Below are 57,321 nucleotides of genomic sequence, written 5' to 3'. Positions count from 1 at the left end.
AAAAATACTTTTTGTGTCATAATTATTGTCATCTGCAACTAACACAACGTATGAAACGCCTGCTGACTTTCCTAATTTTGTTTGTGATGAGTGCAACGGTGGCTTTCGGCTGTAGCCCCACAGGTGGCAAGCAGCAGCAAGTCCTCAGCATTTACAATTATGCAAGTTATATCGCCCCAGAAGCGATCGCCCAATTCGAGAAAGAGAACAATGTTAAAATTCAATACGACACTTTTGAGAACAGCGACGCACTCTACGCCAAACTCAAACAGGGAAACCCCGGTTACGACTTAATATTTCCCGCCGATTACATGGTGAAAATCATGATCGCAGAAAATATCATTGAGCCGCTGAATTTCAACAATATTCCCAACCAAAAAAACCTAGAACCTAAGTTTGTCAATCAAAACTTTGATCCGGGCAATAAATATTCCTTGCCCTACCTGTGGGGAACAATGGGAATTGGCTACAACGTGACAACAACGAAAGGCGATATCAACAGTTGGGCGGCAATGTTCGACCAGAAATATACCGGAAAAGTCGCGTGGCAAGACGATGCCAGATACACATTTGCAGGAGTTTTAATGTATTTAGGATTTGACCCCAATACAACCAATCCCGAAGAGATTAACAAAGCCCGCGATTTGCTGATTAAAAGTAAAAATGTCATTGCCGCTTTTGTCCCGGATACTGGTCAAAATCTGCTCGATCAAGGAGAAGTAAATCTGACAATGGAATGGAGCGGCGATATTTTCCAAGTGATGACAGAAAATCCTAATATCCGTTACGCTATTCCCAAAGAAGGAACAATTATCTTCTCTGACAACATGGCAATTCCCAAAGGTGCGCCCCAGAAAGAGTTAGCGGAGAAATTTATTAACTTTATTTTGCAGCCAGAAGTAGGTGCTAAAATTGCTAATTTTACCCACTTCGGATCGCCCAACAAAGCAGCTATCGATCTAGGTTTGATCGACCCGAAAGATTTGAAAAACCCTCAAATTTACCCCCCGGCTGAGGTGTTTGACAAAATGAAATTATTGCAGGATGTCGGGAAAGCAACTGCATTGTACGATCGAGCTTGGACGGAAGTTAAAGCAGGGGCTGGAAAGTAGATATAAAACAGGTTTCTGCCGGGGCTGGTTTACTTAAATTTTGAGTGGTTTGTATTGGAGTTGCACCATCGTCAAGAACGGGCTCTCCGGTCCGTTCCACAAGAAAATTAAGTTTTGTGGAACGGGCCGGAGAGCCCGTTCCTAAACAAGTAATTGATAAGGGTGCAAGATATCAGTTTAACCGGACTCGAACTCAGATTTTTATTACTCCCAAATACTAACACAATGAACGCCGTTGAAATCCTAGACGTTTCCAAAGTATTTAAAAGTGTCCGCAGTCAAGATTTCTTAGCTGTAGATAACATCAACCTGCAAATTTACGACCGAGAATTCTTTTCTTTACTCGGCCCTTCGGGCTGCGGCAAAACTACAACTTTGCGAATGATTGCCGGTTTTGAAATTCCCACAGCGGGCGAAATTTACATTCACGGCCAACCGATGCAAAATCGCCCACCGTTTCACCGCCCAGTAAATACGGTATTTCAAAATTATGCTTTATTTCCGCACATGACACTAGCACAAAATGTCGCTTTTGGGCTGGAAATGGAGAATTTGCCTCAGAAAACAATTCGCGATCGCGTTGCTGAAGCCTTAGCATTAGTACAGTTAACCGAGGTAGGAAAACGCTATCCCCGCCAACTGTCAGGGGGACAGCAGCAGCGAGTAGCACTAGCAAGAGCATTAGTCAAACAGCCGTCTGTTTTGCTATTGGATGAACCCCTAGGAGCGCTGGATTTAAAATTGCGTAAAGAGATGCAATTAGAATTAAAAAAAATGCAGCGAAAATTGGGAATTACGTTTATTTATGTAACTCACGATCAGGAAGAAGCGCTAACGATGTCGGACAGAATTGCAGTGATGGATGGAGGAAAACTGCAACAAGTCGGCACGCCTGTTGATATTTATGAATATCCTAAAACGCGGTTTGTTGCTGATTTTATTGGCGACAGCAATTTTTTAAGTGGTCGAGTAGTAGAAAAGCAAAACAATCAAATAATAGTCTTGGTTGACCAGCAGTTGCCCGTGTTAGTGGCGACAGCAGAAGATATGCCCGCTGGGAAAGTTGTTACCCTGGTGCTGCGGCCGGAAAAAGCGGCTATTTATCCGGCTAATTATGATGATGAAAATAGCTGGCCGGGAATAGTAGAAGAGGCTATTTATATTGGCACGGACACGCGCTATACGGTGCGGTTGACTGCTAAAAGTTCGATCGCCCTTCGCCGACAAAACTTGCACAGAGATGACTTGCAGCGACACCAAGTCGGCGACAGCGTTCGAGTCGCAGTGCCGCCGGAAAGTATTTACATTGTTTGACACTCAAGCGGGCTGAAGCCACTGAGATTCTGCAGACAGAGTAAGATTAGGTAGTGTCAGAAGTCTAACTATCGCTACTGTTGTCAAGCACCGTCTAACCAGTAAGGTTAAGTCCAAGCTACATGACAGTGGAAGACTTAGTTGAGATTTTGGAAGATTGAGGGGCAGACTGAAGATGCGATTCCTTCCCGGTAGAAGATAATCTATTTCTTCCTTCTGCTTCCTCCTTCTTCCTTCGCGTCTTCGCGGTTCAATAATATAGACAGTATTGGTGCTAAACTCGCGTTTGACTTTGCAAAATTTCCTCCAACAGTCGCTCTTGACTTTTCGCAGGTTCCTTGCAAGTCAAACACTCGCAAACTAACCCGATAACACCTTCAGGCAAATCAGCCTCAATGTGACAGACAGCAGTCGGATAATACTGCGAAATTAACTCAGAAATTTGGTTTGGAGTCGTGCGAATCAGGGTAGAATGCTGATACCAGTCGATCGCCGAAAGTAGACTCGGACAAGCTTGCGGAGCATCTTGCACAATACTGCTGAAAGCTTGCAAACCTTGCTCCGCGCGATCGAGATATTCTAAATTCGGGACCAACAGTGCGAGACGAACCAAAGAGGCGATCGCAATTCCATTCGCCGCCGGAGTTGCATTATCTATATAACTGCGTTCCCGCACCAACAAATCTCCGCTAGCATCCTTAGCAGTATTGTAATATCCTCCCAATTCCACGCTCCACAAAAACTCATCAAACTCTTCTTGCACCTGCACAGCTTTCTCCAACCAAAACTGAGAATTCGGCAACTGTTTTCCCTCTTCCCCGTTGCTTAAAGTCAAACTCGCTTGGTGCAAATCCAACAAAGCTTTCACAAACAAAGCATAATCTTCCGACTGCGCGGTTACAGCAGATTGTCCATCATAATTCAACCGCTGAAACCGCCCATCCGTCCACTGATTGTCTAAAATAAAATTAGCAGTTGTCACAGCTAATTCCAGATATTCCCCATTTCCAAAAACCGCTGCAGCGCGGGCTAAACCCGAAATCATTAAGCTATTCCAAGCAGCAATCATTTTCGTGTCAGTAACGGCGGGAATTCTACCCGGCCAACTGTCGTTTTTAGCTTCTTGATTGTTGCGGGCTGGCGGAAAGGTTTTTACAGTATCGGGATTGCCACCGTAGCGAACAGCAAAGAGTTTAGCCAAAGCCGATTCTACCGTGTCGCTCAGTTTTCCTGGATGGCGGCGCTGCAATACATTTTGACCTTCAAAATTGCCGCTGCGACTAACAGTAAACTGTGCTTTAATTTCTGTTAATTCCTCAGCAGTTAACAGTTGTTCCAGTTCCGCATAAGTCCAGACATAAAATGCTCCTTCTTCCGGTTCAAGTTCTTCAGAAGTGTTAAAGCTGTCAGCATCCTGTGCGGCATAAAAATAGCCTGTTGGCGCGGTCATTTCTCGCTTCAACCATTCTACTGTCCCCGCGATCGCAGTTTCAAAAGCGGGTTCTTGTATTCCCGCGCTCCACAAATTTGCTAAATACTCAACAATTTGACCGTTGTCATAGAGCATTTTTTCAAAGTGTGGCACAGTCCAAGTCGCATCAACCGTATAGCGGTGAAATCCGCCTCCTACGTGGTCATAAATGCCGCCCAATGCTAAGTCTAATCCGCGCTGAGTGCAGACTTGTTTGCTGTCGTGTTTTGATTCAAAATTAAATCGCGTTCCCCGCAGAGCTAGCTCAGCATAAGGTATCATCGGAAAACTGGGGCTGGGGTTGTGGCCGGCAACAATTCCGGTGTTGAGTTCTAAGCCTTTTTGAAAGAGTTCGCGATTTAATTCGGCGGTTACTCCTGACAGCGCTGCTGACTGTTGGAGGTTGCCTAAAATCTCTGCTTTGAAGGCTTCTACTTTGCCTTTTTCTGTGTCGTAAAAGCGGCTAATTGCTTGCAAAACTTCTAAAAATCCCGGCCGTCCATAGCGCGGTTCTACAGGGAAATAAGTGCCTCCGTAGAAGGGAACTCGCTCGTCTGGAGTGAGAAAAACGTTGAGCGGCCAACCGCCTTGACCGGTCATCATTTGCAAGGTTTGCATATAAATGCTGTCGATATCCGGGCGTTCTTCACGATCGACTTTTATCGGTATAAAATGCGAATTCATGTATTCGGCGATCGCGCCATCGGAAAATGCTTCTCCTTCCATCACCGTACACCAGTGGCAGCTAGAGTAGCCAATTGACAGGAAAATCGGTTTATTTTCGCTTCGGGCTGTTTCTAGGGCTTCGTCGCACCAAGGCCACCAGTCGATCGGATTTTCGGCGTGTTTCCGCAGGTAAAGGCTTTGGGATTGAGCAAGACGGTTGACCATAATCAAATCCACTTTAACTCGTGCTGAGTAAGCTTGTCAGTTCTCTAGCAGTTTAGCGCGAGATGTTTTAGTTGAGTTGTTGCTGATAATTATGTTTTAATATTAAGGCTGATTATCTCGATTTAATATGAGCTTATCATCTCGGAGAACCTTCAATCAACAGCTAGGGCAATTTTTGCTGAGTGCTGCTGTTCCTCCTGCTGTTATCAAACTGATCCAAACTGAATCCTCGGAACCCGCTTTATTAGAAACTAATCTTAACAATTTTCTGGCTAAAGCAGACCCTGAAATAGAATTATTAGTTCCGACATTTTTAGGGAACGACAAGCGTCGGTTCTACGGCAGAGGTGTTCCGAAAAGTTTGAAGTTTATCGACAAATTTCAACTCGGCAGTGGCAGGACTTTTCTGGGAAAGCGGTCTGTAGTTTGGAGCGGTGCCGGTTGGACTGGACAGCCGACAATTACCAGAGACGGGGGAAAAACTTATTTAATTATAGGTGCTTATGACCACAACTTGCGAAAAATAGATATTGCTACCAATAAAGAAGTTTGGCGCTATAAATTTGATGATATAATCAAAGGCTCCTCAACGATTTATATCGATGAAAAAGCTAGCGCCGAAAACAGAATTGTGATTTTGCAGGGAAGCCGCAGTGGTGGCGGTGGCAAAAGTGTCGTGCCGAGTTTTAGGGCAATATCTTTTAGAACTGGCAAGGAACTTTGGAAATTGGACATCAGGAGAACCCCCAGCTACAGCCGAGATAATGACAGCAGCGCTTTGGACATTGGCGGTGGCGTTTTGTTCAATGCGGGGGAAAATGCGATCGGCTATTTTCTCGATAGTTCCACAAGCAATGCAAAAATCAAACAAGGCATCAAGCAGCCAAATATCTTGTCGGAAGTACAGCTTTATGCAGCAGCAGATATCAGCAAGCACCGCGGCAACTTGGTAGCGGAATCATCGCCATCAAGGCTCAAAGATAGAATTTTTATAGCTGCTGGTTCCGGTCATATTTACGGTATTAGCATTGAAACTAAAAAGATAGTCTGGGATTTCTATACAGGTTCAGATTTGGATGGAAGTGCTGTAATTTCTAAATCAGGTAAACTATTCTGTGCCATTGAAAAACAATACATTCAGGGCAACGGCGGAGTGCTGAAGCTGAATCCAAATAAAGAACCGAATGCCAGTGTTGAATGGTTTTTGCCGACTGGAAATCGCCGAGTTTCTAGCTGGGAAGGCGGGATAATTGGCTCGGTGGCGTTGAATGACGAGTACAATTCAGGGGAGTTTCCGGCGCTGTTTGCCACAAATGCACTCGACGGCAATTTGTACATCGGTTCCCAAGATATGATTACAGGTAAAAAAACTTCTGTGCCTTGGCTAAACCAGTCTTACGATACTCCGGTAATAGTATTTAAAAAAGCGATTGGTTCTTCAATTTCGACTCCGATTTTTACCGATGGCAATAAACTGATCAGTGCGGGATACAACGGTGTTTATTTGTTCAATTTGAATTGGGAACGAGCGAAGTCGGGGGATCAGAATGCTTTGAAAAATGCTAAAGGGGAGTTTTACCGTTTGAAAGTAATAGAATCGGGGAGATTTAAGCCGGGTTTGTCATTTGAGGCGACGCCTGTAGTTTGGGACGGAATTGTGAGGATTTGCGCGAGGGATGGCTGGATGTATACTTTGGGGTGAACTACCTACAGTCTTGGCGACTGTCGGAAGTGCGATCGCATCCTCATTTTCTAGATGTTGAAATCCGCCAATCCCACTACCTGCAGCTTAACTGCGCTTATCGGAAACCTGTTAGAGCAATCCTCGCATCATTTGTGAATTTCTTACTCCCTCCCCTTAGTAAGGGGAGGGTTGGGATGGGGTAAAAAATTTACGACTTATTTAGGATTGATCTAGCAGCAGTGCACGAGCTTGATTGGTCGCTGTTGGTTTTATTTAGTAATGTGGGGCTTAGGATTGTGGCTGAATGCTTGGAATGTCGATCGAACTGAAGGGGAAGAGTACGAACAAGCGTTTCAGCGGTGGCTGTTGAAGAAACAGGTGGGACAGTGAAAAGCGCTTTTTATCGGTATAAAGTGCGAATTCATGTATTGGACGGCGCGATCGCAAAATGCTTCACCTTCCATCACCCTACACCAGTGGCAGCTACAGTAGCGAATTGAAAGAAAAATCGGTTTATTTTCCCTCCAGGCCCTTTCTCAGGCTTCGTCGCACCAGGCCCACCAGTCGATCGGATTTTCGGCCTGTTTTGGCAGATAAAAGGTTTGGGATTGAGCAAAACGGTTGACGATAATCAAATCCACTTGAACTTTTGCTGGGTAAGCTTGTCAGTTCTCTAGCAGTTTAGCGCGAGATGTTTTAGCTGAGTTGTTGCTGATAATCCTGTTTTCAGATGATCGCTGATCATTTATATGTCAAATTAGTCGATCGTCTCGGAGAACCTTCAATCAACGGCTGGGAAAATTTTAGCTGACTGCGACGGTTCCTCCTGCTGTCCTCAAACAGTGCCAAACTGAATCTGGGAATTGACGAGTGAGAAACCCGCTCAAACCTTGATATTTAGAGGGTTTAGGCTCTTGAAGCTCCCTCAAGAGAGTAGTAATTATCACAAGTTTATTGACAATTTTGATGGTAGCGAACGCGAACGATCGTGATTAGACCCTGAAAAAAGTCTAAAAATTAGCGATCGCACACACACATTTTTTTGATGACAAGCTACTCAAACCCTTACTGTGTCAAGTATTTCTACTTGCTTATCACCCGTTAAATCTTGGAATCGAGCTTTTTCGGAAAAATAATATTAACCAATTTTTAGCGAAAGCAGACCCAGAAATAGAATTATTAGTCCCAACATTTTTAGATAACGACCACCGCGCCTTCTACGGTAGACGCAGGACAGTTTCATTCTCTTGTAGGGGCAGCAAAGAGTGGCTGCCCCAATCCCACCAAATGCCTAACAAATCCTGGATGGGTCGGGTCGGCATTCTGGGCACGACCCGTACAAAAAGCTGGTTTCCGTGAGAATGAAACAGCCCTGACGGTAGAGGTGTTCCGAAAACTATGTCCCAGAAAGTCGAGTCGTCCCTTTACTGGGCCAAAGTTCCGGCGTCACAGATAATAACGACCACCGAAACCATTGGTCTCTAAACTTAGATGTTGCACCATGATCAACAAGCCTGTTTTGGGCGGCCTCTCCTGCCCAACCCCTACTCCCCACAAGAAAACTCATTCTTTGTGGAACGGGCCGGAGAGCGGGTTCTTGATAATGGTGCAACATATAAGTCTAAATGGCGCTGGTTGCTGAATCCGAAAGCGAGAATCGACGCACCGAATATGCTCCAAGATTTTGTCCTGAGTTATAGTCCAGATTCCGCAGCTTCAACTGTCACCATCGGTTATTACCTATTTTTACCCAGCAATCAAGCTATCACTTAAACTTTTCTACCGTACATTAACGGATAAAACACTTTTTAAGAGCATAAATCAGAGCTTTTAAACACATTGATCAGTAATTATGCTGTGTGAAAACCCAGGTTAGGAAGGTGGGTTATAGCTTTTTGAAATAGAAAAAAGTCAGGAGTAAAATCCGGCTGGCAGCACCCCTATTTTTTGATGCACGCCATAGGAAAGAGCTAGCTAGAAGCCATCAATTTAGGCATTTTGCCTAAATCCAATCAGCGTATTCTCAATCTTCATCGAATCTTTATCAAACCTACTTGCATTAACTTGTGCTTCGGTTTACATTGAATATGTGAAGGAAAAAAACCTGCTTCCAGTCAACTTAAAAAAATAACGGTGTCAACCATGAAATTCCAATTAAACTTAGTCAAATCTATTTTAGCTGTTGCCGGTGTCGCCGCTGTTAGTGCAGTCTCCGCAGCACCTGCCTCCGCCATCGGCTTTGGCTTTAGTAATATCACTGGTGGGGCTACGAGTGGAGATGCTTATGCTAGCAAGTTTAGCTTTGATGTCACAGATGGTGGAGCAAATAACGTTCTTTTCAAGATTGCAAATAACACATCAGTAGCCAGCATATTTATTGGTTCAGTTTACTTTGACACAGGTTCTAATACCAATTTATTGACCAACTTTGGCGTTAATGTTGGTAATAGCGCAGGAGTGCTTTTTAAAAATGATGGAGCTAAGAATATGTCACAAAGTAACCACCTTCAGGACGCTTGGTCTACTGATTTTTCAGCTACGAAAAGCGGTGGTCAAGGCGGTGTCGACACGGGTGAGATGTTGGGGGTGAGTTTTACTGGAAATTATGATAAGGTAGTTTCCGCGTTGACTGCTGGTACTTTGAGACTAGGGTTGCACGTCCAGGGTCTTCCTCCTCTTCCTGGTCAGTCCACTAGCGATTCTTTCGTCAGCAGCACTAGCAACACTGAAGCTACTCCTGAACCTTTAACAATGCTTGCTGCTGGAGCCGCTGTTGGTTTTGGTGCTATGTTCAAAAAGCAACGCGCTCAGGCTCAAAAAGCTGAATAGGCGATCATTTGAACTGGTTTTCGATTCGGGCTTGATGCCAAACGGATTATTTTATGTTCGAGCTAAAAACCTGGTTTCACCAAGAAACCAGGTTTCTTAGTATCTGATAGCGCGCCACCGTGAAAACCCCAGACTTGAAAGCCTATCTCAAGGGAGCATCTCATATTTGTTGTAAAAACACTTATTCTGGCTCCTTCCTTCTTCTTCTTTTCTCCTAGCTCCTGGCTCCCATTTCTAGCTTGGCTGCAAAAGTGAGATGCTCCCCATCTCAGTCAAATCCCTCTAGACAGCGCATTTAAGAACTACCGTAAGGCTGTTTCTGAAGCATTTCCGATATATACCAATCCTTGCAAAAGTCGTAAATTTTTTACCGCACCCCAACCCACCCCGAACCCGCTCTGAGGAAGAAATTCACAAATGATTTAGGATTCCTATAAAGACACTGAGATTCTTGAAAAGCAGAGAATCACCCTTGAGCATGGCTCGAACTCTAACTCGCTCAGCCGTATTTACTCAAACCTCAGTGTCACACCATGCGCGGTGCTAATTGCATCTAGTCTCAAGAAATCCAACCCTCAATGAAGCTACTTATTTTTAATTTTTGTTGATTCACTCCCTTTTTAGTATTTGCTTACAGGGGCCAAGTAAGTAAGCGCTAGGCATCCAACCAATCATTTCCAGTAGCAGTCTTTTCAATAGGTGTCCTAATGCTGAGCTATGCGTTGCCTCTGAGTCTCACCATCCATCAAATTCCAGAGTGTCTACTAACATCATCTCCCAGATTTACGGCTTTTAAAATCCCCCTAGTCCTTTCCGTAGGAGGGGTTCAATCTACTGAGTTGTCCACCTCCCCTACTATTTTTATGATATGATCTAACAAGAGTCTGGACTGTTTTTAGTTCCTAGTCTGAAACCCGGGATTTTCCGTTGGTACTTCGATTGCCGAATCGCCGGGAAACCCTTATTCTAGGGTTTGCAATCAAAAACTGTCCCCAGTATGGCTCTCCTCAATCAACTAATAACTAATATCTAAAATGTTCAAGAGAAAACTTTTTTGGCTCATCATTATCGCCACAGCTTTAGTAACTCTGAATATGACACTCCTGTGGAAACTGGGGGATGTTGCTCATTTTTGGATGAGTATAGTTTTTTGGTTCGCTGTGGGTTCCCTGCTTTGGGACAACCACCATCTTCTCAAACAGAGTGAGATAAAAAGTGACTTATTATCGACAGTAGCAGGGACGCTATTAATAGCTTTTATTTTATTTAAAAGTGCTGGGGTTTCCAGTAAATTCGATCCTTTTTTAAGACTTGCACCTTTTTTGTCGGGTTTAGGTTTGAGCCTAATTGCGGTAGGTTTTCAGAACTTAAAACTATATTGGCGTGAATTGGTAATACTATTTTTTCATGGCACCCCCAGTGTCCTTACGTTACCTTTAGTGGATTTTGTTACCTCGCTTACTGCTAAATTTGCTTATTATTCTTTGTGGTATGTCGGTTTTGATGTAACACGTGACGGTAATTATGTTGCTTTACCGACAGGAAGGGTGTTGGTAAATGGGGGTTGTTCGGGTATAGAGGCAATGAATTATTTATTAGGTTTAGCTGTAGTTTGTTTGTTGATGTTTCCTACTAAACAAAATAAGGCTTTGGTAATAGGTGTCGCTGTCATTTGTGGTTTTATTATTAATGTTTTTCGAGTGGCGGGAATGGCATTGTTAGTTGCATCTCATCGCCTAGATTTGTTTAAATATTGGCATGAGGGTGAAGGTTCTTTAGTAGTGGGAATGCTTGCGGTGGTGTTGTTTGGGCTCTTTTATCAATTTATGTTGAAACGAGATAGCAAACTTAGTCAAAGTTCGGGAAATTAATTAGTTGCACTTTGAGGAAATATATGGGTTCTTCGATTTCCCCTCCCATAGTCAGGAGTCTCGCTCACTCAAATCTCCGGGTGTTGAAATCCGCCAATGTCACTACCTGTCGTTTAACGGCGTCTATATCTATCATAGAAAGGATGTCAGAAATTATAGGAAACCTGTTATGGCGACAAATGAAAGTCAAATAAATCAAATTTACGGTTCAGAGGATGCTCAAGGTATTTTACAGCTTGCGATCGCGCGGCGACAGGATGAGGGGGAATTATCCAGAGTGCAGCTTTTCGAGATTGCAGCGGAATTGGGCATTTCCGAACAGGATATTGTAGCGGCGGAACAGCAATGGTTAGCAACTAGAGGAGAATTTCAAGAAAAGCTGGTTTTTAACACTTTCCGTCGTCGCAAATTGCAGAAAAATGTAACAAAGTACGGCATTATCAATACTTTTTTAGTTTTGTTTAATCTAGCAGGAGCGCACGAGCTTTCTTGGTCACTGTTCATTTTACTAACGTGGGGATTGGGATTGTCGCTAAATGCTTGGAATGTTTATCAAACTGAAGGAGAAGATTACGAAAAAGCGTTTCAGCGGTGGCGGTTGAAGAAACAAGTCGGAGAGTCTATTGGTACTGCGACGAATAAGTTTATGAAGTGGTTGCAGTCGTGATTTTCTCTTAAGAAAAAAGCGATCGCTTTTTCTTCAAATCAACTATCGCCAATACAAACAAATAGCAAAAGATAACTATTCTGCCGGAAAAAACTGGGGCAAATGATTAATAACTGCTGTAATTTTTCCGATATTTAAGTTAGCTCCGACATTCTTAGCTGCCCTTCTCCCGCCATTTTCATACATCATTAGTTCGTACTTTTGGCAATTATTTCCAAACTATTGAGAACAAAATTGTGAGGGAGTAGCTGATCAAAAGCAGCGCGAGATTTCCGGCAGGCCTCAGCAAAATCGTCATCCGAAAGTTTATCGTGAAAAGCTTGGACATAATCTCCAATCCGATGCACTTCCGAAAAAGGAACGATCACGCAAAAATCTTCCCATTTCATACCTCTCAACTCCGGTAACGATTTATTGGTATCAATGAAAACCGGAATTCTCCCTGCTGACATCACCTCCCCGAGATGGTAACAGCCATTATCGTCTCCCCTCATCGCCAAGATATAAGCATTATTCTCGATATTTTCGATATACTCGGCTCTTTGGCGGTTTCTTTCTTCCACTGGGAGACTAAAAAAATCTCCCTTTCTTTCAATCACAGATATTTGTAGATTTTTCGCTTTTCGCACTTCTTTAATTATTTTTTTTCTGACTAATCGTGCAATCAACCTTCGCATTCCCAAATTCAAATTACGATTAACAAAAAGGTTGCATGCCATCCAGTTAACCATAGAATCCGAAAATTTAATATAACGTAATATCAACGTATTTAGTCGGGATGGATATTCAACATTTCCCACAAAACCGACAGTAGGTATTGATGGTTTTGGCATATTTACCTTCTCTCCCAGGTCATAAATCCATGGGGGTGTGGGTATGGATTTTTCTTTTTTATCACGGTAAGTTGCCGAGGCAAACAAGATTTCTCCTGGATAAGCCTGACACTCCAAACAGTTTGCAAAGGTGACGAGCGTCCTTTTTGATCCTAATACTTGGCGCCGGAATTTATGTAATTCAGCTTCCTTATGAACGCCATAATAACTTGAAATAAAATGTGGAGTTACCACAATCTTGCCTGCATCTGCCAAGTCTGTAAATCGGTGAATCTTGACTAGCTCCGGTAATTTATCCCTGAGCAAATTCCAAAACTGTAACTGTGGATTAGTGTCCGGCGGGCTGAGGTGCATTAGCAGTGGGGCTGGGCGTACCCCAGGAAGTAGTAAATCTTCATTGATCCATATTTCCAGAGGTTTGTTAAGTTGGTCACTCATTTTTTTTCTTCAGAGTAAATTTTTGTTTACTTTCAACCCAAATCTTGACAGGCGGGGGACTCTCGCCGCCGCCACTGAATTTTAACATAGGCAATCAAAATTTTAAGAGCAGGGGGTAGGGTACCGCTAGTATAGAGCGTCTTACGTTTAATTAGAACGAGCTACTTCTGTGTTGCTTGCAGTTGCACCCAAAGTGCGCCCAAGTTTAACTGCAAACCCACTAAAATTACTGCGGCGAATCTTGCTTAACCGCATCTTCAACCACAGGATGAATTAAAGCAGATCGCAAACCTTGCCGAATTTCCGAATTCAAATACCTGCGTTGCAAAACCTGCCATTTTTGCCAAGCTGCGTAGCGATTTTCGGCCAACAAACCAGCCAACTTGGGCAACTCTTTTTTCAGATCGCGATCGACAAAATCTGTCAAAAACTCGCCTAAAACTTCACTGTCTTGAATATCGCCCAAACATTCCTGAATAGCTTTTACATCTTCGACATAAACTTCGTAAGTCTCGCTGTAAAAATCCCCAAACAGATTCATCAAATAGCGAACCCGCTTCGCTTGCTTCCGCAAATCGTGCAGAATAGTTCCCTCGGCTGCTAACTTCTCTTCGACAGCCTCAGCATTTAAATCATCAACAACTTTAACTTTGCCATCTTCATATTCTGTACCCAACAGCCAAGCCGGATGCAGGAAAAACTCGCTGACTTGAGGTAACAGTAAATCTGGCAAAACCTCAGCAATTGGCAAATGTTCGATCGCCTGAAACTTCGGTTTTTCCAGCCAATCCTCGATCGACTGCTTCAGCGATTCGTAGCTTTTGTGCTCTAAAATCGCCCTCACCCCTTTTAAAGCCCGCTGGCGCTGTTTGAGCAAATTCAACAAAGCCTTATCCAAAACTTCCTGTTCGTCAGCCGGCAAATTCGGGTAATAGCGGTTTTGGAGACTTTCGAGCATCACATCCAAATCCCTGAGCGTTCCCAGAATCCGCCCCACCTTACCAATTTTACGTTCAGAACCCTCTTTTGGCCAATCTAAAACCGGAGCAAAACCAGTCACAGCCGATCGCAAACGTCTTAATCCCACGCGCATTTGATGAAGTTCTTCCGCGTCTTTGTCTTTGATAACTTCAGCCTCGTGTGCTACACTTTTGCGGAAATATTTCTCAATCGCTCCAGATGCAGCGTCTCCGAGAGTTTTAACTTGAGTTTTAACTTTTGCTGATGTTTTTACGTTCATGGCAGGTGTAGATTCCACTTTGCAGATCGACTTTAATCTCGATTTCAAAGCTTTGCTAATAAGGGGTTATATCCTAGCACACACTTTTAATTTAGGAAGCGCAACCCGAATAAATCTTAATATAAAGTGCTTGACAATTTCTACTTAATCAGCATTTAGGAATCTAAAATTTTCAATCTAAAATCTAAAATCTAAAATCTAAAATAGAATTACCCTCCCTCGCCCTTGAGCTAATAAAAATTGGATTTCTAGCGCGCTTTCCCAAATAGGTTAAGATCGCTGCAAACCGATATTTATTCGCCAAAGGGTGAGAGAGGGTGCGATCGGGAGGACAAGTTTTAAATTAAATCAAACCCGCCCAGGCTGCCCGACTTCAAAGAGGCAGTTTAGCCTTTCCAGTCTTTCTCAGATTGCTCGAGCACGTAGGTTGCTACATCCTCGATTTGTTCGGGCTTCAACTTGGCGCCGAAAGCAGGCATAGCATTTTTGCCCTTAGTTACCTGAGTGGTAATAGCTTCCAGAGAATTCATACCGTACTTCTCAAGAGCTTCCTTTTTCAAGGTTTTCATGGCCATAACCACGTTGCCGCCACCGATGTGACAAGCAGCACAGTTCGAGCTAAAGATTTTAGCTCCTTTAACCGCATCACCTGCCAAAGCAGGGCGACCAAAGCCGACGGTAAAAATTGCGAACGCTAATAGGGCGATCGATAAGAGTCTTTTCAACGCAGTTCTCCTCTAATGGACACGCAAATGGTGATTCTTTAGATATTTTACCTGTTAAAACAGGCGCGATCGCGCAGTCGTATCGCCTTCTTTCGAGTAATTTACCACTTTTTGGCAGTGGCAGTTCAACTCTCAAAATTCTCCACGCCCCAGCCCGGAGCTTTCTGAGCAGCCCGGATCACAAAAGCCGCTAAATTTTCAATCTCAGCCTGTGGCATCCAGCTTTCCGGCACTTGGCGGCACCAAAAAGTCTCCTCAGTACCGTCATAAGTCATCGGTTCTCTCAGATACCCCACCAGACTATTGATGTTGTTGCGGGGAGGCGTTGCCCCCTGGAGGTCAGCCAAAGACAGAGATATCGTCGGATCGGGCAAATTAGCTCCTCCGACGTGACAATTCAAGCAATTTTGCTCGAACAAAACTTTGCCCGCAGACAAATCCTGAGCCGAAAACAAGCGAGTATGTCCCTCAGAGTCCAACTCCAGAGCCACAGGTTCGCTGGCTTGTAAATACCTATTCACGTAAGAATCGGCAGCAGCCAAAACAGGTTGAGGAGCCAACAGCACGATCGGCAAAATAATTAACATCCCCAACAGAAAGCAGACAAAAGCACCACGACGCAGCATGAGGGACTACAACCTTTTGCGAGAATCAATGAGCCGGAGGTAAATTTTAGATTTCAGATTTTAGAGCGAAAAACGACCAGCCAGCAATTCTTGCCCAACTTCAGCCCTCTCCCCATCCAAAATCCAAAATCTAAAATCTAAAATCTAAAATCGATTAGCGAGCGCCTTTGCCACCAGCCCACTGCTTGGAGACAATTTTCGGCTGCAACAGAATGTGACCGGCAATCGCGTACAAATCGTCATCCGAGAGATTTCTCATCTCAGCGAAAATATCTGCACTCTTCATGCTCGGATGCAGTTCCGAAATTTCCTCAAACCCGTCATAAGTGGTGGGATTTTTCATAAAGTCCACCAGCGACTCAATATTATTCCGGGGCGGGTTGGCCAAAGCCAGAGTTTCCGGACTCAAATTCACGTTCGGGTCAGTTTTGGTCATCCCCGCAGCGTGACATTGAGCGCAAGCCGAATTGAATAGGCGTTTGCCTTGCTGAACTTGTTTGAGGCTCAGCACCACTGGAGCACCCTTGTCATTCAAAGTCACAGTGCGAAGTTCAGGACTCAGTTCGACAGCCATCGCACTGCTGACAAATAACTGAAAGCTCAAGAATACAGCGGTCAGAGCAATGAAATATCTTTTAAGCATGGTTCTCCTTAAAAAAATCCGGCAAATTATTGAACGCTAAGAGAGTATAGCTGGCAAACAGATTTGTGTTCAAAATTCCCTCTTTCTGCAACTACTGGCGAAAGTTGGTGCAGCCATACCTTTAAAGGTAGAGGAATTTTGCGATCTAATCTGCACGAAGTTTTGAGTCGCGCCTTTTTTCGAGAGTGGACATAATTGCCTTAACATCCTCCAAAGCCAAACGGGTTTGAGGGTGCTTGTAGGCAATTTCCAACTCATCGCACAAGCGGATCACATCTTCAACAGGGACGTTGAAGTCCTCTGCTATTTCTGCGATGGACAGGTCTGCAAAACCCATAATTTTTAGGTCGCTGACAGGTCAAAATTGAGTTGACGGCTATTAACTGAAAGCCGGACAATTTTAGAAAGCGCTGTTAGCTTGTTCTGTTAGTTTGTTCTGAGATGTTGTTCGATCGCAAGCTAACTAACCGCTAACTGCTACTAGGCATTTTTGCCCAGCCAAACTCCAGGGCCAATCAACTTCCGATCAATATCATCCCACTGCTGCGTCGTTATTACCAATAGGAGTTGCGCGGATGGGGCTCAAAAGCCGGTGTCTGCGTGAACGTCTCGTTACCAAACTCAATATTGTTGGTAGAAACCGGGTTTTTCGCAATTCCTCAGCAATTTCCTCTGTGCCCCGGACTCACCAACAGACAATCCTCCGGCGCAGCAGCTTAGGGAGAAAGTTTGAAAGCGTGAGTCTGCGGGGGCAAAGCGTGGTTATCGCTGGCTTCGAGGGCGGGGAATTCCGAGTCTGCCAAGAAAGGCTGGGGCTGGTGGAGGCTGATGAGCTGACCGAGAGTTTTCTTTAATTGAGTCCGGGGTACAATCAAGTCTACAAAACCGTGGGCGAAGGAGTATTCGGAAGTTTGATAATTTTCCGGCAGCTTTTCCCGCAGAGTTTGCTCGATTACCCGGCCGCCCGTAAAGGCCACAGTAGCTTTTGGCTCTGCAATTATAATGTCTCCCAGCATGGCAAAACTGGCGGTGACGCCGCCGGTGGTCGGGTGGGTCAAAATCGGGATGTAAAGCAGTCTCGCTTCCCGGTGGCGTTCCAGAGCCCCGGAAATTTTAGCCATTTGCATCAAGCTGAGCATTCCTTCTTGCATTCTTGCACCACCGGAAGCGCAGACAATGATCACGGACAAGCGTTCCCGCGTGGCGTGTTCGATGAGGCGAGTCAGCTTTTCTCCGACAACTGATCCCATGCTGCCGCCGATGAACTGAAATTCCATGACTCCGAGGGCGACTGGCAAATTTTCTAGTTTGCCGATGCCTGTTTCTACGGCGTCTAGGTGGCCTGTTTTTTCTTGAAATTCTCGGAGTCGATCGCTATATTTTTTGCGATCGCGAAATTTCAGGGGATCGGTGGCGTGCAGTCCTTCGTTAAGGGGCACCCAGGTATTGGGATCGATCAACTGCTCGATGCGATCGTCACTGTAAACTCTGATATGATGCCCGCATTCCAAGCAAACCATTTGATTTGCTCGCAGGTCTTTGGTATAACTCAGGGCATCGCAAGCTTCGCATTTATTCCAAAGTCCGTCCGCAATTTCTCGTTCCGGCCGTTCTTGGGAGTTCGGTACTGATTTTCGTCGATTTGCAAACCAATCAAATAGAGACATTAAAACTTGGTAATTGGTAATTGGTAATTGGTAATTGGGAATTGGTAATTGGTAATTAGTAATTGTTAGTTGTTAGTTGCTAGTTGTCAATTGCTAGTTGTTCAGTGACTAATGACTAATGACTAATGACTAATCACCAGATTCTGGCTCATCTTCAACTGGACTGATGAGGAGCGATGCTGTTCGCTGGTGTTCTGGAAGAACTTGCAGGGCTGTAGCACTTCCAGCCCCGAAATAAGATGCTATGCCCAAGTCTACAATCCGGGCCGGGATTTCATGAGCAGCTAGGAGCTGCTGCATTAATTCCGCTTCCCAACGAAAGCTAGTAGTTGTAAGTGTAATCCAAGACACGGAACAATTTTACCAATTTTTGAGACAATGTTATGTTCGATCGCGCCTGACTACGGGCACATCAGAAACTAAAATTCGGGAAAAACAACTGCCAGTAACTAGATAAGATCGCTTCGCCCCACAGAGCAGTAATTGCTGTACCGAGAGCCAGAAACGGGCCGAAAGGCATGGGTTGACGCCGATCGAGTAACCCGATAGCGATCGCCCCGCCACCGACAAAAGCCCCGGCGACACAGGCGATAAATCCCGCTAGCAGCAAGTATTTCCAACCCAGCCAAGCTCCCATCAAGGCGGCCAATTTTGTATCTCCGGCGCCCATAGCATTCTGCCCCAGCCCGATCGTCCCGGCAAGTCCGATCGCGTCAAACAGCCACAACCCGACAACTGCTCCCGCGATCCCATCGAGTACCAGATAGTGTATCGAGTCGATCAAACTAAATGTCGGCCACCAACCTTTCGCCACCTGGAAAACCAATCCGAGCACCAAACCCGATCGAGTTAAAGAATTAGGCAAAGTCATTGTATCGCAATCAATCAAAGACAAAGCCAACAGCCAGCTAAACAAAGCCCAAAAACCAAGAGTTTGCACTGTTACGCCAAACCGCCAAAAGATTAGCAAAAAGAGCAAACCCGTAGCTGCTTCCACCAGTGGATAACGGACAGAAATCCCACTGTGGCAGTGATTGCAGCGTCCCCGCAGCCATAGCCAACCGAAAACGGGTATATTTTCGTAATTTCTGAGTTGATTTAAACATTTGGGACAGCGAGAAGGAGGGTGGATCACCGACAAACCCGCAGGCAACCGATAGACTACCACATTTAGAAAGCTGCCAATAGCCGATCCGACAATAAAGACGATCGCCGTGACAAGGCAATTAAAGATTATTTCCATTAAGTTGACTGTTGACTGTTCACTTTTGACTGCGGTTATGTATCTGTTGTCAGTTGTCAGCAGCGCTGTTTCATTCTCTTGTAGGGGCAGCAAAGAGTGGCTGCCCCAATCCCACCAAATGCCTAAAATATCCTGGATGGGTCTGGTCGGCATTCTTCGCACGACAAGAGTCAAAACGTGGGTTTTCCTGAGAATGAAACAGCCCTGAGTTGTCAGTTGTTAGAGCCTGTACGGTCAATTACCCATCATAAAAGGTATTAATAGTCAAAAATGCAAGTTTTCATAAAATCCTGAAAACATGGCTCTTCACTAGAAACCTATTTTAGTGCGAGCGTTCGAGCGGACATAATATTAGTTACTAATTACCAATTACCAATTCCCAATGCTCAATTATCAATTATCACCAATGACCAATTAGCAATTAATACATTTGAGATTCAATTTCGTCAAAAGTAACAAAACGTTCACCCGGCAATAAAATCGGCTGCGAAGCAAAAATTACCTGGCCTCGATCGCTTCCTTGACTGACAACTACACCCGCCGGACGCTGCATCTGCTCGGAATGCACTTTCAGATACATACCATAGGCCGATCGAGCAGCTCGGATCAAATCGGGAGCTAGCAAGCTGTGAGTCTCGGAAGTTTCTATAGTGGGTTCTGGGTTGGGCTGGTATGGAGTCACTGGAAACTTATCATAATGGTATAGGTCGAGTTATTGGTGTAGCATCTCGATTGATCGAACTTACCCTATTTTTTAAGAATAAACTTAGGTGGAAATTATTAATAGATTAACCTACAATCCTCCCTTGGCTGCGATCGAACTGCGACTGCGATCGCTCCTTTCGGCTCAACTGTACGCTGCTGCGTGGGTAGATCCGTCCCCCGCAACGCTAATGGGGGTTTTCGATCACCTGCGAACTCTGCGCTACATCCTCCACGACTACGTGCCCAGGCCAGTGTCCGAATCTCCGCCCAACCCGGGCGAGGTGCGCTACCAGTGGCAAACAGGCACATTGCTGTTCACGGATTTGGCAGGGTTTACCTCGCTGTTGGAAGCGAACGCGACCCAGGGGCGCAAGGGAGCTGAAAGCCTGCTGGGCGTGATTAACGACTATTTTGCCTCAATGATTGAAATTGTGAGCAAATCGGGCGGGGATTTGCTGGAGTTTACCGGAGATGCGATGCTTGTGCAGTTTCTATCAGGAGTTTACCAAGAGGATACAGCGAGGGCGGTGCGGGCGGGTTTGCGGATGCAGCGGGCGATGGCTGAATTTGCCAATATTGAAACGGCGCGGGGTGTTTTCTCTTTGAGGATGCGGGTGGGCATCCACTGCGGCCGCTACATTAGTGCTGACATCGGTACACCGCAGCGGATGGCTCACGTACTGCTGGGACATTCAGTCCAGCAAGCCAAGCAAACTGAGGGTTCTGGGAGTGTGGGGCGGGTGTGTGTGACTGAAACTGCTAGAGAGTCTTTGGGAGAGCAATTTCGCTTTGAACCCGGGAAACAGGGTTATTTTTTGGTGGCGGACGATTTCACGGACGATCGACTCGGAGAGTATGATATCACTTTGACTGGGCGGCGGATGCCGAGTTCGGTATTGCTCGATCGCAGCGTTGCGGGCTTGGTAAAAGAAATCGGGGAAGCTGTGAATCGGCTTGAACCTCTTGCTAGTTATATTCCCAACACTATCCTGAGACTGCTGGTGGAAAATGCAGACAGGCGGAAAATTCCGCCGGATTTTCCTGAACCGACCGTGATGTTTGTCAACTTGATAGGTTTACCGGAGTCTGTGGAGAAAGCTTCGCCGGACGAAGAAGTCAACCTGGTAGTGGGTTTTTCTCGGGTGTTTGCGTTGATCGATGCTGTAGTCTCAGCTAAAGGGGGCGTGTTGCAAAAAGTAACGGCGCACTTAGATGGTTCGGATATGCTGATTTATTTTGGCGTGCCCGACGCTCACACGGATGACACCAGCCGCGCGGCTAGTGCCGCGATTGCAATCCGAGATATCATTGCTGGTTTGCCTCTGGTAATTATCGCGGGTGAAGAAATAAAAGTAAGCTGTCAAATTGGGCTGTCCCTGGGGCCGGTGTTTGCTGCTGAGGTTGGGGAACCGCGAGGGCGCAGGGAGTTTAATATCCTCGGGGATACGGTGAATACGGCTGCTCGGTTGATGAGCAAGGCGGGGGAAAACCAAATTTTGATTGCTGAAAGGGTGTATGAGTCGATCGATCTCAACTTCATTTGTGAGGCTTTGGGATCTGTTGCTCTGAAGGGGAAATCTGCTCAAACTCCGATTTTTGCTTTGCAAGGTGCAAAAGGGGAGAAGGGAAAAGGGGGCGTTTAAATAACTTTGCTGGCTAATAATGGCATACTACTGGTCAATTGAGAGCATGACAAACCATTACCGCATCATTAATAATGATGCGCGAGCGTACCCCAAAATATTTAAATACGGTAAATCGATAAAATTAGCGTATATAGCCTGTAATACTCCAACAACGATCGCGATCGTTGGTGCTGGCTTTAGTGGTTCTCTAGTAGCGACTAACCTGTTAAACGGAACTTACCCCCTGCGAGGGTTGTTCTGGGGGCTGTATTCTTTGTTCAGTCTCGGTTTTAGCGACTTGACTGCCGACAAACCGTAGTCATTTATTTAAGATTTTCTTAATATTTAGGCCCAGAGTATTGTTCTCTGATGAATTTAAGCAAAAACTCCGCCACATAAGGGTTGTAAGAGATTGTAGTCATGTAAAAGACTTGGACGCTCCGGGCAAGTCTCACCTCGCAATGGTTTCAGACGGAACTTACCCCGCACACGGGGTAAGTCCCGGTTAAAAACAGCTAACCGCCCCCTGCTAATCAAGCTGATTGAGCGCGAGCGCCATATTGGCAAGGGAGTTGCCTATAGCACCACCAAAAGTCGAGTTGGTTTTTTTAACCATTGATCTTGAGTGTGCCTTGCTGTAAGATAAAATTCAGCTATACTACGGTAAACCAATCGATTTATAGTATGAAATGCGTAAGTCCTAATTAAACCAGACATTTAGCAAGGAATTGAGGAGACGAATCATGAGCAAGTGGTTTGCCATTGCCAGACGTAGGTTGCTGCTATTTTTTATTTCCGGGCTGTTTCTAGCGGTATTAGTCAATGCCTGTACTAATTCTGCCTCTCCTGGAACTGGCACTACAGCAGCATCGGCAGGCTCATCTCCTACGGCAGTTCCTACGGTAGTACGTTTAGATTATGCCTACTACAATCCTGTCAGTCTTGTGTTGAAAGAGAAAGGCTGGCTGGAGGAAGACTTAGCCAAAACCAATATCAAAGTGGAATGGGTGCTCAGTCAAGGTAGTAACAAGGCATTAGAGTTTCTCAATGGCAGCAGCATAGACTTTGGCTCGACTTCAGGTGCTTCCGCACTGATTGCCAAAGCCAATGGCAATCCCATCAAGTCTATTTACGTTTACTCGAAGCCCGAATGGACAGCATTAGTAACTACGGCGAATTCTTCGATTCAAAAAGTCGCCGATCTAAAAGGCAAGAAAGTTGCAGCAACGCGCGGAACAGATCCGTTTATTTTCTTGTTGCGTGCCTTGGATCAAGTCGGTTTGACTACCAAAGATGTAGAAATTGTGCCTTTGCCGCACGCTGACGGTAAAGCTGCCCTTGAGAAAGGCGATGTCGATGCCTGGGCTGGTCTCGATCCATTTATGGCACAGACAGAAGTAGAAAAAGGCTCGAAACTCTTCTTCCGCAATCCCAAACTAATTAGTCAAGGCTTTTTGAATGTCCGCGAGGCATTTGCCAAACAATATCCTGAACAAGTTAGTCAAGTGCTAACCGCCTATGAGAAGGCACGGAAATGGGCGATCGCAAATCCTAGTGAACTAAAGCAAGTGGTGATTAAAGCATCGAAGCTGACAGAAGCGGTAGCAACTAAACAATTAGAGGAGCGAACCGATATATCAAACTCATCGATTGGTGACGAACAAAAAGCCGTTATTAGTGCTGCTGGGGATGTCTTGAAAAAAAGTGGCGTGATCGAGGATTCCGTTGATGTCATTACAGTAGTTAACAATTTAATAGATCCGCAGTATCTGGCAAAGGTTGCCAAGTCATAAGTAAAAAAAATCTGCTGTGGATATACACCAACTCACCAACGCATATCAGAAATTTAAAATTGAAAAATTGAAAAATTAAAAATAAATTCATCATTTTTAATTTTGCATTTTTAAATTTCAATTCCGAGCCAAAGCTATCTATGCAGAACAGCCAACACTAAGTTATGGAACAAAGACTTGCGATCGCAATGCCAAGCGCACAAACAGGTAATATTTGGCAATTCCTCAGCCGTCTGGGCAGAGCAAAAGGCTTGCTCTTGCCAGTCTTTCTCTTAATATTGTGGGAAAGCCTGTCTAGGTTTGGCTTGGTTGCTCCTAACTTGTTACCTGCTCCCTCAACTATTCTTATAACAGTTTGGCAACTCGGTGCAGCAGGGGAACTATGGCAGCACATCGGCATTACCCTCTATCGAGTCTTTGTTGGCTTCCTAATTGGTACATTTTTTGCCACTCTTCTAGGAGGATTAACAGGCTATTCTTCCCTAATTCACGATTTACTAGACCCGCTTTTGCAATCACTTCGTAACATTCCTTCGCTGGCATGGGTGCCACTATTTATCCTCTGGATGGGAATTAATGAGCCTTCCAAAATTGCTCTGATTGCCGTTGGAGTCTTCTTCCCCGTTTACTTAAATCTGATGAGCGGCATTCACAATGTCGATCGCAAATTGGTTGAGGTTGGCAAAATCTATAGACTTAATGATTGGCAGCTTATCAGTCGCGTGTTCTTACCCGCGACATTGCCGGCCTACATAGTCGGTTTGCGAAGTGGCTTGGGTTTGGGCTGGATGTTTGTCGTGGCGGCTGAATTGATGGGAGCCAGTCAGGGTTTAGGCTTCTTATTAATCGACGGGCAAGCGACTGGACGACCCGCCATCACCCTCGCCAGCATTCTCTTGTTTGCGATTTTCGGAAAAGTGACTGACTCAATTATTGGCCTTGCATCGCATAGGCTACTCCATTGGCAGGATGTTCACGCTTCCAAGCATTAGTTCAAAGCATTAGTTTTAAGCATTCATTCAAAGCGCCAAGGAGGAAACATATATGCTAATCATCGAAGGACTGCATAAGCGATTTAAAAATGGTTTTGTAGGATTGGAGTCTATTAATTTAACTGTTAATCGTAGCGAAATTGTTAGTTTAATTGGTACGAGTGGTTGTGGCAAAAGTACACTTTTACGGATCGTTGCTGGATTAGATATGCCAACTTATGGAGATGTGCAAATTGACGATATTCGCATTAGCAAAGCTCATCCAGAAATTGGTGTAATATTTCAAGAACCTCGGCTGATGCCTTGGTTAACCGTCTGGGAAAATGTGCAGTTTGGTTTGCATCATTTACCGAAGGATGAACGCAGGGCACGGGCAAGTGATGCTCTAGTTAAGGTTGGATTACAAGATTTTGCTCGTTTGCTGCCGCGCCAACTATCAGGAGGAATGGCTCAACGGGTGGCGATCGCCCGTGCCCTCGTCACTAATCCTTCTATTTTGTTGCTAGACGAACCCTTTAGTGCTCTCGATTCCTTTACTAGAATGCAGCTACAGGATCGTCTGTTAGAAATTTGGCAATCGGATCGCCAGACCATGATTCTTGTGACCCATGATGTTGAAGAAGCACTGATTTTAAGCGATCGCGCGATCGTTATGCGTGGCAACCCTGGACGCATCCATCTTGAGCTAGATATCGATCTTCCCCGTCCCCGCAGGCGTACCGATCGCGATTTGCAATATTGGAAAGAAAAATTATTGAGTACCTTGGATTTATCCAATACGCAAACGGTTCCCTTAGAGGTTTAAATCCCAGGCTGAGATCGCAATCAACATCTAAATATAGGCAAGGGAAACGCCACTCCGATCTCTCGCCCTGAGCGAAACCCAAGGGCTGATATCTAATCCGTTGACATCGAAATTATTCTCTCTCTCTTCTCTTTCTCTGTGTCCTCTGTGCCCTCTGCGGTTTAATCATTCCCATACAACCGGAATTGATATGACGCACCAGACAATCGTTTTTCAAATGTCCAACAGCTTATCTCAAAACCTAAATCCTAACTCAGCCAAAATTGACTTCAATCATGACTACTAAAATACTCCCAAGCTACGATCCAACCCTCTTTCAAGGAGCCATTTCTTATTACCTGCAATATCGACCGCGCTACCCAAATGCTCTTTACGATTTAATCTCACAGGAATTTCAATTAGACGGGCAAGGCAAGCTTCTCGATCTCGGCTGTGGGATTGGCTTGGTAGCGATCGCCTTACACGATCGATTTCAATCTGTTTTGGGTATCGATCCCGATACAGAAATGCTCGAAGTTGCCAAGCAAGAAGCTAAACTGGCTCATGCTTCAAATATCACTTGGGTAAGAGATTTAGCAGAAAATATTTCCCCGGCAATGGGTACATTTTCCCTTGTCACCATTGGTCGTGCTTTTCATTGGATGGATCAAGAATTGGTGCTACAGCGTAGCTACGATTTGCTCGAACGCACCAGTAACGCTAATAAGGGGATAGCGATTATTCAAACTGAAAAAGATATTTGGTCAAATGACTCTGTTTGGGCACAAAATGTGCTAGCTACGATCAAACGGTGGCTAGGAGAAGAGCGGCGTGTGGGATCGAGCAGCGTTCCTTTGCTCTACAAGTCGGATTTAGAAGTTTTGGATCGATCGCCATTCGTTCGGATTAAGCGCCATAAGATTGACTTTCAAAAACACTGGACGATAGATAATTTTATTGGTTATCTCTACTCCACCGCTTACTGCCGTCGCGATTACTTTAATGGCGATACTTCCGTATTTGAGGCTGAAGTTAAAGCAGCAATTCTCAGTGCAGAACCTTCAGGTCAGTTTGTTGAAGATGTACCTATTTCTGTTTACTTGGGTTTTAAGGACTGACCAACCTATAGGAATCCTAAATCATTTGTACCTCATTACTTCCCTCAATTTTGTATCATCAATATGAACATATCCCTTGTAGACTCGAAAAGCACAACACAACAAGACAGCAAGCAAGATTATGTAGCGATCGCGAGATCGCTTGCTCAAGAATTTGCTGCTACTGCCATCGAACGAGATCGTGTTGGCGGTACGCCAAAGTATGAACGCGATCGCCTTCGTTCTAGCGGTTTGCTCGGTTTGATTATCCCTAAAGAATATGGCGGTATTGGCGAAACGTGGATTACTGCACTCCAAATTTCCCGCGAGTTGGCAAAGACTGATAGTTCTCTAGCCCATGTTTACTCCTATCACCATTTAGGGGTTGTTATCCCGCATCTTTTTGGCACGGAGGAGCGCAAAGCGCACTTCTACAAAGATACGGTGACAAACAATTGGTTTTGGTGCAATGCTCTCAATCCCCTCGATCGCCGTGCGACTTTAACTCCTGATGGTACAGGCTTTTTACTAAACGGTACAAAAAGCTTTTGCTCTGGCTCTAAAGATTCTGATATCTTACCCATCACTGCAGTTCGTCAAGATACCTCCGAACTCACTATTATTGTAATTCCCACTCAAAGAGAGGGAATACAAATTCATGACGATTGGGATAATATGGGGCAACGTCAAACCGATAGCGGTAGTATTAGCTTTGACCAAGTGCGCGTTTATGACTCGGAAGTGTTTGGCGATCGCACCCGTGCTGATATTCCTTTCCGTACTTTACGAGCTTGCTTGACGCAAATAAATCTTGCCCATATTTATCTGGGTATTGCGGAAGGAGCATTTGCTGCAGCCAAAGACTATACTTGCACCGAAGGACGACCCTGGTTGACTTCCAATGCTCCTAGTGTGACGCAAGATCCCTACATTCTGAAACACTACGGAGAAATGTGGGTCGATCTGCAAGCGGTTAGCAGTTTGACCGATCGAGCCGCGGCCATTGTGCAAGCAGCTTGGGAAAAGGGCATAGATTTAACAATAGAAGAACGTGGAAAATGCGCGATCGCGATCGCCACGGCAAAGGTTGCTGCCACAAAAATAAGTTTAGATGTGACAACTCGCATTTTTGAAGTGATGGGGGCGCGTGCTACCACAAGTAAATATGGTTTCGATCGCTACTGGCGTAATCTCAGAACCTTTACGCTACATGATTCTGTTGACTATAAAATTCACGATCTGGGTAACTGGGTACTCAACGATCTGCTCCCCAATCCCAGCTTTTATACGTAAAAAACATCCTTTTTGAAGGATGTTTTATCTTCACTCGGCGGTATCTCAGCTTTTTATGCAGATAGCAGCAGAGCTAGATGCTACTTTTTCTTCTGCGCGTGCAACTTATACATTACCACTGAATATTAATCATTCAAGTAACTAGATAAGTCAGACAAGCAACAATTTACACAATCTGCTTGCATTTTTGAAGTCCTTTGTGGAATAATAGGAGCTTGTTAGTGTAAACTACGGTTTATCGGTCGGCTTATTGTAGCTTACTCATCAATAATGATTAGTTCAGCTTTTACATGGTTATTGCGTTTTTTTGTTTTCAATACTTGAAGCTTAGGAAGGAACAGTGTTAACCCGATTAAGAGAAAACCCATTTTTAGCTAAATTGAGGCATTTTGGGAGCAAACTCAAACCTAGTTCAATCAAGACCTTTGCTTGGCTTTTTGCAGTTGGCTTCAGTTTGAGTTTAACCGTTTCTGCCTGTAGTCCTACTCAGCAAACAAATACAACTACTGCCCCGACTTCTGCTGCCACATCGGTGGCTAGTTCTAACTCACAACAGAGCAATGTAATTAGGATCGGCTATCAAAAATATGGAACCCTAAGTATCCTTAAATCACGGGGAAGTTTAGAGAAACGTTTGGCTTCCCAAAGCACTTCTGTACAGTGGCTTCAATTTCCCGCTGGCCCTCAATTACTGGAAGCTTTGAATGCAGGCAGTATTGACTTTGGCCATACAGGAGAAGCGCCGCCTATTTTCGCACAAGCTGCTGGCGCACCATTGGTATATGTTGCTAATGAGCCTCCTAATCCTAAAGGTGAAGCTATCTTAGTACCGAAAGATTCTCCTATTCAAGATGTGGCTGGGTTGAAAGGCAAAAAAGTTGTATTTAACAAAGGTTCAAATGTGCAATACCTCGTGGTAGAAGCATTAAAAGCAGCCGGATTAAAATATAGCGACATTCAGCCTATTTATCTGCCCCCAGCAGATGCGCGCGCAGTTTTTGAACAAGGTAGTGCTGATGCTTGGGCAATTTGGGACCCGTTTTTTACCGTAGCGAAACGAGCTACAGGAGCTCGCGTTCTTAAGGATGGAGAAGGGCTTGTAGCTAATCGGGAATTCTATCTAGCTGCTCAACCTTTTAACGAGCAATATCCCGACCGAATTAAGGCAATTTTAGAGGAACTTCAAAAAGTAGATGAATGGGCAGCAGCTCAACCAACTGAAGTGGCAAAACTGCTCTCTCCTGAGCTTGGTATTGATGTTCCAACTTTAGAGGAAATCTCACGGAGACGGCCTTACGGTGTGCAGCAAATTACGGATGAAGTCGTTACTTATCAGCAAAAAGTTGCTGATACTTTCGTGGATTTGAAGCTGCTTCCCAAACAGGTAAAAATTAGTGAAGTGGCTCAGGTAACTAAACAATAAATAGTGATGGAGACTCAGGAAAATGGAATTATTTTGGTTTATACCAACTCACGGAGACGGACATTATTTAGCTTCAGGAATTGGAGGGAGAGCTTGCAGTTTTTCCTACTTAAAGCAAATCGCCCAAGCCGTTGACCATTTAGGATTTACGGGTGCTCTGCTGCCGACTGGACGCTCATGCGAAGACGCATGGGTAGTAGCTTCATCTCTAATGTCTGTAACGGAAAAAATGCGTTTTTTAGTTGCGATTCGTCCGGGATTAATGTCTCCTGGGGTAGCAGCACGGATGGCAGCAACGTTTGATCGGTTATCTAACGGACGCTTATTGATTAATGTGGTGACAGGCGGCGATCCGGTAGAATTAGCAGGAGATGGAGTGCATCTCAGTCACGATGCTCGTTATGAATTAACGGATGAATTCTTGACAGTTTGGAGAGCGATGCTTGAAGGTAGTAACTCCAATGACGTGCGAGATAAAGAAGTCGATTTTAGCGGTGAATATCTCCAAATTAACGGCGGTAAAGTTCTCTTCCCACCTGTACAAACTCCCCATCCTCCTTTGTGGTTTGGCGGTTCATCGCCCATAGCACAACAAATTGCGGCTAAGCATATTGATGTCTATCTGACTTGGGGAGAACCGCCACAACAAGTGGCAAAAAAAATTGAAGCTGTGAAAAAATTAGCAGCAGAACAGGGTAGAACTGTGCGGTTTGGGATTCGCCTTCATGTCATTGTGCGCGAAACTGAAAGCGAAGCTTGGGAGGACGCAAATCGGTTGATTAAATATGTTGATGAAGATGCGATCGCAGCCGCCCAAAAAGCTTATGCCAGAATGGACTCTGAAGGGCAAAAGCGGATGACAGAACTGCACGCAGGCAACCGCGAAGCTCTAGAAATTAGCCCCAATTTGTGGGCTGGAATTGGGTTAGTAAGAGGCGGTGCCGGTACTGCCTTAGTGGGAGATCCCGATACCGTTGTTGCACGAATGTTGGAATATTGCGAATTGGGAATTGAAACTTTCATTTTTTCCGGTTATCCCCACTTAGAAGAAGCGTATCGAGTCGCTGAATTGCTATTCCCCCGCTTGCCGTTGAAGAACCAACCACCTGCAAATCAACCGCAAATGTTTAGTCCTTTTGGCGAAATTGTTGCCAACGATAAGTTTCTCCAACAAAAACAAGTTATTCCTACGAGCGCATCATGAACAAAAAATGGCTCAAAAACCCCTATTTTCAGCAGGTGATTCCCTGGATTGTACCGATTGTGCTGATTGTTAGCTGGCAACTTTTAGTGCAGGTGGGTTGGCTTTCGACAAGAGTTTTACCCGCACCAACAGGTGTTTTAAGTGCAGGAGTTAGATTGGCAATTACCGGGGAACTGTTTCACCATATCGGAATTAGTGCTTGGCGTGCCGTCGTTGGTTTCATCATCGGCGGAGGAATTGGTTTAACTCTTGGTTTCCTCAACGGTCTTTCTCCAATCGCAGAAAAGCTGCTAGATACTTCTGTACAAATGGTTCGTAATGTTCCCCACCTCGCCTTAATTCCCCTAGTAATTTTATGGTTTGGAATTGGCGATGTAGCTCGGTTATTTTTGGTGGCTTTGGGTGTGTTTTTCCCAATGTATATCAATACATTTCATGGCATCCGCAGCGTCGATGCCGGATTGATTGAAATGGGAAAAGTCTATGGTTTGAGTCCTACATCTCTTTTGTGGCAAGTTATTCTGCCTGGGGCTTTGCCTTCAATTTTGGTAGGCGTGCGATATTCTTTGGGGATTATGTGGCTGACGCTGATTGTCGCAGAAACAATTGCTGCCGATTCTGGTATTGGTTACATGGCAATGAATGCTCGCGAGTTCTTGCAAACTGATGTTGTGGTGTTGAGCATTATTATGTATGCTTTGTTGGGTAAGTTTGCAGATGCGATCGCCAGAAAGTTAGAAAAGAAATGGCTGGCTTGGCATCCCAATTATCAGCCCGCTTAGCTATAAAAAAGCAGGAATAAGAAAGAAAAATGAGAGTGTCCCCTTTTTCTTTCTTAGTTTCTCTAGAAATGCTGTCCTTCACGATCTGCTCAGTTAGTGTTTTTTACGTATAAAAGCTGGGATTGGGGAGATGATCGTTGAATACCCAGTTACCCAGATCGTGAATTTTATAATCAAGAGAATCATGTAGCGTAAACGTTCTCAGATTACGCCAGTAGCGATCGAAACCATATTTGCTGGTGGTAGCACGCGCCCCCATCACTTCAAAAATGCGACTTGTCACATCTAAACCTGTTTTTGTGGCAGCAACCTTTGCTGTTGCGATCGCTGCCTGCTCGACAACTTCAATGATCTCCAGTCCTAATACACGATCCATGCTGAATGTTTTCTCCTATTGCACGTCCTGGCTACTCCACGGCTTTGGAGGGGCTCACTGCCTGTGAGTCGGATTTTGAGCTTTTTAGCCAACATGGCCAACAGGTCTATGAAACTCACGACCGTGAGAGCGAAGACTAGGAATTTTCTATCCCATCATGGTTTTGACGGCGAGGATTACAACAGTCGCCAAAAAAATCCGACGTAACCAGCGATTGCTAAGTTTGAGAGCCACCTGTGAGCCGATGATGCCCCCAATAAACATGGCAATACCTAAGATGATGCCCAATCGATAATCAACGATGCCAGCCGCTGTGAAAACCCCCGTTGCCACGAGCGAGGAAAAGATATTCACCAGCTTGGTTGTAGCGATCGCTTCCACAAAAGTCATCCGAAAGAGCGCCACATAGGCAGCCGTTAGCAAGGTGACGTACCCGCCACTGAAAAAACCACCATAGATACCCAGCCCAAACGTTGCCACATAACCGAGTAATTGGGCTGCCCGTGATGGGCGATCGGCTGCCGGAAGAACGCCACCTCGATGATTCGCGATCGAGAAAACAGCAACCGCAATCATGGCAGCCGAAACAATCTGCGGTAAGGACTTTGACGGTATTACCAGGACTAATCCTGCTCCTAGAATTGAGCCAATCAGAGTCAGCCCAATCAAGAGAGGCAAGCGTCTTAGATTAATCGTCTGTTGCTTCAGAAACGGTAACGTTGCACCAATACTCATAAACGTGAGTGCCAGCATATTAGTGGCTAAAGCCGTGCGCGGTGCAATGCCCATCTGCAACATTACAGGCACCGTAATTAAGGAGGTGCTGCCTGTAATGACGCTGATCGTGCTGGTCGCTAAAAAAACTGTAATCAGGATCAGTAGTTGAAGGGAAACCATATAGGTTCTATAAGTTCCCTTACGCTAATTGGGTAGCCGAAACAAAGGTCGTAACCGCACCCCGATCGCAGTTCCCAGGAGTGCAGCCACAATCCACAGCCAGCCGTGCAAACTGGTAGACGCGATCGCCCCAAAGAACCCACTCACATTGCAACCGTAGGCAAGAAATGCACTGTAGCCCATCAGTAAGCCACCTAATATCGCCGCCGCTAGAATCTGTTTGGAAGGCCCAAAAGTTGGAACCCATCGCCCTGCTAACCCTGCAGCCAGCAGCGATCCTAGAACGATCCCACCATTCATCACCGAACTGGCATCTGCAAACACGCCATTTGTGAGAGCAGCCTGAGCGTTGGCAGTCTTCCAAAATGGGCTGCTGGTAGAGTCCCACCCCAAAAACGATGCAATCTCAGCCGCCCACAGCGCAAAGCCCCAGGTAATCCGCCAGGGTTGGCCAGACACGATCAGCGTCAGCCAGTTGAGGAGTGACAGCGCGATCGCACCTGTGAGTAGCGACCAAGGGCCGTAAATTAGCTGAGTTAGCGAGGAGGGGAAAAGCGGAGGGGAAGAAGTTAGGCCAGGAGAAGAAAAAGCTTTTGCAGAAGGGAAAATGCGCTGGAGGGCAACAAACAAAGCAGCGAAAATTGTCAGTTGCAAAACCACTGCCCAAAACCAGCCAAGATTATCCGCCAAAGAAATCGCCGGCAAAGCAGGCAAATTCACCCACAACTGTCGGGTTAAGCTAGCTCCAAATGCCCCAATGCAAAATGTCACCAGCGTCACCAGCAGAGTGAGACTGCCAGAACCAAGGGTATACAAAGTACCACAGCCGCAGGCCCCCCCAAGCTGCATCCCAATCCCAAACAGGAAGGCACCGATCGCCCCTTGAACGCCTACAGGAGAAACAGCACCCCGCACTTGCTGCCCAAATACCGTTCCGGCTGCCAGAGTCGGCGCAAACAGAACGGTAGCGATCGCCAGCATGATAATTTGTGCGATCGCTCCCCGCGCGTCTCTATGCACAAGTAACTTGCGGTAGGCACTGGCAAAGCCAAAGCTAGAATGGTAAAGTGTTAGCCCCAGCAACCCACCAATCAAGAACAATAGGCTTTGCTGCCAACCATAACGATTGAGTGTAATTGCCCCAACAGTAAAAAGTGCTAAGGCGATCGCAATTATCAAGCGATCGGGACGAAAAGGAGCCCATAACGGCTCACCAGAAACTGATGAACTCATTTTTACTACTTTTTAGGTGGGTTTTTCGGTTGTTCCGGTGGCGGATCGCAACTGCCTAAAGCGGGTTGACTTAGCGGTACAAAATCCAACCCAAATATTACTGCCAGAGTAGCAAAAACAACAAGTGATGAAATCCAAACTTTCATACATTACACCTTTAAATGTTGAACAGCTTAGCACCAAATAACTAAACTTTTTCCGGCCCAGTTTCAACTGGCAAATTAGACGTACTGTACTCAGTCCAAGAACCGTCGTATATCCGAACTTTAGGATATCCCAAAAGATGTTTTAGCACCACATACTGTAATGTTGCTTCACGCCCAGTGCTGCATGACACAATCACATCATCTGAAGGCTTAATCTTCTTGTCCGCCAGGATTTTGCGAATCTCATCCAGTGACTTCAACTGATGAGGGTTTTTGAGAGCCTCCTGAGAGTTCTCGGCTTCCGTAAACGCAGGCCAGGGAATATTTTTCGCACCAGGAATGTGCCCATTGCGTACCCAGATATCTTTCTCACCTCGGAATAAATCACCGGGTCTAGGATCGATAAAAACAACACCTGGTTTACCAATTAATTCTCCAACCTGTTGAAGGTTAACGCGAATTGAGGGATTATCTTGAACCGCAAACTGTGTAAACTTGTATTTGGGATATTCCTTAACAACAGGTTGCCCAGAGGCTTTGTATCCTGTATATCCCCCATCTAAAACTGCAATATCTTTTACTCCCGATCGCTCTAGTAAATAGGCAACCATTGTCGCTCCCAAAATATCTCGTGCATCGGAATAAACGAGAACGCGACTGTTACTGCTAACACCCGATCGAGAAAATATCGAAGCTAATTTCTGGGTATCCCAATACTGCACGGGCAAAAATCCGTCGGGGCCACGAAATGCAGTATCTGCAATGTGTACTGCGTTCGGAACATGGCCTCCAATATACTCCAGAGGCGCATTTCGCACATCCAAAATTCGCAAATTTGGATCTTTTGCGTTGGCTGTTACCCAATTGGGAGAAACAAATTGAATTTTGGCACTGGGGGTTGCAGTCAGCGGTGAAATCGAGAAGAGTGAAACTCCCAGCAAGGTTGCGATCGCTGCTATTACCAAAACAGAAGGCTTGAGGGATCTTTTCCAGATTCTCCGAAAAAATTTCAAATTCATAACTATAAATCTCCTGAAGAAGGGGCTAGGGACTAGGGGAAGAAGGGAAGAAGGGAATAGGATTAAGGGTTTTAGTAATTTAGAATCTCCTAGCCACCTTGACGGTTGCTATAAGTCCTAAAAAACTTAAAATGTGGCTTAGAGCCAGAGGGAAGGTGGTACACAATCAACAAACAACACTAAACCGATAGAGATTTTGTACTTAATTTTTAGAAGTATGACATAGCTTACGTTTTCAATCAAGCGTTTGTCATAGAAATCCAGCAAATAAGTACAGGACTTACGCACCCAACCAAAGAAACCGGGTTTTTTGACGAAAATACTTCGCCCGAACGCACAGATTCTCTCAAAAACCCGGTTTCTGGGACTCCATGCGTAAGTCCTAATGGCTAATTGCTAATGGCGGCTAATTGCTAATGGAAAAAATTTCTCCCCTGCTCCCCCGCTCCCCCTCTCCCCCTCTCCCCCTCTCTTTCCCTAGCCCCTAGCCCCTTCTAAATGTACATGGCAAAGTAATCTTCATAGATTTCAGTATTGGTTGATAGCGTCAGTTCCACTTTTTCGCGATCGCCATCGATCGCCGCACTCGTGCCATTATTTAGACTCGCTTCAGGGATGAAATCGCCACAGTATTCATTGGCGGGTACAGCTTCGTTCATCTTCTTGGGATAGCTCAAACCCAGATGGCTCATGATCGTGATAAATTGCTCGCGACTGCGATCGCTAAATCGAGGATTGAGGCGTTTTTCTTCCCCAATTGTGGAAACAGTGCGCCCTTTGTAATCATGGGCCGGATAAACCAGAGTCTCGTCTGGGAGGGTAAACAACCGTTGTGTCACCGCATCGTAAAGAGTTCCCGCATCCCCCGATTGCAAGTCTGTACGTCCACAACCCCGAATTAGTAAGGCATCCCCCGTTAACAGATGGGTGTTATTGATTAAATAAGCCAGATGGCTGTGGGTGTGACCTGGTGTGGCGATCGCTTCAATCCGTACCCCCCCCAAGACTAAGGTTTCGCGATCGCTCAGGGAGCGATCGGCAGACCTAGCAGTGGCATTTTTTGGCACTAACACCCGGCAGCCTTTTTGCTGTCTCAGTTTGCCCGCGCCAGTGATATGGTCGGCATGAATGTGGGTTTCCAAACAGTAGCCCAGACTCAATCCCAGGTCATCTAAAACCTGTAAATCGCGGTCAACTTGCTCTAAGACGGTATCCACTAGCACCGCCTCTTTCGTCTGACTGTCTGCTATCAGATAGGTGTAGGTGCTCGATTCCGGGTCAAAGAATTGGCGAAACAACAGCGTTGACTCGGGAATTACGGGTCGAGGATCGCCACAATCTTGTTCGATCGAGCGACGAGAGAGGGAAGTGGAGACAGAGAAAGACGGAATTGGGCGCACTCGCACAGGAAGCGACTGTAATACTGTTGCCGCTAATGCCTGTGCCTGTTCGCGCAGTTCTGGAACGGCGATCGTTTCCCATAAATTGCCTTTGCGCGGCGTGCCCAAGGTGTAAAACAAGCTGGAACGCTTGCCCCGAGCATCCAACACAGTACCATCAGCGGCACTATCCAATCCCAAGCCGAGGTCGTTGGGGCGGATTAATCCTTGGACGCGCAAATTGGCAATCAGAGATTGGGGCGATCGCTGATAATCTGTCTGTATCCCCGTACAATTCACCGCGCGGCTGACCTGAAAAATCAGATTCGTTTTCGTTTGGCGCTGGCAAACGTTGACTGCAACAGCCTCCGATGCCGCTTGACAGTCCTGAATTCGTCCTGCGGTAATGGTTAGTTGCCCTGAATCCAGCATCGTCTGGACAATCTCACCCATTTCAGGGGCAATCCGATGGCGATGCACATCCCAATAAGGCGTAACATGGCGCAAAAACCGTCGCTGCTCGATCCGGGGTAGTTGTTGCCAGAGTTGTTGAGTGATGGGACGCAACGCATCAATTACCGATCGCCAGTCGTAGCCCTGGTTTGCCGCCGTTTTCACCTCACTCCGAATCCGTTGCAGCAAGCCCCGAACTGTTTTAGGGGCGGTGTCTGGGGTTAAAAAGGCGTGGTAGGGTTTGGTCGATTGATGAGTTAGCGGAAATAAGCCTCGGCGAGACACAGCATAAATTTTGCCTTGATGGTGGCGATCGCGCAGTGACACTACCATATCTACCATCGTCAGTCCAGTGCCAATCAGGAGCACAGGCGCATCAGGCTCTAGATCCGCCAACGCATCGGCTGACCAGGCATGGCGCAGATAAAGGGTGCGATCGTCCTCTGAAGATTGCGAACCGGGAGGGGAGGCAGGGGCATTTCCCAGTGCCAGCACAATTTTATCTGCCACGAAAACGCTGCTGCTTTTCAGGGAGACGATCGCGCCTTTGCCGTTGGGTTCCACTGCGACTACTTCATCAATTACCCGTTCTAGTCGCACATTACTTGATGCGGTAGCCTCTGCTTCTTCCAGAATCGATTGAATATAAAGCCCATATATCGGCCGGGGAATGAAACTGCTGGCATTTAGGTCGCTAGGCAGGAATGTCGCTAACTCGTTGCGGTTATAGTGCAGCCAACGTAGCAGATGACCGGGATCGTCGGGAAAGGCGCTCATCTTGCCGGAGGAGACATTGAGTAAATGGCTGTTGGTGGTGGTGCTGTAGGCAACTCCCTTGCCAATGTCGCGATCGCGCTCGATCAGCTTGATTAACAAGGGGCGCTGGGCTGTTTTCAACAGGTGAACCGCTACCAGAGAACCACTAAAGCCAGCGCCAACGATCGCGATCGTTGTGGGAGTATCAGATATCAGCATTGTCGGAACCATATCAGTATCAAATATAAGAGTTCGGCCGATCAGTATTTGCAGTTGTTACAGTCATTAACCGATCTAAACCCCAGATCGTTGGTATTTTGGCGATCGCTTCCAGAATCTGGTTGTGTCCTGCGATCGCTGTCCTCAAAATCCAAAAGGTATCTCTGGAACATTTCAATAACGGTAAGATTTGCTAAAATACCGTTTACTTATCGAGATACAGTATTTTTATCATTACCTGCAATCATAGCTCAACAATTTAGGAAAATTAAACCATGAGTCAAGTTCTGCAAGAAGTGCTATCTGCTAACCAGGAATATGCTGCGACCTTTGGCAAGAAAGGCAATTTGCCCCTACCTCCGGGTCGTCGTTTTGCCATTCTGACCTGCATGGACGCTCGCCTCGATCCAGCAAAATATGCTGGGCTGGCAGAAGGGGATGCCCATGTCATTCGTAATGCTGGAGGACGGGCAAGCGATGACGCAATTCGATCGCTCGTAATCTCTTACAAGCTATTGGGAACTCGTGAATGGTTCGTCATTCACCATACGGATTGTGGAATGCAACTCTTTACCGACAGCATCATCCGAGAACTATTGACAAACAGCCTGGAAACCGCTGTAATCGACGAAAACGGTTGGCGAGATGTAGGGCAGCGTTCGGGTTCGATAGAAGGTGAATTTGTCGATTGGTTAACGTTCAAAGATTTGGCAGAAAGCGTGTTTGTGGATGTCAAACGAATTCGCAACCATCCCCTTGTGCCACCAACCATTCCGATTTATGGTTTTATCTACGATGTGAAAACAGGGCAATTGATTGAAGTTCCCAGCGCAACTGAAGTCGGTCGAGCAACACTTCCAGCGATCGCGTCATCGTAATGGACGATCGCAAAAATGCAGAATGCTTTGCGGTTTTCTCAACTATGAATTAGTGCTTTTTACGATATCACCATTATTGCAAATATGAGCCATTTGATTGAATACGAAGACGCAAATGATGAAGTACGCGCAGTGTATGACGACATTCGCGCGACACGCAAAACCGAGTACATCAACAACTTTTGGAAAGCGATCGCCAACCATCCGCCTACCCTGCAACGAACCTGGCAGAATGTGAAGGAAGTGATGACGGGTCCGGGAGAACTCGATCCCCTCACCCGCGAGTTAATCTACATTGCTGTCAGCGTTACAAATGGTTGCCCGTACTGCATTTCATCTCATACAGCCGGAGCGCGAGCCAAGGGAATGAATGATGCCATATTTGGGGAACTGATGGCGATCGTGGCAACCGCAAACGCTACCAATCGACTGGCAAATGGCTATCAAATTCCGGTAGATGAACAATTCAAATTATAAAAAGCGTTCAATCTTAACGACTTTTCATCCATCTCTATGGCAACTGAATTAACAGTAGATGTTTCTCAAATTCCCGTTATCGATATCAGTTCGTTGGTATCGGATAATCGCCTAGATATTGTTGGAAACCAAATCCGACAAGCTTGCCGCGACACAGGCTTTTTTTACATTGTCGAGCATGGTGTAGACCAAGGTTTGCAAAACCGTTTGGAGCAACTGAGCCGTCAGTTTTTTGCTCTAGATTTAGAAACTAAAATGCAAATTCGGATGGCGCTGGGAGGTCGGGCATGGCGCGGCTACTTTCCGGTTGGAGGTGAACTGACGAATGGTAAACAAGATTTGAAAGAAGGAATTTATTTCGGATCGGAATTGAATCAAACCCATCCGGCTGTTCAAGCAGGTGTTCCCATGTTTGGAGCAAATCTGTTTCCAGAGATTCCCCAGTTTCGCTCCACAGTGCTGGAGTATCTAGCAGTCATGACTCAACTGGGTCACGCAGTAATGGCTGGAATTGCCCTGAGTTTGAACTTAGAAGCATCTTACTTCCGCGATCGCTATACGACTGATCCCCTGATTTTATTTCGCATCTTCAACTATCCACCACAAAGCAATCTGCAAGGGCAATCCTGGGGAGTGGGAGAGCATACCGATTATGGTTTGCTCACGATTCTCAAGCAGGATGATTTAGGTGGGTTGCAAGTGAAGACAAAATCAGGCTGGATTGATGCTCCCCCGATCGCCAACTCATTTGTTTGTAACATTGGCGATATGCTCGATCGCCTCACAGGTGGACTTTATCGGTCTACTCCTCATCGAGTCAAGAATGTGTCAGGACGATCTCGCCTCTCATTTCCCTTCTTCTTCGATCCCAATTTCAATGCTGAACTCCACCCGATCGAAATCAAGGGAGCGATCGTCGATGACAACAAGAACGAACGTTGGGATAAATCCAGCGTTCACGAGTTTCGCGGCACTTACGGCGATTATGTCCTGAACAAAGTTGCAAAGGTTTTTCCCCAATTGCGCCAGCAAGTTTTGTAAACAGTCACCCATTGGTGACAAGTTAAGGCTCAAAGCCAGTTGTCAAGGGGATTTTCGGAGGTAGCTCAAAGAAAAAAGGTTCTCCACTGCCGACATTATAACTCTCATGTCAACTGGGGCTTAAATCCCTGCCAGATGAAAGGATAAGAAGCAAGTTCTTATCCTTGGTAGTCAGCGATCGCTTTTTGCCCTATAACTACTGCAACTATTACCAGGGGAAGACACTCATCCACTTGGATAAATGATTTTATTTCAATCGCTGCTGGCTGGGCGATCGCGCTTATTCTAAATTCCCTGCTTTCTTAACAGCTTGTTTCAAGTCTTCAAAGGTAATATTACCCTCTTCATCTCGATACGTCGCTAGCAGTTCCGCGGGGCTAGTACCTGTTTCTGCTAAAATGACTGCATTTAACCCAGGACTTAAAAAAAGCTCATTACTCGATATTTTGCCATCTCGATCGCCATCCAAGGCATTAAAAAGAGATTGAAGCTCTTGCTCAGTTGCCATAAGTTTCTATTTGAATTAGTTTTTTCAATTCAATATCCCATAATGTTGAAAAAGATGCAAGGAAAGTTACCTTTTACCCTGGCAGATACAAGCTGTTGCTGTCGTTTGGGCGTGTGCGTGTAGATACCTGGAAGTAGTCGCTACCGATTCATGCCCTAACGTCTGCTCCACCAAATGAATCGGCGCGCCCCTGTCTAGTGAATGCGAAGCGTGGGCGTGACGCAACCAATGGGGCTGACCTTTCCTGTAATCCCAGCGCGGTTCCCCAGCATCGTCTTCACCACCGCTATTTGGAAGGTAGAAGATATCAGGTGTTTTGCTTTATCCAACATTTACCGACAAGCGGGGATTTTTAATTACCTGGTTTCCAAATTACTTCTTCAACTTTGAGTTGCTTGGGAATTAAGCCGAGTTCAAAAAAAGTATCCGCAATTTCCTGTTGCTCGGCAACCATATCAGCTTGGATCGGTTCAAATCCATAACTCCGCCGTCGAGTCACTACATCTAAGATAGAAGCATCAATTTTCAGAATGGGAGCGAGAATCTTGGTTACTTCTTCAGGATTCGCATCCGCCCAAGTCGCTACTGCTTGAGTTTCTTCTCTAATTGCCTCAATAATTTTGAAATTAGACGGAGGAAATGAGCGATTAGCTAAGTAAAAATCTCGGTTAGCTGCTAGTCCTTTACTATCTTTAACAACACGAACATCTCTTGGCGCTTGAGCTGCTGCATAAAACGGGTCCCAAATTACCCAAGCATCTACATTACCTTGTTGAAAGGCAGCTCTGGCATCGGCTGGTGTCAGGTTGACAGGCTCAATCTCAGTCCATTTTATCCCTGCGGATTTCAGTGCTTTTGCTAACAGGTAATTGGCGCTTGAACCTTTTGTAAAAGCTATTTTCTTACCCCGCAAATCTGCAAGGGTTTGAATTGGCGAATTAGCAGGAACTAAAATACCTGAACTGCGGTCTTTGGGGGCGCTTCCGCCAATGTAAAGGAGGGGTGCGTTAGCAGCCTGGGCAAAGACTGGAGGAGCGTCCCCGGTGCGGGCGATGTCGATGCTGCCGGCGTTTAGCGCTTCCAACATCGGGGGGCCTGACTGAAATTCTTTCCACTCAACCGATATACCTAGAGGCTGCAAGCGTTTCTCTAACCCGCCTCTGGCTTTGACTAGCGTGAAGGGGTCTAATTTCTGATGGCCGATGCGGACTACCTGAGCTTGAGCTGCTGCGGGGGAAGCGGCGGGGCTTGCAGAGCCCGTAGGGGTGGGAGTATTGCAGGAGGCGATCGCCCAATTTAAGCTGATTCCCAATAGAAATAGCGCTGCTAGGGAAAGGTGCGATCGCCATAATTGAGCAAGGAATGAAATCAGTCTTTTGAGCATAAACAATAATATTGTTTGTTGGTAACTTTCCGATCAGAGACTTCCAACTAATTCGGGTTTGCCAGTTTGCAGGGCACCAACAAACTCTTGCAATTGCGATCGCAATCTTTGTTCTGTTTCCTCTTCAAGTTGTACGCTTGTTTCGTCATAACTTTGGATCTGCGTGTCTAAAACATAGACACCAGCCAATATATGACTAGCGCCCAGCTCGGATAACACTGGTTTGAGGGCGTAATTAATTGCTAATAAGTGACCCAGCGTACCTCCGGTGGCTATGGGGAGAATAACTTTACCAGCTAAACTCTTCTGCGGTAGCAAATCTAAGTAAGCTTTGAGTACGCCTGTGTAGGCTGCTTTGTAAACAGGTGTGGCGATGATTATGCCCTTGGCTTCTACTACTAAATCATTGACTGCTTTTAAGTCTGGGTTCGCGAATTGTCCGTAAATTAATACCTCTGGCGGGAGATCGCGGACGTTGATAGAGGCCGTACTTAGTCCCTCCTTCTCGACTGCGCGGCGGGCGTATTCCAGCACGGCAAAGGAGCGGGATGGATGAGACGGGCTACCTGCGATCGCAACAACATTAGGCATTTAATAGTCCTCCTATTTTTGACTCATTTAAAAATGAACGATTTACGGAATCACTCATAACTACGGTAACTCCGTAAAATTACCGTATTTTATAGATAGTAAGCTAGCACGGTCAATTTTAAAAAGCAAGTAAGTTGAGATGTAAATTTTGATAACTCTTATACAAATTTTGGGCGATCGCGAATCTCGGCGGGAATCAACTGTCAGATTTTTTCTCCCAAATACAGCATAATCCCACCGAACTCAAAAACAGAACCTTTACAGCAAGGGGGTTTGCTTGTTCTTAAAAATTATTTATCAAAGCCGCAGAAGTTGGGCGAAAAATTATCTTGCTTTTTGGAGATACCTATGCAATAATCTTGTTTAATCACAATCTACTATAATTTGACTGACTTACAGTAGATTAAATTTAGAAATGCTAATCTGCTATTCACCAGCACCGGTGAGTAGGAGACGAATTGGCACTTGCTCAACAGCCACCTTTGACAGCGAAAAAGGTTTTGAGCCTGTGGCATAGATCGCGATATGGAGGTTTTTTAGAATGGAATCACCACTCTCAAGAATAGGTCTAGAATTAGTAGAACTCCAGAAGTCATTTGGAAATATTAAAATTTTGCGGGATATCAACATAGAAATAAATCCCGGAGAATTTGTAGCAATTGTAGGTCGCAGCGGATGTGGCAAAAGTACCTTACTGCGCTTAATCGCCGGACTAGAAGTTCCCACTCAAGGAACTGTCTTTCTAGATGGAAAGCCGTCCCGCAAACTTAACTCTAAAGTGACAATGATGTTTCAGGATGCACGGCTACTACCTTGGCAAAAAGTGGTGGCAAATGTGAAATTAGGGCTACTCACGGCCAAAGAAAACACGCACTACAAAGCGATGCAAGTCCTTCACGCGGTAGGGCTTGCCGATCGCGCCAACGATTGGCCGGCGGTACTCTCCGGCGGTCAAAAGCAGAGAGTTTCTTTAGCAAGAGCCCTTGCCTGCGAACCTCATTTACTGCTGCTTGATGAACCCCTCGGCGCGTTGGATGCTTTGACTCGCATTGAGATGCAGCAATTGTTAGAAAATTTATGGCAAGAAAAAGGATTTACCGCGCTCCTGATCACTCATGACGTAGAAGAAGCAGTGGTGCTAGCTGACCGAGTTATTTTAATAGAAAATGGTCAGATTGCAATGGACTGTTCTATTGATATGCCGCGACCGAGGCAGAGAGGAAATGCTCTATTTGCTGCGAAAGTAGAGACGATTTTACAGCGCGTTATGGGTCAAAAAGAAAGTAGCAAAGATGCAGAGAAAGTTGCAATAGTTAGGTAAAAAAAACCAAACTATGTAAAGATAAGTAAATACGGATAACGGATCTACCAAGGTAACTCAGATATGGGCGCTCGTTTAATAATTTTTCTGACTGGCGAGCTCTTCGTCAGCCAATCCGATGCACCCGGATTTGATATCACTCGCATAGACTAAACTCCGATCGATACTTCACCGTTCCGCTGCAATCCTCCAAAGCTCCACTTTCTAACTCCAAAACCATAAAAGCTTCATCGGGCACATCATATTCACATTTCAAGCTCTTTCTACTAGCAGGAATGAACCCAAAACGCGAATAGAAATCTGGATGACCAAGCACAACCACTGCCTGAAATCCCGATCGCCTGCACTCTTCTAAACCGTGCTGGATCAACAGCGTTCCTATACCTTGGCGCTGATATTCGGGAAGAACTGCGACTGGCGCCAACCCCAGAATCGACAAATTCCTAGAACATTTTCCTTCGACGACAACCGGACTGAATAAAATGTGTCCGACAACGCGATCGGATTGTACCGCAACGAAGGAAAATGTAGATGCAATTCCCCGCAATCGATCGACTAAGTTAGCCTCATTTTCTCGCCCGAATGCCGCAATATTAATGTTGCGAACAGCTTCTACATCTTCTGGATTTTCGGTACGGATATCCATAGCTTAGATTAATGGTTGTGCGGCCGCCCTGGCAGACAAATTACTACAGAAACTGTTTCTATCTTTCGATCGCGATATTAATCAAATTATAGCGCCCCTGAAGCCTTTTTCCTCTTTTCGAGTTATATATTTTTGCCTACCAATTATACAACGACTTGCAGATGAATGCCAAATCGTGGCCAAAGTCGATCGCTTCCAATCTTCACGCCCGATTCGGAACCGCTTAACTGTCATTATTGCGGTACAAGCTGACCGGAAGACAATCGCTTAATGCCCTCCATCGCTGTAGTTTCTCCGGCTTTATCACCGCCCTCGCGGGCAATTTTTAAAGCTCCCTCGTAGGATTCTAGAGCTTGAGGATATTGACCAAGACTTTCATAAATTGCGCCCATATTGTTGAGCAAGCGTCCGATACTTGTCTTGTCACCGATAGATTCTAACATCGGTATTGCTTGCTGAAAATAGATCAGCGCTTGAGTATCTTTGCCGAGTTTGCGAGAGGTAAGTGCCATGTTGTTGAGGAGGCGGCCGACGCCAGCCCGGTCTCCGATTTCCCGGCGAATTGCTAAAGCTTGGTGATAAAATTCCATCGCTCTATTAAAGTCGCCGATGTTGTAGTAGACGCCGCCCATGTTATTGAGGGTACGGCCTAAATCGCGCCGATCGCCCGATGCCGTGCGAATCGTCCGCGCTTGCTGGTAAAATTCGATCGCCTTGGCGTAATTGACCTGTTCTGCGTAAACGGCCGCGATGTTGTGGAGGGATTCTCCAATTTCAATTTTGTCGTCGGTAGTTTTGGCAAGTTCCAAAGCTTCTTGGTGCAGTTTCATCGCTTCGGAAAAATTGTCCCCAATCCGGTTCACGAAACCGATGAGATTGAGAGTGCGCGCGATACGAGGCCCTTCGCCGATTTCTCGGTGAATGACTAAAGCTTGCTGCAAAACTTCCAAAGCTTTGGGCTGCGAACCCATTTCGGCGTAAACTTCCCCCATCTTATTGAGGGTTTCTCCGGTTCCCGGTTTGTCACCTAGTTGCTTGCGGATTGCCAAAACTTGCTCAAAAGTCTCGATTGCTTCTCGAAACAAACCCTCGCGATGTTGTTTTACTCCTGTTTCAAAGAGGTCGTCTGCTTGCGTTTTGGGGTCAGTTGCCTGAGCGCGATCGCTCGCTTGGGCGCGCCTCGCATTTATAATTGGGCCATAAGCCCGAGCGTCTGAAATTGCCAGCAAGCTGAGTGCGGGCGATAAGACAATACTTATAGCTGCGAGATAGCTGAAGTGATAAGAGCGGCAGTCCACCGATCGAGTCCTCCAATAGCTAAGTGATAACTATTAAGATAGAGCTTTTTGGGGTGTTCCTGCCGCATTTTTTCTTAATCTCTAGGTTCTGACTGGGTTTTTGTCTTGCCAGACTGCCATAATCAGCGGCATATTGTTGAGAGCGGATATGACAGCAAAGTTTTTGCTGGGTGGAAGCGATGCTTTTTCAGAACTTTGCAAGATGATGTCCTGTTGGTCAAGCGTGATCCAAGCAATTCCTGACAAAACTTGAATTTCTCGATGAGTTTGAGGCAATCTGTATACCTCGTTTTCCATCAGAATAATGCGATCGGGCGCTGCACATTCGGAAGATATTTGAAGCATAGCATCTCCTACTTGGTAATGGGTAATTGCTAATGGGTAATTGCTAATCGAGGGCTGTATTTCTCTTCATTTCCACGCCGCCCACACACTACTATTGGCAATAACGCCGATCGAGCCAAGCGCGCATTTCATCATCCGTCGCCACGCAGGTAGAACGACCAGTCGCCCGATCGCAACCGTGCCACCAAGTGTTACCATAGCGATCGCACGTCTGCCAAATTCTCAGTTCGTCCTCACTAGAAATGAGGTAGAGCCAAAACTGCCCAATTTTTTTTATAGCTGAAAAGAGAGATAGCCCTTTCTGTTTTTCGGATGGTTTAGCTCGAACAGCCATCAAAAAAAACATCATTATTCGGGGGTTGCTCCGACTGTTGTAAGTAGACATAGCCCACACCTTAAAGTGATAATTTTCACAAAAATTGCACCCAGAAAATTACAAAAAATAGCTTTAAGCTGCAATAAATTTACCGCAACTACACCACAATATTGTTGTCGTGCAAGTCCTGTAAAAGTCTATCTGTTACCTGATAAATTAACCTTAACTCTGCGGCAATTGACAATCAAAGCATTGCTTGCATAGGTTGTATGAATAAAATCGATATATCGAAGCCCTTGTGACAATGTGGGTACTACTGGCACAAACGCTATGAACGAAATCAATACGCGGCGGATGAAACTCTCTCAGATTCAAGCTTTGATAGCTGTAGCAGACTGTGAAAACTTTAGCGAGGCGGCTTTGCAATTGGAACTGTCCCAATCCGCCGTCAGCCACGCCATCGCCTCTTTAGAAACAGAATTGGGAGTGCAATTGTTCCACCGGGGGCGACACGGTGCTCAACTGACGCCAGTGGGGGAAAGGGTAGTGAGTCACGGGCGTCAAATAGCCTGCGCCTTAGAAAGGATGGTCAAAGAAGCGGATTTAGAAAAAGGTTTGCAGGGAGGCCAGGTACGGATAGTTACTTTTCGGAGTGTCGCAACTCATATCCTACCGGGTATTATTGCTAAATTTCGCAGTTGCTTTCCCAAAATTACGGTTAGCATTACCGAAGTTTATTATACCCAAGCTGTGGAAGAGGCTTTGCGATCGGGCAAAGCAGACATCGGTTTTGTCTCTCTTCCAATTTCCGATGAATTTGAAACTAGAGAAATTTTGCGGGATAAATATGTTGTATTGCTGCCGCCAAGTGCCAAAGTGTCAAGTGCTAAGATTACCTGGAAAGAATTAGCGGCTTATCCGTTGATTTTGCAGCCGGTAGAAAATGCTTGTTCTGTACCGCTGCGAAAATATTTGACAACTTCGGGGTTTCCCTTAAATATCGCTTACGAACTCAGCGAAGATTCAACGATTGTCAGTATGGTGATGCAAGGTTTGGGTACAGCAATTCTTCCCCGTTTGGCTGCGGAACCGATACCTACTTCGGTGAAAGTTTGCAGTTTGCCTGCGGATTTTGAGAGGGTAATTGGGGTGGCTGTTTTGAGGGATGGGTTGTTGATTCCGGCCGTGTTTGCGTTCTTAGATTTAGTTAAAAGTGGCGCAGAGGTTGATAGTGAGGGGGATTTTCCTATTAACCCTTCATGAGAAACCTCAGTCAGTTGTTATTGGTTATTGGTTAGATTGGGATTTTGTTACCGCAGATATCTGCAGATGAACACAGATGAACGCGGATGAGATTGTATCTGCGTTCATCTGCGTTCATCTGCAGTTGAAAAAAATCGCATAAAATAGTACGATCGCTGATTGCCTACTTCATGCGCTTAGCCACAAGACTAGAACTATCGCCTTGGTGGAATTTGACTCGACCATCTACCGAGTTTTTATCCTTTAATTTGAGCCAACCGCTACCAGATGCAGCATCGTTCTCATCATTACCGTCCCATGTAAACTCAAATCGCTGATCCTTTCCATCTTTTACGACTTCGCCGTCAATTTGACCTGATACTAAACCGAATTGAAATTCTCCTGAACCCGTAGGTTCAATCTCGATATATGCTTCAACTTCCATGTCCAAGTAATCACTATCCCACAGTTCCATCTCTGTGATCCGCCATTTACCGCTATATTGCATTCTTTTCATCCTCCACTTGTATTAACGCTCACAAAACCAATATAGTCGAAACAGTTACGCTCAAGCAGTACGCAAACGCTCAATATCCCGGATCGGCGGCGCACCGAACATCCGAGAATATTCGCGGCTGAACTGTGAGGGGCTTTCATAACCCACCTGATACGCAGCATTTGTGGCATCGGCGTTTTCGGCAAGCATCAGGCGACGTGCTTCTAATAGTCTTAATTGCTTTTGATATTGAAGTGGACTCATCGATGTCACTTGCTTGAAATGGTAATGAAAAGATGAAGGAGACATCTTGGCTTGTCCTGCCAAATCCTCAACACGCATCGGTTTTACAAAATCAGTTTTAATCAGTTTGAGCACCTCAGCGATGCGCTGCATATTGCTGCCAGATGTTGCTATTTGGCGGACAGCTTCGCCTTGTTCGCCTATTAAAAGACGATAATAGATTTCGCGGATAATCATCGGTGCCAGGATAGGGATATCCTGCGGTGTATCCAAAAGTCTTGTCAGTCTGAGGGCGCAATCGAGCAACGGTGCATCGGCGGTGCTGACGAACAAACCTCTAACAGAGTTTTCTTTCTTATTCGCGCTTGGCTTGGTTTGGGCAGTAATAATGTCACAGAGTTGGCGTGGATCTAGATTCAGCTTTAATCCTAAATACGGCTTGTCTGGGGTAGCCTCTACAACAAATCCGTTAATAGGTAAATCAACTGAGATCACAAGATATTGAGCCTCGCCATAGCGATAGGTTTCCTCACCCAGCAACGCTTCTTTTTGACCCTGAACAATGATGGCGAGAATAGGTTCATAAACATTGTGTAGTGCTGCGGAAACTGAAGATTCTCGCGTCAATTCCAGCTTATCTATAGCTGTTTTATGCAAACCGTTTCCCTTGCCTTCAGTGTGCCGAGTTACTAATGCCGCCAATTCTTTATATTGATTACCGATCGCATTTGGGTTTATTACTTGGTTGAGCATTTCAATCGCCATGCTAGTTTTTTGATTGATTTAACCATTCCCTTTTGATCATTATAGAGCATCTTTATCCGTTCATAAAATCTTGCTTTGGAGGATTAGGCAATAAATTGCGAGGTCTGTGTATTCAACACCCTTGCTTCTAGTCATAGGATGAACACATCCCAATAAACCAATAAAAGGATAAGGTAATGACCAAAGACAATACGAAAATTGCATTGGTAACAGGGGCGAGCCGAGGACTTGGCAAAAATACGGCTTTGACCCTTGCCAGAAAAGGAGTAGATGTCATCGTGACTTATCACAATAGCGATAAAGAAGCCAAAAGCGTTGTATCTGCGATCGCCGATATCGGAGCTCAAGCGGTTGCACTGCAACTGGATACTTCAAACACGAAAACCTTTGACGGTTTTGTGGAACAAGTCAAGCAGTCACTTCAAGATAAATGGCAGACAGAGAATTTTGATTACCTCGTGAATAATGCTGGTGTTGGTGTTCATGCGTCTTTTGCTGATACCAGCGAAGATGATTTCGATCGATTGATGAATATTCATGTAAAGGGCGTTTTTTTCCTCACGCAGAAACTTCTGCCTTTGATCAATGATGGAGGACGGATAGTCAATATTTCGTCTGGGCTTGCCCGTTTTGCTCTACCTGGCTATGCAGCTTATGCAAGCATGAAAGGAGCGATCGAAGTTTTGACCCGATACATGGCGAAAGAACTGGGACAAAGACAGATTGCCGTAAATGTGGTGGCCCCCGGCGCGATTGAAACGGATTTTAATGGCGGTGCGGTGCGTGACAATCCTGAGATTAACAACTTTATCGCTTCGCAAACCGCCCTAGGTCGCGTCGGTCTTCCTGATGATATCGGCGGTGCGATCGCCTCTTTGCTATCCGAAGACAACAGATGGGTGAATGCACAGAGAATCGAAGTATCTGGCGGTCAGTTTATTTAATTGAAATCAACTTTAAGAAAAGGGAAAATAACCATGTTGAACGTAGAAAACAAAGTTGTTGTTATCACTGGGGCCAGTAGTGGAATCGGTGAAGCCAGCGCTAAGTTGTTGTCTAAAAACGGCGCAAAAGTTGTTTTAGGCGCACGTCGCACCGATCGCCTAGAAGCGATCGCCAAGGACATTCGTGCGGAGGGTGGAACAGTCGAATACCAGGCTCTCGATGTGACGCAACGCAGTCAAATGGAGGATCTCGTTCAATTTGCCCAAAGCAAGTTCGATCGCGTAGATGTCCTGATTAACAATGCTGGAGTCATGCCCCTATCTGCACTCGAACAACTGAAAGTTGAGGAATGGGATCGCATGATTGATGTCAATATCAAAGGTGTTTTGTACGGCATCGCGGCGGCACTTCCTGTCATGAAAGCACAAAAATCTGGTCAGATTATCAATATTTCCTCGATCGGCGGACACGCGGTTTCTCCCACTGCTGCTGTTTACTGTGCTACTAAATTCGCCGTTAGAGCCATCTCAGAAGGCTTGAGACAAGAAGTTGGGGGCGACATTCGGGTGACGGTGATTTCTCCTGGAGTAACGGAGTCTGAGTTAGCCGAGAGCATCACTGATGAAACTGCAAGATCGGGAATGCAAGAATTCCGCAAAGTAGCTATTCCTGCTACTGCGATCGCGCGGTCGATTGTATTTGCGATCGAACAACCTGATGATGTTGATGTTAGCGAAATTATCGTCCGACCAACAGCCAGCCCTTACTAAGCAGGTCAATTGAATTCAAGCTAAAAGGCGAGGGTTATTAGATACCCAACTTATTTAAGTCGGGTATCTGGGTATTGTGAGTTTTTATTAAGACTTAGTTAGCTTACCAATTCCCATTGCCAATTCCCAATTTTACCTTACACAATTTAAAACTTTTCCCCGTATCTCTGCCGCAAAATAAATTCAGCTAGTGCTAAATCAACGGGGGTTGTGACTTTCAAATTCGTCTCTTCCCCCTCCACAATTTGCACTGGTAAACCGCATTTTTCAAACAAAGCCGCATCGTCTGTCACTTCCCAACCTTTTTGTCGCCCTTCTTCGTGACACTGCTTTAACAATTTCACTTCAAATCCTTGGGGAGTCTGGGCTGCCCACAAATTGCTTCTGTCTGGCGTGTCTCGCACGATCCGACGCTGATCTACGACCTTAATCGTATCCTTGACCGGGACGGCGACAATCAAGCCTGGACAGCTCAAGAGGGCCTCTGCAGATCGATCGAACAATTCAGCAGTTGCCAAACACCTCGCGCCGTCGTGAATCAACACTCGATCGGCATTGGGGGGCAAAGCCTGCAAACCGTTGTAAACTGACTCTTGCCTGGTAGCGCCACCTTGAATCAGTTCCACGGGCTTAACCAAAGATAAATCGCTCAGAATTGCTTTAAAATCAGGAAAATCGTCTGGCTGGCCCATGATGCCAATCCAGCTAATGTGCTGCGAAGCTTCAGCCGCAGCCAAAGTCCAACTCAGCAGAGGTTTAGAGAGCAAAGTCAGCAGCAGTTTGTTCCGCTGACTCCCCATCCGTCGCCCCGAACCCGCTGCAGGAATTAATAAGTGCATTTACTAACCGTTTTTAACCCAACTAGATATATATAATAAGAGCGTCCTGTACTTTTGAGTCAGTTGTTTAGCTGTCAGCCAGTAGCTTTTAAGGTCTAGAAATACTATAAGCTGATAGTTGAGAGCCGATCTCTGAGAGCTACCTCGATCAATAATAGCCCGATCGTTTATGATGCGAATACTAGCACTTGTCCCTGGCGGGATTGGCGACCAAATTTTATTTTTCCCCACTCTTGATGACCTCAAGCAGTCTTATCCAGACGCGCAAATTGATGTCATCGTGGAACCGAGGGCAAAGGGTGCTTACCGAGTCTGCAAATCCGTCAAAGAAGTCTTGACGTACAATTTCAAAGACCGCAACGCTATGGCAGATTTGGGCAATTTACTGGGCGTAATTCGCGATCGCGAATACGAAGCAGTTATTTCCCTCGGCCAGCGGTGGACTGTAGGACTGCTGCTGTGGCTGACCGGCATTCCGCAGAGAGTTGGCTATTCGGGAACCAACGGCGCTCGATTTCTCACTGCTGCTGTACCGCTGAAAACTGAACAGTACGCCGCTTCAATGTACCATGATTTGCTGCAAGGATTTAACATTACAAATCCTTGTCCGGCGATCGCAATTAATGTACCAAAACAGGACATTCAGTGGGCGGAAGCGGAACAGCAGCGGTTGGGCGTAAAAGAAAGCGGCTACATTTTGATTCACGGCGGTTCGAGTCAATTAGCTGTGTCTAAAGGTATTGACAAAATTTACCCTACAGACAACTGGAAACAAATAATTGAAGATTGTCAGCAGCGGCAGCCGAATTTGCCCGTTGTTGTTGTGAAAGGACCCGAAGATGCAGACTTCGTGGCAAAGTTAGTCGAGTCATGTCCGAATGTAAAAGTTATCTCGCCGGATGATGTCGGCAAGTTGGCGGCCACTATTGCTGCTGCTAATTTGATGATATGTACTGACAGTGCGCCGATGCACTTAGCTGTGGCAGTTCAAACTTATACAATAGCTTTGTTTGGCCCAACTGAACCGGCGAAATTGTTGCCAAAGAGCGATCGATTTTTGGGCATTAAATCTCCTACTGGCAAAATGGCAGACATCTCTCCTCAAGATGTTTTGAAGAAGGTTTGGGGCGGCTAAAAACTAGGATATCTAAGCCAGGACACGGCCGTGCCGTGTCCCTACAATTTAGCTGGTTTCGAGGCCAGGGGGACGAGGAAAGTCGGGCATCTAAAACTCGGTGTTAGTCTTCCCAATCATCCATCATCTGCTGTCAGCCACATTCCGCCCCCTCAGCTTTCACCATCGGTTTTTACCTATTTTGATCGAGCTATAAAGCTCTAAGTAGTATCCAGCAAATTCCAATCGAGAATTACTAGCAGTGGGTTTAATTTCTCAAACAATGCTAAACCAGTCTCGCCATCTGCTGCCGAATATACTTGGTATTTATGATTAAAAAAGCGATGAATTAAATTGGGGATGGATGGGTCATCATCCACAACGAGAATCTTGGGAGTAGTATCAGTAGTCATCACAAAAAACTTCCTTTCTCTTGTCAATGGACAACTGGCAATTTCAGAACATCTTTAGTGAAGAGTAAAAGCCAGGTCGTTCCAACTAAACAGAGTTTTTTCGGGCAATTCTTCTTTCAGCTTGGTCTTGAGGTCAAAAGGCTTGCCCCAATCCCATATTTCGATCTCTAGGCGTTTGTTAAATACTGCGATAGCCAGTTCTATTTTCGGAGTTTTCAATGACTGATTTGTGTGGGCGTGGCGAACAGCATGGGCAAAACCCTCGATCGCAGCAAGCTTAGAAAGCTGCAAAACTGTTTCGGGAATGGGTAGAAGCTCTAAAAAAAACTGCTCAACCCACCATAAAACTTGAGTAACAGCCTGGAGTTCGCTACTTACTTGAATTTTAATTTTGTGCAGTGGCTGGTTATAACTTGGCTCGGATTGGGGATTTCGTTGCTCTTGAAGCCAGTTAAAGCTGTGTAAAACGTCGATCGCACGCTTAAGAATACTAGCTTGAGTGCTAGGTTTGTGTGGTTCTAAAGCTGGCTGAAAATATTTTACAATTAACAGACAGTTTCGCCCCTCAGACGTGCGGGTATAACTTAGCTCATCGGCAATTTTACCAATAAGTTTTATACCTATTTTTCCTACTTCATCGATTTCGCTAAAATCTTGGTCACGGTGCCAATTTTCTAAGTTATAGTTCATAACGGTTTTCTCTCCTAAATATTGATGTTTTTTGTTTCTACAGATATCCTACTGAAGCCAATAGGGAGAATCAAGGGCAGACAATGTGAGTTTGAATTTGCGCTTTGCCCTAATTTTTAGAGCAAATAGGGCAGGAGATTAAAACCTATCACTCCTAGTCATGCAGAACTAATTAAAGAATGATTTGCAGATATAGTCATCTTTGCTAAAACATAAATTGCAGATCCTTTAAACCGAAGGTATCTTTTGCTGGAGATTGTTCAGTTGCAACTTTTCCGGGGCAATTAAGAGGCTTTCCCCAATCCCAAATTTGAATTTCTATGCGTTCGTTAAAAACTGCGATCGCCAGATCGATCGGAGTGTTAGAGGGCATATTTTTGTGGTGGTGAATAGCATTGATAAACCCCTCCACCGTCGCCAGTTTACAAAGCTGCAAAACTTCTTCGGGAAGTGGTAGATTCTCTAACTGTTCGACCCACCATAAAACTTGAGTGACAGTGGCGACATCACTATTGAGTTGCAGAGTAATTTTTTGCAGTGGCTGGTTAGAATTGCGATCGGATTGGCTAGTTTTTTGCTCTTTCAGCCAGTTGAAAATGTTTAAAGTATCGGTCGCTCGCTTAAAACAATCAGCTTGAGTGCTAGGGTGAGGTAGTACAGGCTGAAAATATTTTACAATTAACAGACAGTTTCGACGGTCAGAAGTGTGGGTATAACTAAGCTCATCGGCAATTTGGCTAATAATTTTTATACCTATCCCCAGTGATGGGATTTCATCCATTTTGCTATAATCTTCGTCCGGGTGTGAGTTGCCGAATAAGTTAAGATTCATTTCTAGTGACCTCCAATGTTTATCAAAAATTGCTTTTGTGCTTCTGATCAAATCATCGCATCACTTTAATTGAGTGAAGTTGACCAGAGGTATAAAGTTAGGTCTATTAGAGGTCGGTATAATCAAAGTATACTCAAGGTATAATTAAACTACTGTCATGCAGAGTCCCTATCCTTCGCAAGGCTCAGGACTGGGAAGCATCCCAGTCGTCTAAGAGATCCTTGGCAAGGCTCAGGATGATTTAAGTGCATGACGTGTAAGTTGCAATAAAGTTAAATTAGGGGTTAACCTAGATGGATTGGCAAGAATTCCTTAGAGGCGAATCTGTGACACATGGATTATCGATGGAACAAAAAGAAACATTATTAGCAGCACTCTTCTCTCCTGAAAGAGCCCCCCTGAATAAGGCACAGCTTTCAGTAAAATTCAGCATATCAGAAGCTGCTGTAACACAGCGATTAGGAGAGATTTACAAGAGATTTTCAAAGAGTTTCCCTGAACTTTCTGACCAACAAGGTGCCGGAAAGTTAAAGATTCTGCAGACTAAATTGATACAGAAGTATTATCAACTATCACAACCAGTAGTTGCCACCCAAGCTTCTAACTCATCTCCCTACCCTGAAGAATTTAGATCGTTAATAGAAGAAAAAATTCGGAGGTTTTGCGGACGCCAATTTGTTTTTGAGACGTTTCAACAATTTATCACTGAAAATGCTCACGGTTATTTTACGATCGTCGGGGATGCGGGAATGGGCAAAAGCTCGATCGTTGCCAAATACGTCTGGGAACATCAATCTCCCTGCTATTTCAATATTCTCGTCGAACGCCGCAACCGACCAGAATTGTTTCTGAAGAGCATTCGTCGGCAATTAATTGACCGCTATCAATTGCCCAATTCAGAAGAGGCAGATTTACCAACTTTACTGGCACAGGTGGCGGGAAAACTCACGGTAGGCGAGCGTTTGGTAATTGCGATAGATGCACTGGATGAAGTCGAACAAGAACCGGGAGTAAATCTTTTACATTTACCGAAGAATCTGCCCAATAACGTATATTTTCTACTGACGCGGCGACCATATAGTTCGGATAAAAAGCAGTTGTTAGTAGATGTTCCGGTAAAAGAGTTAGATTTAAGAGAGAGCGAGTATGTTAATTTCAATCGGGAGGATATCAAAGAGTATATTCGGTATGCTATTAATACCGATACGGAGTATAAAGATAAACTGAGAAACTGGATTCAAAATCGCAGCATTTTAGATACAACTTTTGTCGAGCAAGTGGCAAACAAAAGCGAAAACAATTTTATGTATTTGCGCTATGTTTTGCCTGCAATTGCTAATGGTGATTACAATGACTTGAGTTTAACGCAATTGCCCGATGGGCTGCAAGAGTATTATCAAAGCCATTGGGTGGGGATGGGGATGGAAGCTAATCCAGGGCAATTGATGGAGATTGCCTTGTATATTTTACTAGAGATTGGCACGCCGATTCCCTGCGAGATGATTGCGGGAATTGCCAAGGTGGATGAATGCGATGTGAAAAAGGTTTTAGAAGATGAGTGGGTTGAGTATTTGAAAAAGCAGAATGTAGACGGAGAAATCTGCTACACCATCTATCATGCTAGTTTCTTTGACTTTCTGAAAGGCAAACGGGAGATGGATTCAAAGCGGAGAATTTTTCAGGAAGTAAATCAACGGATTACTGAGTATTTAGAACAGGAGATGGCGTGAGATGGGAGAATTTGCTGACAAGTTAGCTGCCAAACCACTTTTCTATCAACGTGCTTATCTGGGCAGCTTACTACCAAATTATATCAAGTCAGGGAATTTAGAAAAGTATTATCAAAGACTGACAGATTTTAACTTTCTGATGGCAAAAATTCAGCATCCTGAATTTGGGGTGAAGGCACTGATGGGTGATTTCAATTTGGTTGACGATTCCGCAGTAAGTCACCCAGAGTACAACCCAGAAACAGCAAAAGCCCTGAACTTGATTCAAAGGGTACTGTGGATGTCAGCCGATATTTGGGAGCGAGATAAAACGCAAATGGCAGGGCAATTGTTAGGGCGCTTGCTGCACTTTAACATTCCGGCAATTCAGGCAATGCCAGAGGTAGCAAAGCAGTGGAAAGCAACACCTTGGTTGCGTCCTTTGACACCCTGTTTAACTCCCCCTCGCAGGGGACTACTACGAACCCTCGAAGGTCACAGCAACTCGGTAAATGGAGTCGCTGTCACGGAGGATGGGAAGCGAGCGATTTCTGGTGCATCGGACAACACGATCAAAGTCTGGGATTTAACAACTGGAAAGGAAGAATTTACTCTCAAAGGTCACAACCACTGGGTAAATGCAGTCGCCGTCACTGCTGATGGCAAAATGGCGATTTCTGGTTCGTGGGACAACACGATCAAAGTCTGGGATTTAACAATTGGAAAGGAAGAGTTTACTCTCAAAGGTCACAGCAAGTCAGTATATGCAGTTGCTGTCACTGCTGATGGCAAACGGGCAATTTCCGGTTCGTGGGACAAAACCATCAAAGTCTGGGATTTAACAACTCGAAATGAATTGTTTACTCTCAAAGGTCACAGCGACTTGGTAAAAGCAGTAGCCGTCACTGCTGATGGGAAGAGGGCGATTTCTGGTTCATCGGACACCACTATCAAAGTCTGGGATTTAACAATTGGAAAGGAAGAGCTTACTCTCAAAGGTCACAGCAACTCAGTATATGCAGTAGCCG

The 57,321-nt window shown here is 45.4% G+C and carries 56 protein-coding genes and 3 pseudogenes; 27 read left to right on the top strand and 32 right to left on the bottom strand.

Annotation, left to right across the window (positions count from 1 at the left end):
* Positions 1–50: 50 nt before the first annotated feature.
* Together QUA25_RS03440 and QUA25_RS03435 are read left to right on the top strand one after the other, a co-directional pair.
* Positions 51–1,112 (top strand): spermidine/putrescine ABC transporter substrate-binding protein, encoded by a 1,062-nt coding sequence (locus QUA25_RS03440; protein WP_333035600.1) that lies wholly within the window; start codon positions 51–53, stop codon positions 1,110–1,112.
* Between the two features lie 225 nt (positions 1,113–1,337).
* Positions 1,338–2,426 (top strand): ABC transporter ATP-binding protein, encoded by a 1,089-nt coding sequence (locus QUA25_RS03435; RefSeq protein ID WP_333035598.1) that lies wholly within the window; start codon positions 1,338–1,340, stop codon positions 2,424–2,426.
* 274 nt (positions 2,427–2,700) lie between these two features.
* Here QUA25_RS03435 and QUA25_RS03430 read toward each other — a convergent pair whose 3' ends face one another.
* Positions 2,701–4,788, bottom strand: a complete 2,088-nt coding sequence (locus QUA25_RS03430; protein ID WP_333035596.1) for a thioredoxin domain-containing protein — start codon at positions 4,786–4,788, stop codon at positions 2,701–2,703.
* Positions 4,789–4,915: 127 nt separating this feature from the next.
* Here QUA25_RS03430 and QUA25_RS03425 point away from each other — a divergent pair, with 127 nt between their 5' ends.
* A complete protein-coding gene (locus QUA25_RS03425; RefSeq protein ID WP_333035594.1) occupies positions 4,916–6,490 on the top strand; it encodes an outer membrane protein assembly factor BamB family protein in 1,575 nt (524 codons plus the stop codon).
* Positions 6,491–6,870: 380 nt separating this feature from the next.
* Here the strand turns inward: QUA25_RS03425 and QUA25_RS03420 are convergent.
* A pseudogene (locus QUA25_RS03420) lies at positions 6,871–7,101 on the bottom strand (DUF255 domain-containing protein); the annotation flags it as partial.
* 862 nt (positions 7,102–7,963) lie between these two features.
* Here QUA25_RS03420 and QUA25_RS03415 point away from each other — a divergent pair.
* The 4 genes from QUA25_RS03415 to QUA25_RS03400 all read left to right on the top strand — a co-directional run bounded on the left by QUA25_RS03415 (position 7,964) and on the right by QUA25_RS03400 (position 11,839).
* Positions 7,964–8,245, top strand: coding sequence for a hypothetical protein (locus tag QUA25_RS03415; protein WP_333035593.1), 282 nt, complete (start codon positions 7,964–7,966; stop codon positions 8,243–8,245).
* Positions 8,246–8,614: 369 nt separating this feature from the next.
* Complete coding sequence (locus tag QUA25_RS03410; protein ID WP_333035591.1) at positions 8,615–9,301, top strand: PEP-CTERM sorting domain-containing protein; 687 nt, start codon at positions 8,615–8,617, stop codon at positions 9,299–9,301.
* A 1,034-nt stretch (positions 9,302–10,335) separates the two neighbouring features.
* Positions 10,336–11,172 (top strand): cyanoexosortase A, encoded by an 837-nt coding sequence (gene crtA, locus QUA25_RS03405; RefSeq protein WP_333035589.1) that lies wholly within the window; start codon positions 10,336–10,338, stop codon positions 11,170–11,172.
* Positions 11,173–11,341: 169 nt separating this feature from the next.
* Positions 11,342–11,839 carry a 2TM domain-containing protein gene (locus QUA25_RS03400; protein WP_333035588.1) on the top strand — a complete coding sequence of 166 codons (498 nt, stop codon included), beginning with the start codon at positions 11,342–11,344 and terminating at the stop codon, positions 11,837–11,839.
* 188 nt (positions 11,840–12,027) lie between these two features.
* On the opposite strand, the gene QUA25_RS03395 is transcribed toward QUA25_RS03400, so the two are convergent.
* The 10 genes from QUA25_RS03395 to QUA25_RS03350 form a co-directional block, all read right to left on the bottom strand.
* Positions 12,028–13,110 (bottom strand): hypothetical protein, encoded by a 1,083-nt coding sequence (locus QUA25_RS03395; RefSeq protein ID WP_333035586.1) that lies wholly within the window; start codon positions 13,108–13,110, stop codon positions 12,028–12,030.
* A gap of 226 nt (positions 13,111–13,336) precedes the next feature.
* Positions 13,337–14,350 carry a CHAD domain-containing protein gene (locus tag QUA25_RS03390; protein ID WP_333035583.1) on the bottom strand — a complete coding sequence of 338 codons (1,014 nt, stop codon included), beginning with the start codon at positions 14,348–14,350 and terminating at the stop codon, positions 13,337–13,339.
* Between the two features lie 386 nt (positions 14,351–14,736).
* Entirely contained in the window at positions 14,737–15,075 is a 339-nt protein-coding gene (gene petJ, locus QUA25_RS03385) for a cytochrome c6 PetJ (RefSeq protein ID WP_333035581.1), read from the bottom strand.
* Between the two features lie 125 nt (positions 15,076–15,200).
* The gene (gene psbV2 / locus QUA25_RS03380) at positions 15,201–15,701 is read right to left on the bottom strand and encodes a photosystem II cytochrome PsbV2 (RefSeq protein WP_333035579.1); all 501 of its coding nucleotides are present in this window, start codon (positions 15,699–15,701) and stop codon (positions 15,201–15,203) included.
* Positions 15,702–15,855: 154 nt separating this feature from the next.
* Entirely contained in the window at positions 15,856–16,344 is a 489-nt protein-coding gene (gene psbV, locus QUA25_RS03375) for a photosystem II cytochrome c-550 (RefSeq protein WP_333035576.1), read from the bottom strand.
* Between the two features lie 145 nt (positions 16,345–16,489).
* Positions 16,490–16,681: a translation initiation factor IF-2 gene (locus QUA25_RS03370; RefSeq protein ID WP_333035575.1), complete on the bottom strand. Its 192-nt coding sequence runs from the start codon at positions 16,679–16,681 to the stop codon at positions 16,490–16,492.
* Between the two features lie 379 nt (positions 16,682–17,060).
* Positions 17,061–18,011, bottom strand: a complete 951-nt coding sequence (accD, locus tag QUA25_RS03365; protein WP_333035573.1) for an acetyl-CoA carboxylase, carboxyltransferase subunit beta — start codon at positions 18,009–18,011, stop codon at positions 17,061–17,063.
* 129 nt (positions 18,012–18,140) lie between these two features.
* Complete coding sequence (locus QUA25_RS03360; RefSeq protein ID WP_333035572.1) at positions 18,141–18,362, bottom strand: hypothetical protein; 222 nt, start codon at positions 18,360–18,362, stop codon at positions 18,141–18,143.
* Positions 18,363–18,423: 61 nt separating this feature from the next.
* A complete protein-coding gene (locus QUA25_RS03355; protein WP_333035755.1) occupies positions 18,424–19,254 on the bottom strand; it encodes a prepilin peptidase in 831 nt (276 codons plus the stop codon).
* Positions 19,255–19,675: 421 nt separating this feature from the next.
* Complete coding sequence (locus QUA25_RS03350) at positions 19,676–19,936, bottom strand: hypothetical protein (protein WP_333035570.1); 261 nt, start codon at positions 19,934–19,936, stop codon at positions 19,676–19,678.
* Positions 19,937–20,024: 88 nt separating this feature from the next.
* Here QUA25_RS03350 and QUA25_RS03345 point away from each other — a divergent pair, with 88 nt between their 5' ends.
* The 10 genes from QUA25_RS03345 (at position 20,025) to ssuC (ending at position 30,952) form a co-directional block, all read left to right on the top strand.
* Positions 20,025–21,602 carry an adenylate/guanylate cyclase domain-containing protein gene (locus QUA25_RS03345; RefSeq protein ID WP_333035569.1) on the top strand — a complete coding sequence of 526 codons (1,578 nt, stop codon included), beginning with the start codon at positions 20,025–20,027 and terminating at the stop codon, positions 21,600–21,602.
* A gap of 46 nt (positions 21,603–21,648) precedes the next feature.
* Complete coding sequence (locus QUA25_RS03340; protein ID WP_333035567.1) at positions 21,649–21,903, top strand: hypothetical protein; 255 nt, start codon at positions 21,649–21,651, stop codon at positions 21,901–21,903.
* A gap of 424 nt (positions 21,904–22,327) precedes the next feature.
* The gene (locus QUA25_RS03335; protein WP_333035564.1) at positions 22,328–23,377 is read left to right on the top strand and encodes an aliphatic sulfonate ABC transporter substrate-binding protein; all 1,050 of its coding nucleotides are present in this window, start codon (positions 22,328–22,330) and stop codon (positions 23,375–23,377) included.
* Positions 23,378–23,541: 164 nt separating this feature from the next.
* Entirely contained in the window at positions 23,542–24,369 is an 828-nt protein-coding gene (locus QUA25_RS03330) for an ABC transporter permease (protein WP_333035561.1), read from the top strand.
* A 52-nt stretch (positions 24,370–24,421) separates the two neighbouring features.
* Entirely contained in the window at positions 24,422–25,174 is a 753-nt protein-coding gene (locus tag QUA25_RS03325) for an ABC transporter ATP-binding protein (RefSeq protein ID WP_333035559.1), read from the top strand.
* 275 nt (positions 25,175–25,449) lie between these two features.
* Complete coding sequence (locus tag QUA25_RS03320; protein ID WP_333035557.1) at positions 25,450–26,271, top strand: class I SAM-dependent methyltransferase; 822 nt, start codon at positions 25,450–25,452, stop codon at positions 26,269–26,271.
* Between the two features lie 63 nt (positions 26,272–26,334).
* Positions 26,335–27,543 carry an acyl-CoA dehydrogenase family protein gene (locus QUA25_RS03315; protein WP_333035556.1) on the top strand — a complete coding sequence of 403 codons (1,209 nt, stop codon included), beginning with the start codon at positions 26,335–26,337 and terminating at the stop codon, positions 27,541–27,543.
* Positions 27,544–27,883: 340 nt separating this feature from the next.
* The gene (locus QUA25_RS03310; protein WP_333035554.1) at positions 27,884–28,966 is read left to right on the top strand and encodes a sulfonate ABC transporter substrate-binding protein; all 1,083 of its coding nucleotides are present in this window, start codon (positions 27,884–27,886) and stop codon (positions 28,964–28,966) included.
* 22 nt (positions 28,967–28,988) lie between these two features.
* A complete protein-coding gene (ssuD, locus tag QUA25_RS03305; RefSeq protein WP_333035552.1) occupies positions 28,989–30,170 on the top strand; it encodes an FMNH2-dependent alkanesulfonate monooxygenase in 1,182 nt (393 codons plus the stop codon).
* Positions 30,167–30,952, top strand: coding sequence for an aliphatic sulfonate ABC transporter permease SsuC (gene ssuC / locus QUA25_RS03300; protein WP_333035550.1), 786 nt, complete (start codon positions 30,167–30,169; stop codon positions 30,950–30,952). Before ssuD ends, ssuC begins: the two co-directional genes overlap by 4 nt.
* A gap of 103 nt (positions 30,953–31,055) precedes the next feature.
* Here ssuC and QUA25_RS03295 read toward each other — a convergent pair whose 3' ends face one another.
* From QUA25_RS03295 to QUA25_RS29400, 6 genes are all read right to left on the bottom strand, one after another.
* On the bottom strand, positions 31,056–31,328 hold the full coding sequence (locus QUA25_RS03295; RefSeq protein WP_333035549.1) for an acyl-CoA dehydrogenase family protein: 273 nt from the start codon (positions 31,326–31,328) through the stop codon (positions 31,056–31,058).
* 147 nt (positions 31,329–31,475) lie between these two features.
* The gene (locus QUA25_RS03290) at positions 31,476–32,225 is read right to left on the bottom strand and encodes a sulfite exporter TauE/SafE family protein (RefSeq protein WP_333035546.1); all 750 of its coding nucleotides are present in this window, start codon (positions 32,223–32,225) and stop codon (positions 31,476–31,478) included.
* Positions 32,226–32,249: 24 nt separating this feature from the next.
* Positions 32,250–33,458: a YeeE/YedE family protein gene (locus QUA25_RS03285; protein WP_333035545.1), complete on the bottom strand. Its 1,209-nt coding sequence runs from the start codon at positions 33,456–33,458 to the stop codon at positions 32,250–32,252.
* Positions 33,459–33,463: 5 nt separating this feature from the next.
* Positions 33,464–33,604: a hypothetical protein gene (locus QUA25_RS03280; protein WP_333035543.1), complete on the bottom strand. Its 141-nt coding sequence runs from the start codon at positions 33,602–33,604 to the stop codon at positions 33,464–33,466.
* 41 nt (positions 33,605–33,645) lie between these two features.
* Positions 33,646–34,623 carry a sulfurtransferase gene (locus QUA25_RS03275; RefSeq protein ID WP_333035542.1) on the bottom strand — a complete coding sequence of 326 codons (978 nt, stop codon included), beginning with the start codon at positions 34,621–34,623 and terminating at the stop codon, positions 33,646–33,648.
* A 494-nt stretch (positions 34,624–35,117) separates the two neighbouring features.
* Positions 35,118–37,430, bottom strand: coding sequence for an FAD/NAD(P)-binding protein (locus QUA25_RS29400; protein WP_445242197.1), 2,313 nt, complete (start codon positions 37,428–37,430; stop codon positions 35,118–35,120).
* Positions 37,431–37,705: 275 nt separating this feature from the next.
* Here QUA25_RS29400 and QUA25_RS03260 point away from each other — a divergent pair, with 275 nt between their 5' ends.
* From QUA25_RS03260 to QUA25_RS03250, 3 genes are all read left to right on the top strand, one after another.
* The gene (locus QUA25_RS03260) at positions 37,706–38,308 is read left to right on the top strand and encodes a carbonic anhydrase (RefSeq protein WP_333035540.1); all 603 of its coding nucleotides are present in this window, start codon (positions 37,706–37,708) and stop codon (positions 38,306–38,308) included.
* A gap of 84 nt (positions 38,309–38,392) precedes the next feature.
* Positions 38,393–38,785 carry a carboxymuconolactone decarboxylase family protein gene (locus QUA25_RS03255; protein WP_333035538.1) on the top strand — a complete coding sequence of 131 codons (393 nt, stop codon included), beginning with the start codon at positions 38,393–38,395 and terminating at the stop codon, positions 38,783–38,785.
* A 36-nt stretch (positions 38,786–38,821) separates the two neighbouring features.
* On the top strand, positions 38,822–39,826 hold the full coding sequence (locus QUA25_RS03250; RefSeq protein ID WP_333035536.1) for a 2-oxoglutarate and iron-dependent oxygenase domain-containing protein: 1,005 nt from the start codon (positions 38,822–38,824) through the stop codon (positions 39,824–39,826).
* A gap of 280 nt (positions 39,827–40,106) precedes the next feature.
* On the opposite strand, the gene QUA25_RS03245 is transcribed toward QUA25_RS03250, so the two are convergent.
* From QUA25_RS03245 to ssuE, 4 genes are all read right to left on the bottom strand, one after another.
* Positions 40,107–40,334 carry an EF-hand domain-containing protein gene (locus tag QUA25_RS03245; protein ID WP_333035534.1) on the bottom strand — a complete coding sequence of 76 codons (228 nt, stop codon included), beginning with the start codon at positions 40,332–40,334 and terminating at the stop codon, positions 40,107–40,109.
* 66 nt (positions 40,335–40,400) lie between these two features.
* A complete protein-coding gene (locus QUA25_RS03240) occupies positions 40,401–40,559 on the bottom strand; it encodes a tyrosine-type recombinase/integrase (protein ID WP_333035531.1) in 159 nt (52 codons plus the stop codon).
* Between the two features lie 127 nt (positions 40,560–40,686).
* Positions 40,687–41,718: a sulfonate ABC transporter substrate-binding protein gene (locus QUA25_RS03235; RefSeq protein WP_333035530.1), complete on the bottom strand. Its 1,032-nt coding sequence runs from the start codon at positions 41,716–41,718 to the stop codon at positions 40,687–40,689.
* Between the two features lie 33 nt (positions 41,719–41,751).
* Positions 41,752–42,309: an NADPH-dependent FMN reductase gene (gene ssuE / locus QUA25_RS03230; protein ID WP_333035528.1), complete on the bottom strand. Its 558-nt coding sequence runs from the start codon at positions 42,307–42,309 to the stop codon at positions 41,752–41,754.
* 541 nt (positions 42,310–42,850) lie between these two features.
* Between ssuE and QUA25_RS03225 the strand changes: the two genes are divergently transcribed.
* On the top strand, positions 42,851–43,630 hold the full coding sequence (locus QUA25_RS03225; protein WP_333035527.1) for an ATP-binding cassette domain-containing protein: 780 nt from the start codon (positions 42,851–42,853) through the stop codon (positions 43,628–43,630).
* 136 nt (positions 43,631–43,766) lie between these two features.
* On the opposite strand, the gene QUA25_RS03220 is transcribed toward QUA25_RS03225, so the two are convergent.
* The 4 genes from QUA25_RS03220 to QUA25_RS03205 form a co-directional block, all read right to left on the bottom strand.
* Entirely contained in the window at positions 43,767–44,276 is a 510-nt protein-coding gene (locus QUA25_RS03220; RefSeq protein ID WP_333035525.1) for an N-acetyltransferase, read from the bottom strand.
* 233 nt (positions 44,277–44,509) lie between these two features.
* Positions 44,510–45,574, bottom strand: coding sequence for a tetratricopeptide repeat protein (locus QUA25_RS03215; protein WP_333035523.1), 1,065 nt, complete (start codon positions 45,572–45,574; stop codon positions 44,510–44,512).
* 81 nt (positions 45,575–45,655) lie between these two features.
* A complete protein-coding gene (locus tag QUA25_RS03210) occupies positions 45,656–45,919 on the bottom strand; it encodes a hypothetical protein (RefSeq protein WP_333035521.1) in 264 nt (87 codons plus the stop codon).
* 91 nt (positions 45,920–46,010) lie between these two features.
* Positions 46,011–46,304: a hypothetical protein gene (locus tag QUA25_RS03205; protein ID WP_333035520.1), complete on the bottom strand. Its 294-nt coding sequence runs from the start codon at positions 46,302–46,304 to the stop codon at positions 46,011–46,013.
* A 261-nt stretch (positions 46,305–46,565) separates the two neighbouring features.
* Here QUA25_RS03205 and QUA25_RS03200 point away from each other — a divergent pair, with 261 nt between their 5' ends.
* Positions 46,566–47,498, top strand: coding sequence for a LysR family transcriptional regulator (locus QUA25_RS03200; RefSeq protein WP_333035518.1), 933 nt, complete (start codon positions 46,566–46,568; stop codon positions 47,496–47,498).
* 163 nt (positions 47,499–47,661) lie between these two features.
* Here QUA25_RS03200 and QUA25_RS03195 read toward each other — a convergent pair whose 3' ends face one another.
* Both QUA25_RS03195 and QUA25_RS03190 read right to left on the bottom strand, forming a co-directional pair.
* Positions 47,662–47,985: a hypothetical protein gene (locus tag QUA25_RS03195; protein ID WP_333035517.1), complete on the bottom strand. Its 324-nt coding sequence runs from the start codon at positions 47,983–47,985 to the stop codon at positions 47,662–47,664.
* Between the two features lie 60 nt (positions 47,986–48,045).
* Positions 48,046–48,981: an AraC family transcriptional regulator gene (locus tag QUA25_RS03190; protein WP_333035515.1), complete on the bottom strand. Its 936-nt coding sequence runs from the start codon at positions 48,979–48,981 to the stop codon at positions 48,046–48,048.
* A gap of 176 nt (positions 48,982–49,157) precedes the next feature.
* On the opposite strand from QUA25_RS03190, the gene QUA25_RS03185 reads away from it, so the two are divergent.
* Positions 49,158–49,925 (top strand): SDR family oxidoreductase, encoded by a 768-nt coding sequence (locus tag QUA25_RS03185; protein ID WP_333035514.1) that lies wholly within the window; start codon positions 49,158–49,160, stop codon positions 49,923–49,925.
* 33 nt (positions 49,926–49,958) lie between these two features.
* Positions 49,959–50,696 carry an SDR family oxidoreductase gene (locus tag QUA25_RS03180; RefSeq protein WP_333035512.1) on the top strand — a complete coding sequence of 246 codons (738 nt, stop codon included), beginning with the start codon at positions 49,959–49,961 and terminating at the stop codon, positions 50,694–50,696.
* 146 nt (positions 50,697–50,842) lie between these two features.
* Here QUA25_RS03180 and ispD read toward each other — a convergent pair whose 3' ends face one another.
* Entirely contained in the window at positions 50,843–51,535 is a 693-nt protein-coding gene (ispD, locus tag QUA25_RS03175; protein WP_333035511.1) for a 2-C-methyl-D-erythritol 4-phosphate cytidylyltransferase, read from the bottom strand.
* A 172-nt stretch (positions 51,536–51,707) separates the two neighbouring features.
* Here ispD and QUA25_RS03170 point away from each other — a divergent pair, with 172 nt between their 5' ends.
* On the top strand, positions 51,708–52,670 hold the full coding sequence (locus tag QUA25_RS03170; RefSeq protein WP_333035752.1) for a glycosyltransferase family 9 protein: 963 nt from the start codon (positions 51,708–51,710) through the stop codon (positions 52,668–52,670).
* Positions 52,671–52,873: 203 nt separating this feature from the next.
* On the opposite strand, the pseudogene QUA25_RS03165 reads toward QUA25_RS03170, so the two are convergent.
* From QUA25_RS03165 to QUA25_RS03155, 3 genes and pseudogenes are all read right to left on the bottom strand, one after another.
* Positions 52,874–53,062: pseudogene (locus QUA25_RS03165) on the bottom strand (response regulator); the annotation flags it as partial.
* Positions 53,063–53,116: 54 nt separating this feature from the next.
* Positions 53,117–53,752, bottom strand: a complete 636-nt coding sequence (locus QUA25_RS03160) for an ATP-binding protein (protein ID WP_333035510.1) — start codon at positions 53,750–53,752, stop codon at positions 53,117–53,119.
* 205 nt (positions 53,753–53,957) lie between these two features.
* A complete protein-coding gene (locus tag QUA25_RS03155) occupies positions 53,958–54,584 on the bottom strand; it encodes an ATP-binding protein (protein ID WP_333035507.1) in 627 nt (208 codons plus the stop codon).
* A gap of 326 nt (positions 54,585–54,910) precedes the next feature.
* Here QUA25_RS03155 and QUA25_RS03150 point away from each other — a divergent pair, with 326 nt between their 5' ends.
* Both QUA25_RS03150 and QUA25_RS03145 read left to right on the top strand, forming a co-directional pair.
* Positions 54,911–56,314 (top strand): NACHT domain-containing protein, encoded by a 1,404-nt coding sequence (locus tag QUA25_RS03150; protein WP_333035506.1) that lies wholly within the window; start codon positions 54,911–54,913, stop codon positions 56,312–56,314.
* 1 nt (position 56,315) lies between these two features.
* Positions 56,316–57,321: pseudogene (locus QUA25_RS03145) on the top strand (WD40 repeat domain-containing protein); the annotation flags it as partial.

It is taken from the genome of Microcoleus sp. Pol17C6, from assembly GCF_036701145.1.
GTDB lineage: Bacteria > Cyanobacteriota > Cyanobacteriia > Cyanobacteriales > Microcoleaceae > Microcoleus.
This window is presented reverse-complemented; position numbering and strand designations above follow the sequence as displayed.

Bases quoted from the DNA above. Each gene is read 5' to 3' on its own strand.
- crtA (WP_333035589.1), top strand. From the start codon at position 10,336: ATGTTCAAGAGAAAACTTTTTTGGCTCATCATTATCGCCACAGCTTTA.
- QUA25_RS03250 (WP_333035536.1), top strand. From the start codon at position 38,822: ATGGCAACTGAATTAACAGTAGATGTTTCTCAAATTCCCGTTATCGAT.
- ispD (WP_333035511.1), bottom strand. From the start codon at position 51,535: ATGCACTTATTAATTCCTGCAGCGGGTTCGGGGCGACGGATGGGGAGT.
- QUA25_RS03185 (WP_333035514.1), top strand. From the start codon at position 49,158: ATGACCAAAGACAATACGAAAATTGCATTGGTAACAGGGGCGAGCCGA.
- QUA25_RS03355 (WP_333035755.1), bottom strand. From the start codon at position 19,254: ATGGAAATAATCTTTAATTGCCTTGTCACGGCGATCGTCTTTATTGTC.
- QUA25_RS03160 (WP_333035510.1), bottom strand. From the start codon at position 53,752: ATGAACTATAACTTAGAAAATTGGCACCGTGACCAAGATTTTAGCGAA.
- QUA25_RS03320 (WP_333035557.1), top strand. From the start codon at position 25,450: ATGACTACTAAAATACTCCCAAGCTACGATCCAACCCTCTTTCAAGGA.
- psbV (WP_333035576.1), bottom strand. From the start codon at position 16,344: ATGCTTAAAAGATATTTCATTGCTCTGACCGCTGTATTCTTGAGCTTT.
- QUA25_RS03260 (WP_333035540.1), top strand. From the start codon at position 37,706: ATGAGTCAAGTTCTGCAAGAAGTGCTATCTGCTAACCAGGAATATGCT.
- ssuD (WP_333035552.1), top strand. From the start codon at position 28,989: ATGGAATTATTTTGGTTTATACCAACTCACGGAGACGGACATTATTTA.
- QUA25_RS03425 (WP_333035594.1), top strand. From the start codon at position 4,916: ATGAGCTTATCATCTCGGAGAACCTTCAATCAACAGCTAGGGCAATTT.
- QUA25_RS03440 (WP_333035600.1), top strand. From the start codon at position 51: ATGAAACGCCTGCTGACTTTCCTAATTTTGTTTGTGATGAGTGCAACG.
- QUA25_RS03415 (WP_333035593.1), top strand. From the start codon at position 7,964: ATGTTGCACCATGATCAACAAGCCTGTTTTGGGCGGCCTCTCCTGCCC.
- QUA25_RS03325 (WP_333035559.1), top strand. From the start codon at position 24,422: ATGCTAATCATCGAAGGACTGCATAAGCGATTTAAAAATGGTTTTGTA.
- QUA25_RS29400 (WP_445242197.1), bottom strand. From the start codon at position 37,430: ATGCTGATATCTGATACTCCCACAACGATCGCGATCGTTGGCGCTGGC.
- QUA25_RS03340 (WP_333035567.1), top strand. From the start codon at position 21,649: ATGACAAACCATTACCGCATCATTAATAATGATGCGCGAGCGTACCCC.
- QUA25_RS03275 (WP_333035542.1), bottom strand. From the start codon at position 34,623: ATGAATTTGAAATTTTTTCGGAGAATCTGGAAAAGATCCCTCAAGCCT.
- QUA25_RS03315 (WP_333035556.1), top strand. From the start codon at position 26,335: ATGAACATATCCCTTGTAGACTCGAAAAGCACAACACAACAAGACAGC.
- QUA25_RS03155 (WP_333035507.1), bottom strand. From the start codon at position 54,584: ATGAATCTTAACTTATTCGGCAACTCACACCCGGACGAAGATTATAGC.
- QUA25_RS03210 (WP_333035521.1), bottom strand. From the start codon at position 45,919: ATGCTTCAAATATCTTCCGAATGTGCAGCGCCCGATCGCATTATTCTG.
- QUA25_RS03235 (WP_333035530.1), bottom strand. From the start codon at position 41,718: ATGCTCAAAAGACTGATTTCATTCCTTGCTCAATTATGGCGATCGCAC.
- ssuE (WP_333035528.1), bottom strand. From the start codon at position 42,309: ATGCCTAATGTTGTTGCGATCGCAGGTAGCCCGTCTCATCCATCCCGC.
- psbV2 (WP_333035579.1), bottom strand. From the start codon at position 15,701: ATGCTGCGTCGTGGTGCTTTTGTCTGCTTTCTGTTGGGGATGTTAATT.
- QUA25_RS03335 (WP_333035564.1), top strand. From the start codon at position 22,328: ATGAGCAAGTGGTTTGCCATTGCCAGACGTAGGTTGCTGCTATTTTTT.
- QUA25_RS03205 (WP_333035520.1), bottom strand. From the start codon at position 46,304: ATGTCTACTTACAACAGTCGGAGCAACCCCCGAATAATGATGTTTTTT.
- QUA25_RS03395 (WP_333035586.1), bottom strand. From the start codon at position 13,110: ATGAGTGACCAACTTAACAAACCTCTGGAAATATGGATCAATGAAGAT.
- QUA25_RS03280 (WP_333035543.1), bottom strand. From the start codon at position 33,604: ATGAAAGTTTGGATTTCATCACTTGTTGTTTTTGCTACTCTGGCAGTA.
- QUA25_RS03370 (WP_333035575.1), bottom strand. From the start codon at position 16,681: ATGGGTTTTGCAGACCTGTCCATCGCAGAAATAGCAGAGGACTTCAAC.
- QUA25_RS03190 (WP_333035515.1), bottom strand. From the start codon at position 48,981: ATGGCGATTGAAATGCTCAACCAAGTAATAAACCCAAATGCGATCGGT.
- QUA25_RS03435 (WP_333035598.1), top strand. From the start codon at position 1,338: ATGAACGCCGTTGAAATCCTAGACGTTTCCAAAGTATTTAAAAGTGTC.
- ssuC (WP_333035550.1), top strand. From the start codon at position 30,167: ATGAACAAAAAATGGCTCAAAAACCCCTATTTTCAGCAGGTGATTCCC.
- QUA25_RS03170 (WP_333035752.1), top strand. From the start codon at position 51,708: ATGCGAATACTAGCACTTGTCCCTGGCGGGATTGGCGACCAAATTTTA.
- QUA25_RS03410 (WP_333035591.1), top strand. From the start codon at position 8,615: ATGAAATTCCAATTAAACTTAGTCAAATCTATTTTAGCTGTTGCCGGT.
- accD (WP_333035573.1), bottom strand. From the start codon at position 18,011: ATGTCTCTATTTGATTGGTTTGCAAATCGACGAAAATCAGTACCGAAC.
- QUA25_RS03430 (WP_333035596.1), bottom strand. From the start codon at position 4,788: ATGGTCAACCGTCTTGCTCAATCCCAAAGCCTTTACCTGCGGAAACAC.
- QUA25_RS03390 (WP_333035583.1), bottom strand. From the start codon at position 14,350: ATGAACGTAAAAACATCAGCAAAAGTTAAAACTCAAGTTAAAACTCTC.
- QUA25_RS03290 (WP_333035546.1), bottom strand. From the start codon at position 32,225: ATGGTTTCCCTTCAACTACTGATCCTGATTACAGTTTTTTTAGCGACC.
- QUA25_RS03200 (WP_333035518.1), top strand. From the start codon at position 46,566: ATGAACGAAATCAATACGCGGCGGATGAAACTCTCTCAGATTCAAGCT.
- QUA25_RS03255 (WP_333035538.1), top strand. From the start codon at position 38,393: ATGAGCCATTTGATTGAATACGAAGACGCAAATGATGAAGTACGCGCA.
- QUA25_RS03295 (WP_333035549.1), bottom strand. From the start codon at position 31,328: ATGGATCGTGTATTAGGACTGGAGATCATTGAAGTTGTCGAGCAGGCA.
- QUA25_RS03245 (WP_333035534.1), bottom strand. From the start codon at position 40,334: ATGGCAACTGAGCAAGAGCTTCAATCTCTTTTTAATGCCTTGGATGGC.
- QUA25_RS03220 (WP_333035525.1), bottom strand. From the start codon at position 44,276: ATGGATATCCGTACCGAAAATCCAGAAGATGTAGAAGCTGTTCGCAAC.
- QUA25_RS03225 (WP_333035527.1), top strand. From the start codon at position 42,851: ATGGAATCACCACTCTCAAGAATAGGTCTAGAATTAGTAGAACTCCAG.
- QUA25_RS03195 (WP_333035517.1), bottom strand. From the start codon at position 47,985: ATGCAATATAGCGGTAAATGGCGGATCACAGAGATGGAACTGTGGGAT.
- QUA25_RS03330 (WP_333035561.1), top strand. From the start codon at position 23,542: ATGGAACAAAGACTTGCGATCGCAATGCCAAGCGCACAAACAGGTAAT.
- QUA25_RS03180 (WP_333035512.1), top strand. From the start codon at position 49,959: ATGTTGAACGTAGAAAACAAAGTTGTTGTTATCACTGGGGCCAGTAGT.
- QUA25_RS03400 (WP_333035588.1), top strand. From the start codon at position 11,342: ATGGCGACAAATGAAAGTCAAATAAATCAAATTTACGGTTCAGAGGAT.
- QUA25_RS03285 (WP_333035545.1), bottom strand. From the start codon at position 33,458: ATGAGTTCATCAGTTTCTGGTGAGCCGTTATGGGCTCCTTTTCGTCCC.